This is a genomic window from Variovorax sucrosi (genome assembly GCF_051216635.1).
GTDB lineage: Bacteria > Pseudomonadota > Gammaproteobacteria > Burkholderiales > Burkholderiaceae_C > Variovorax.
The window spans coordinates 335091-391087 of record NZ_JBPJZU010000002.1 but is presented as its reverse complement, the minus strand read 5'-3'; the positions used below and the strand labels follow the sequence as shown (position 1 = coordinate 391087).

The window sequence follows — 55997 nt, the reverse complement described above, 5'->3', positions numbered from 1 at the left end:
GTGCGCCGTACAGGTCGACCATCGCCTCGCTCACATAGATGCCGACCTGGCCCGCAGGTACCGGCAGCGCTTCGCCCACCAGCGGCAGCGTGCGGGCGGCGCCACTGTCCTCGAAGCTGCGGCCGATCAGCGTGACGGCCGGGCGTGAGGCGTCGAGCAGCAGCGGGCGCAGCCGCAGCGTGCCGGTGCGCGCCACGCCCGGCAGCTGCGCCAGGCGCTGCACGAAGGCCGGCGTGAAGGCCGCCTCGTCGCCGCTGTTGCCGGCGACGCGCAGGTAGAGGTCGGCCGGCAGCACCACGTCCAGCCATCGGGTGACCGAGTCGCGGAAGCTCGCGACCATCACCGTCAGGGCGACCGCCAGGCTCAGGCTCGCGACCACGCCACTCACCGCCACCGCGGCGGTACCGCGCATGCGGCGCGCCCGTTCGATGGCCAGCATCGGCAGCACATGATGTGCGAAGGCCGGCGCGAGCCGGTCGTACAGCAGTGCGATCAGCCAGGGCAGCGCGGTGATACCGCCCACCAGCAGGAAGCCGACCGAGAGGTACGCAGCCACCGGGATGTCGGCCACCGGCGGCAGCTTGGCCAGCCCGACGCCAACCGCCAGCAAGGCCAGCGGCACCAGCGGCCCGCCGCGCCGCGTTTCGGTGGCACCCAGGCCCTTGAGCGTCTGTGCCTCCGGCAGCGCTTGGGCGGCGCGTGCCGGCCACCAGCCGCCGACAGCCGCGGCGGCTACGCCCAGCACGCCGTAGAGCAGGGCGGCCCCACTGCTCCAGTGCAGGCGGGGGGCCACGCCGGCGAAGTAGCCGCCGCCGAGATCGCCACCGAGCACCCGCAGCGCGAGAGCGGCCAGCGCCGTGCCGAGCACGATGCCCGTCACGCTTCCCACCAGTCCGAGCAGCAGCGATTCAGCCAGCACCAGGCCGAGCCGTCCGCGCGGCGTCAGGCCGAGCACGCCCAGCAGCGCGAACTGCTGCGCACGCTTGGCCACGCTCAGGGCCAGCACCGAGAAGACCAGGAAGGCGCCGGTGAACAAGGCCACCAGTGCCAGCACCGTCAGGTTGACGCGGTAGGCCCGCGAGAGATTGCTCACGCGCTCCGCCGCATCGCCCGGCTCGGCGATGCGCACGTTGGGCGGCCAGTCGTGCGCGCTTTCCAGCGCGCGGGTGAAGGCGGCGCGGTCGGTGCCGCTCGCCAGGCGCAGGTCGATGCGGGTGAGCTGGCCGATGCGGCCGAACAGCTCCTGCGCCGCGGCGATGTCCATGACGGCGAGCGCGCTGCCGCCGGCAGCCACCGTGCCGGCGATCTGCACCTCGTGACGCTGCGGCCCCACCTGCAACACGACTTGGGTTGCCGTGTCGCCGAGCGCCGCACGGGCGGCGGCGTTGACGAAGGCCTGGCCCGGCGCGAAGAGCGCGAAGCGTTCTGCGTTCGCGGACGGCACCGGCATCAGCGCCGGCGCCAGCGAGGGCAGCGCGAGCGCGTCGACGCCGACGATGCGCAGCGGCAGGCGCTGGTCGCCGATCACCGCGCTGGCAGCGACCTCGACGACCGGGCTGGCGAGCGCCACCTGCGGATGGCGGGCGACGCGTGCGAACAGTGCCTCGTCGAAGCTGCCCTGCGCAGCGCGCAGTTCCAGGTCGGGCTGGCCGTTGACCGATCGCACCGCGCTGGAGAACTCGTCCAGCGCCGAGGCGTTGATGAGGTGCACCGAGAAGGCCAGTGACACACCGAGCATCACCGCCAGCACCGCCGCCGCGTTGCGCCACGGATGGTGGCGCAGCTCCTGCCAGGAGAAGGTGAGAAGCAACGCACGCATCGGGCGATTGTGGGCCCCGTGCGCCGAATGCAAGCTCGCCATTGTTTCCTTCCCGAGAACACCGTGGTTCGTTTTGGCGCGCGTTGCAGGCCCAGGCGCGGCCGACAATTCATTCAACAGAGCAGCAGACGCAACGAGTTGAAGACGCTGATCTGGGTGAGCTAGGCACCGAGCGTGGTGGCCGCCCCCATCAAGAGGACGGCGCCCCCCGATACCGGTTCGAAATTCATCCCAACCCTTGAAGGAATCATCATGAAGACCTCGCAATTCGTCGGCGCCGTTGTTCTCTCCATCCTCGGTGTCGCCACCGGCGCGCAAGCCGAAACCTACCAGGGCGTGCAGACCGTGGACGCGGCCGTGAGCCGCGCCGACGTCACTGCGCAAGCACGTGCGGCGGCGCGCACCGGTGATCAGTTCAGCGAAGCCTCGTCCGGCGGCGTCGCTCCGGCGATGGCCTCCAGCGTAGACCGCGCCACGGTACGCAGCCAAGCCAGCCAGGCCGCCCGCCAAGGCGACATCTACAGCGATGCCGCGCTGTACGGCTTCCCGGCACCGATCGTGGGTGGTGCCGACCGCGCCGCGGTCCGTGCGCAGGCCCGCGAAGCCGCACGCACCTCCACGGCCGTGCCGCTCTGATCGCGTCGCCGCTTCGTTGGCTCTGAAATGAGGCCGCCGTCGAAAGACGGCGGCCTTTTTCATGCGGCCGGGCCGCGTGGCCGACAGCAACATCGTCGCGGCCGCATGAGCGGGCAGCGGTGGCCTGCTTATCGCCTCACGGCACTTTTCGCACTTCGACTGCGACGGGCAGCAGCACGGAGCCATCTTTGGCTTGCGGTGCCATGCGTGGAATCGGCTTGCCGGTGCGCTTGTCGATCAGCACCGAATGGCGCTCGCCGCGCTCGAACAGGTGCTGTTCGCCCCATTGCCGCAGCGCCACCACGATGGGGAACAGGCTTTCCCCCTTGGCCGTCAGGACGTACTCCTGATAGGCGGAGCCGTCCGAAGCCGCCTGCGTTTCCAGAATGCCGGCCTCGACCAGCCTGCGCAGCCGATCGGACAGGATGTTGCGGGCCACGCTCAGGCTGCGCTGGAAGTCGCCGAAGCGGCGCATGCCATCGAAGGCATCCCGCACGACGAGCAGCGACCAGCGATCTCCGATGAGATCGACGGAACGGGCGACGGGGCAAGGTTCGTCGTTCATGGGCTTGCGTGACCGCATGGAGTCTCCTTGTGGACTGGCAGATGCACGGGTTTTGGTTGCATTTTAAAACTACGTGGCCTAGCATTCAATCGGTTTTATTTTGAAACTAGATTGGATGGGTATCGTGTCATGAAGGCGGGTTCCATTTCGACTGCATTGCCGCGCAGTCTGGTGTGGCTGTTCGCCACCGCCAGCGGTTTGAGTGTGGCGAACGTCTATTACGCGCAGCCCCTGCTGGACGCGCTGGCGTGGGACTTCGGCATCAGCCATGCAGCGGTCGGGGGCGTGGTCACGGCCACGCAGATCGGCTGCGCGCTGGCCTTGCTGCTGCTGGTGCCGCTGGGCGACCGGGTGGATCGCCGCCGCCTGATGGCCGTGCAACTGCTGGCGTTGGTGACCGCGCTGGTTGCCGTCGGCATGGCGCAGTCCGCGCCGGCCTTGCTGGCCGGAATGCTTGTCGTCGGCTTGCTGGGGACGGCGATGACGCAGGGGCTGATTGCCTACGCGGCCAGCGCCGCCGCGGCCCACGAGCAAGGGCACGTCGTCGGCGCGGCGCAAAGCGGTGTGTTCATCGGCCTGCTGCTCGCGCGGGTGTTCGCTGGCGGTGTCAGCGACTTGGTCGGCTGGCGTGGTGTGTACCTCTGCGCCGCCGCGCTGATGCTGGCGATTGCGCTACCGCTTTGGCGGCGGCTGCCAGCCCTGGCTGCAGCGCCGAGCGCGATGAGCTACCCGCGCCTGATCGCATCCATGCTGACGCTGCTGCGACAGGAAAAGCTGCTGCAAGTGCGTGGTGTGCTGGCGCTGCTGATGTTCGCGGCGTTCAACATCTTTTGGAGTGCGCTGGTGCTGCCGTTGCGCGCGCCTCCCTATGGCTTCTCCCACACCATCATCGGCGCCTTCGGTCTGGTCGGCGTGGTCGGCGCGCTGGCGGCTGCGCGTGCCGGGCAATGGGCCGACCGGGGGCATGGCCAGCGCACCAGCGCGGCGGCGCTCGTGGTGTTGCTGCTGGCCTGGTGGCCGTTGTCGCTGATGGAATGGTCACTCGGGGCGCTGGTGGTCGGCATCGTGCTGCTCGACCTGGGCGGCCAGGCGCTGCATGTCACCAACCAGAGCATGATCTTTCGCACCCGCCCCGAAGCGCATAGCCGACTGGTCGGCCTCTACATGCTGTTCTACGCGGTCGGCAGCGGACTGGGCGCGATCAGCACCACCGTCATCTATGCCCATGCCGGCTGGCAGGGCGTGTGCCTGCTGGGCGCGACGGTCAGTCTGCTGGCGCTGCTGTTCTGGTGGACGACGCGGCGGGCCCTGTCTCCGGCGGCGGCTCGCCCGCCGGATGCTCTCTGCCCTGGACCTTGCGCGCGATAGCGCACCAGAGCACGCGCCTGACGTGGGCGAGCCAAGCTGTTTCTGGCGCGGCAAGGGAGTCGATCCGCTAAGCTTCCTGCATGATTTCACTGCCCACCTACGACGATGTGGCCGCCGCCTCCGAACGGCTCGCGGGCCACGCCCACCGCACCCCCGTGCTGCGTTCATCGACCGCCGATGCACGCTGGGGCGCGCAGTTCTTCTTCAAGTGCGAGAACTTCCAGCGCATGGGGGCCTTCAAGTTCCGCGGCGCTTTCAACGCGCTGTCGCGCTTCGACGCCGCGCAGCGCCAGGCGGGCGCCATCGCGTTTTCATCCGGCAACCACGCCCAGGCCGTCGCGCTGTCGGCGCGGCTGCTCGGCATGCCGGCCGTGATCGTCATGCCGCTGGATGCGCCGTCCGCCAAGGTGACGGCCACGCGTGGCTACGGTGCCGAGGTGGTGACCTACGACCGCTTCACCGAAGACCGCGAGGCGATCGCCAAACGCCTGGCGACCGAACGCGGCATGACGCTGATCCCGCCTTACGACCATCCGGACGTGATCGCCGGGCAGGGCACCGCGGCCAAGGAACTGATCGAGGAAGTCGGCCCGCTCGATGCACTCTACGTGTGCCTGGGCGGCGGGGGCCTGACCAGCGGCTCGGCCCTGTCGGCGCTTGCGCTGTCGCCGGGCTGCAAGGTGTACGGTGTCGAGCCCGAGGCGGGCAACGACGGCCAGCAGTCGCTGCGCGCCGGCCACATCGTGCACATCGCGACGCCGAAGACCATCGCGGACGGCGCCCAGACCCAGTATCTGGGCGAATACACCTTCGGCATCATCCGCCGCGATGTCGCGGACATCCGCACGGTGAGCGACGCGCAGTTGGTCGATGGCATGCGCTTCTTCGCCGAGCGCATGAAGATGGTGGTCGAACCGACCGGTTGCCTGGCTTTCGCGGCTGCGGTGGCCGATGCGCCGTCGCTGCAGGGCGCGAGGGTCGGGGTGATCGTGAGTGGCGGCAACGTCGACCTGGCGCGCTACGCCGCACTGCTGAACGGCGACTGACGGCCGTTCAGGCGGCGATCCCGTCGGCGCGCAGGTGCAGTACCCGGTCGGCGCGGGCCGCGGCGGCCTCCGAATGCGTGACCAGCACCAGCGAGGCGCCGTGCTCGCGGGTCTGGACCAGCAGCACGTCCATCACCTTCGCTGCGGTCGTCGGGTCGAGGTTGCCGGTCGGCTCGTCGGCCAGCAGCAGGGCGGGGCGGTGCACCAGCGCACGGGCGATGGCGACGCGCTGCAACTGGCCACCGCTGAGTTGCTGCGGCAGCCGTGCGCCGAGGCCGGCCAGGCCGACCACCTCAAGCATGCGGGCCACGCGCACGTCGTCGCGCTGACCCAGCAGCATCAGCGGCAGCGCCACGTTCTGCGCCACGTCGAGATGTGGCAGCACGTGGAAGGCCTGGAAGACGAAGCCGACGTGGCTGCGCCGCCAGAGCGCGCAGGCCTCGGCGTCGAGCGCGCCGACGTCCATGCCGTCGTGCACGATGCGGCCGGCATCCCAGTGGTCGAGGCCGGCCATGCAGTTGAGCAGCGTCGACTTGCCGACGCCCGATTCGCCGACGATGGCGACGAACTCGCCGGGCGCCACGTCGAGCGAGACGTCCGCGAACACGGTCGCATCGCCGTAGCGTTTGGCCAGGCCATCGACGTGCAAGGTCATCGGACTTCCAGGATGCGGTCGACCACCTGCGCGGTGGCATCCGGTGCCTCGGCGGCGATGACCTGGCGCTGCGGCATGCTGCGCAGCCAGGTGATCTGCCGCTTGGCGAGCTGGCGCGTGGCGGCGATGCCGCGTTCGCGCAGCTCGGCCAGCGGGAAGTCGCCGTCGAGCGCCTCCCAGGCCTGCCGGTAGCCGACGCAGCGCATCGACGGCAGGTCGGGGTCCAGGTCGCCACGCGCGCGCAGCGCCTGCACTTCGTCGATGAAGCCACCGGCCAGCATGGCGTCGAAGCGCTCGGCGATGCGGCCGTGCAGCCAGGCGCGGTCGGTGGGCTCGAGCGAGGCCAGCAGCGAACAGGCGGGCCGGTCCGATGGCGGCTTGGCCTTGCCGGCGGCATGGAAGTGCGACAGCGGCTGGCCGCTCGTGTGCCAGACCTCCAGCGCGCGCTGGATGCGCTGGCTGTCATGGGGCGCGAGCCGCGCGGCGGTGGGTGGATCGACCTCGGCCAGTCGCGCGTGCATCGCCGGCCAGCCGTGCGTTGCAGCCTCGGCTTCGAGCATCGCGCGCACGGCCGGGTCGGCCGCGGGCATGGCGTCGATGCCGTCGGCCAGCGCCTTGAAGTAGAGCATCGTGCCGCCCACCAGCAGCGGCAGTCGGCCGCGGGCACTGATCTCGCCGATGAGGCGCGTGGCGTCGGCCACGAAGGCCGCGGCGCTGTAGGCCTCGCGCGGATCGCGGATGTCGATCAGGTGGTGCGGCACCGCGGTGCGTTCGGCCGGCGTGGGCTTGGCGGTGCCGATGTCCATGCCGCGGTAGACCAGCGCGGAGTCGACGCTGACGATCTCGACCGGCCGGCGCCGCGCCACCGCCAGGGCGGCCGCGGTCTTTCCGGAAGCGGTCGGGCCGGCAATGGCGGCGTACCGCAGCGGTCCCTCAGCCATGCACCGGCATCCGCGTCCCGACGGCGCCTCGGCACGCCGGCGGCGTCGAGGGCGAACTGGCCGAGGCGGCAGGGGCAGGCGAAGAACGCAACATGCGCCCGAGGGTAACAAATGGGCGCGGGGCGGGTCAGCCGGCCGTGCGATCGCCCCAGCGGCGCCCGTCTGGGCACCCGTCGCTCAGCCCTCAGATGGCGCGCGCGTTGTCGCCGGCGACGTCGGTGCTCGGCGGTTTCATGCGGAACAGCTGCGACAGGGCCGCGCGGTATTGCGCCGCACCGACCGAATTGGTGTTGTGGTGCGAGCCGCCTTCGACCAGCACGAACATTTTCGGCACCTTGGCGGCTTCGTACAGCTTGCGGCCCAGCGTCGGGTTGATCAGGCTGTCGGCGGTGCCGTGCACCACCAGCAGCGGCGCGCCGATGTCCTTGACCTTGCTGATGGCCTCGAAGCGCTGGGTGATGAGCGCACTGAACGGCAGCCAGCCCCACTTGAAGCTGCCCACCACGTCGGCGATGGAGGTGAAGGTGCTTTCGACGATGGTCCCGCTTTCGTCGTGCACGTTGGCCGCCAGGTCGATGCCGATGGCGCCGCCCAGCGAGTGCCCGAAGATGTAACGGTGCTGTTGCGGATGGCGGGCGGCCAGCCAGGTCCAGGCGGCGCGGGCATCTTCGCGCGCGGTGGCTTCCGACGGCAGTCCGGCCGAGCTCTTGCCGAAACCGCGGTAGTCGATGGCCAGTACCGAGAAGCCCAGCTCGTGCATGCGCCGCATGCGGGGTGCCGAACCGGCCACGTTGTAGCGGGCGCCGTGCAGGTACAGCAGCACCGGGGTGTCGGCGGATTCGGGTGCGCCACCCAGCCAGAGGCCGTGCAGGCGTGCGGGTTCGCCGGTCACGTTGGACTTGAAATCGATCCAGACGTGCTCCATGCCCTCGGTCATGACTTCGGAATTGCCCCAGCTGCGGTCGCTGGGCTGGAAGATCCACTCGCGCTGCCGCTCGTCGAGGGTCGAACAGCCGCCGGCCAGAAGGGCGATGGCGGCGGTGGCCGTGGCGAACAGGGACCAGTGTTTCATGCGTGGGCAGACAGACAGGTAATGCCGTCGGAAAGTTCCGACAAGAAGACCATGCAACGTGCGTGCCTGCCCAGGCGATGACGCTCGGAAACCCCGATACAACCTTTGTTACCGACCGCGCAGGAACAGCGCATCGAGTTCCCGCACCGTGAGCTGGCGCCAGGTCGGGCGCCCGTGGTTGCACTGGTCGGAGCGCTCGGTGGCCTCCATCTGGCGCAGCAGGGCGTTCATTTCGTCCAGGGTCAGTTTGCGGTTGGCGCGCACCGCGCCGTGGCAGGCCATGGTGCCCAGCAGCTCGTTCTGGGCGCGCTGGACGACCGTGCTGGCGTCGTGCTGGGCCAGCTCGGCCAGAACGCTGCGGGCCAGTTCGACCGGGTCGCCGTCGGCCAGCGTGCCGGGCACCGCCCGCACCGCCAGGGTGCGCGGCGAAAAAGGCGTGATTTCCAGCCCGAGCGTCGGCAGCACGGCCGCGCAGGCCTCCGCAGTGGCGACTTCCTGGGGGGTGGCGGCGAAAGTTGCGGGAATCAGCAAGGGTTGGCTGCTGATCGCCGCGCCGTCGAGCTGCGTCTTCAGGCGTTCGTAGACGATGCGCTCGTGCGCCGCATGCATGTCGACGATCACCAGCCCCTGGGCGTTCTCGGCCAGGATGTAAATGCCCTGCAGCTGGGCCAGTGCCCGGCCGAGCGGCCAGACCGGCGCGTTGTCGGCGTCCGGCGCTGGCACGACCGGTGCGCGGGCGGCGGTCGCGCCGGGCAGGAGGTCGGCCCAGGTCCGCGGCGCCGCCGGCGCGGTGGTGGGCGCGCCGGGCCACATGGCCGCAGCGTCGCCCAGGCCGCGCTCGGCGGCGAAGTGCATGCGCGGCTGGGTCCAGGCCGGTGCAGCCGCTGCGGGGGCCAGCGGGGCCGGAAACAGCGAGACGGCCGCCGGGCTCTCCGCCTCGCCGGCCCGCGGCGCCGCCAGCGCCTTCTCGACCGCCTGGCGCACCGCCTGGTGCACCTCGCGGCCGTCGCGGAAGCGCACCTCGATCTTGGTCGGATGCACGTTCACGTCGACCCGCGCCGGGTCGATGCTCAGGTACAGCGCATACACCGGCTGGCGCTGGCCATGCAGCACGTCTTCGTATGCGCTGCGCACCGCGTGGTTCAGCACCTTGTCGCGCACGAAGCGGCCGTTAACGTAGAAGAACTGCTGGTCGGCGCGCGAGCGCGCAGCGTCCGGTATGCCGGCGCGGCCTTCCACCTGCACCGCGCCGAGCCGGTGCGCGACCGCCACGCTGCGGGCCACGAAGTCGTCGCTCAACGCATCGACCAGGCGCGGGTCACGGCCGGCGGTGGCCCGCCACTGCTCGACCAGCTTGCCCTCGTGCCAGACGGCGAAACCGACCTCGGGCCGCGCCAGTGCATGGCGACGCACCGCCTCGACGCAGTGCGCCAGTTCGGTGGCGTCGGTCTTCAGGAATTTGCGGCGGGCCGGCGTGGCGTAGAACAGTTCGCGCACCTCGACCGTGCTGCCGACCGAGCGCGCCACCTGGCGCAGTTCGCCAGTGCGGCCGTCGAGCGCGTAGGCCGCGTCGGCGTCGCGCGCGCGGGAATGCAGGGTGAGTTCGGCGATGGAGTTGACCGCAGCCAGCGCCTCGCCGCGAAAGCCCATGGTGCCCACCGTCTCCAGGTCGCCCAGGCTGGCAATCTTGCTGGTGGCATGTCGACGCAGCGCCACCGACAGCTCGTCGCGCGGAATGCCGTGGCCGTCGTCTTCGACCGAGATCAGCCGCACGCCACCGGCCGACAGCCGCACCGTGACCTGGGTGGCGCCGGCGTCCAGCGCGTTGTCCACCAGCTCGCGCACCACCGAAGCCGGGCGCTCCACGACTTCGCCGGCGGCGATCTGGCTGATCAGCTCGTCGGGCAGTTCGCGGATCGGGCGGCGACCAGCGTCGGTCAAGGGAGGGAGGGAAGATGGGAGGGCGCTCACCAGGGGCATTCTAGAAGTCGGCATCGGGATAATGCGCGGCATGGACATCGTGCACTTTCTTCTAGATTTCATCCTCCACATCGACAAGCACCTGGAAGCTTTCGTCATCGCCTACGGCCCCTGGGTCTATGCGCTGCTGTTCGCCATCGTGTTCGTGGAGACCGGCGTCGTCGTTATGCCCTTCCTGCCGGGCGATTCGTTGCTCTTCATCGTCGGGGCCTTGTGCGGCATCGGCCTGATGAGCTTTCCCATTGCCTGCGTGGTGCTGATCGTTGCGGCCATTCTGGGCGATCAGTGCAACTACAGCATCGGCCGGTATTTCGGGCCGAAGGTGTTCCAGTGGGAAGACTCGCGCTTCTTCAACAAGAAGGCCTTCAACCAGGCGCACGGCTTCTACGAGCGCTATGGCGGCGTGACCGTCATCCTCGCGCGCTTCATGCCCTTCATCCGCACCTTCGCGCCTTTCGTGGCCGGTGTGGCCGAGATGAACCGCGCCAAATTCACGATGTTCAACGTCGTCGGCGCGCTCATCTGGGTGCTCGGCATCGGCACCGCCGGCTACTTCTTCGGCAACCTGCCGCTGGTGCGCCAGCACCTCGAGAAAATCATCTGGGGCCTGATCCTGATCCCTGGCCTCATCGCCATCTTCGGCGCCTGGCGCGCCGGCCGTGCCGAGAAGGCGCGGGCCGCAGCGCAGCCTCAAGCCTGATCAAGCCCAAACGAAAAAGGCGCACCGTAGTGCGCCTTTCTTTCTCCGGGAGAGTGCCTCAATACCGGGGGCCGTTGTTTGGGTAGTAGTAGCGCTGCTGGTTGCGCTGGTCGGCGTTGCGGCCCACTTCGTTGCCGACCAGGCCGCCGATCGCTGCGCCGCCAACGGTCGCTGCCGTGCTGCCGCCGATCGCATTGCCGATCAGCGCGCCGCCGACGGCACCGCCTGCCACACCCAGCTGCTGGTTCGGGCCCGTGCCGGCGCAGCCGACCAGGGTCATGAGCGAAGCGGCCGCTGCCGTGCTGATCCAAAGACGTGTCTTCATGGTGTCCACCTTTCGATGATGTGATGAAGCCATTGTCTGGATCCTCGGCGCGGTACCTGTAGGAACAGATCGCCGCTGCCTGCGCGACGGGGCGCGCGATCCCTGCGGGACAGCCTGGCTTGGCCGTGCTTACAGCTGCCGGCTGCGCGCCAACGGCGGATTCTGCGCAAAGTAGCGCTGAATGCCGCGCATCAGCGCATCGGCGAGGTCTTCCTGGTACTGCGTGCTGCGCAGTTTCGCCTCTTCGTCCGGGTTGCTGATGAACGCGGTCTCGACCAGCACGCTTGGAATGTCGGGCGCCTTCAACACCGCGAAGCCGGCCTGCTCGACCTGGCCCTTGTGCAGCCGTGCGCCGATGTTGCGGATCTCGCCAAGCATCGCGCTGCCGAGCTTGAGGCTGTCGTTGATCTGCGCGGTGGTGCTCATGTCGAGCAGCGCGCGCTGCACCTGCACCTCGTGCGCGCCGACGTTGAGCCCGCCCACCTTGTCGGCCTGGTTTTCCTTGTTGGCCATCCAGCGCGCGGCGCTGCTTGAGGCGCCCGACTGGCTCAGCGCGAACACGCTGGCACCGCTGGCCGCGGGCGTGGTGAAGGCGTCGGCATGGATGCTGACGAACAGGTCGGCCTGCACCCGGCGGGCCTTCTGCACCCGCACGCCCAGCGGCACGAAGAAGTCGGCATCGCGGGTGAGGAAGGCCCGCATCGGGCTGCCGCCCACATTGGCGGCATTGATGCGTTCGCGCAGACGGTGCGCCACCTGCAGCACGATGTCTTTTTCGCGCGTGCCGTTGGGGCCGATGGCGCCCGGGTCTTCGCCGCCATGGCCGGGGTCGAGCGCGATGATGATGATGCGGTCGGTCCGGCTGGCGGTGGCCGTCGCCGGCGCTGCGCCGCGTGCCGCGGGCGGCGCCATCGGCTTGATCGGTGCGGTCGCCACCACCGGCGGCAGGGTCGGCGGCGCCACCAGCGGCGGCGCGCCGCCGCGGCCACCGGAGGTCTGCGGCGCCGCCCGGGCTGCCTGCTGCGCCATCAGGTCGCCCAGCGGGTCGGTGCCGGCAACGCGGGGCGCGTCGCGCAGGCGCTCGGCGATCAGTGCCTCCATCGGATCGACCGGCCGTTCGGGGTACAGGTCGAGCACCAGCCGGTGGTGGTAGGCGGCGATCGGTGCCAGCGAGAACACCTGCGGCTGCACCGCCTGCTTCAGGTCGAAGACGATGCGCACCACGTTCGGCGCGAACTGCCCCACGCGCAGCCCGTTGATGTACGGGTCGTCGGGCTTGATCTTGCCGACCAGGTCGCGCAGCGCCGGGTTCAGCTGGATGCCTTCGATGTCGACCGCCAGCCGCGGCGGGCTGCCCACGGTGAGCTGCTGGGTCTGCAGCCGGCCGTCGGACTCGATCGTGACGCGGGTGTAGTCGTTCGCGGGCCAGACGCGCACCGCCATGATGGTGGCGCCGCGTGCAATCTCCTGCACGCCCAGCAGCAGCACCAGGCTACCGGCCTTCAGGAAAGCCCGGCGCGGCGATGAGGTCGAGGGCTGTGCCTTCGTCATGCGGCAGCGGCCGCCAGCAGCGTGTTGCCGCGCGGCGTGCCGGCGGTCAGTTGGACGGTGCGGGTGTCGTCGGTCATGGCTTCGATCCTAAGGGTGAGGTCCGCGGGCGGCAGGTAGCCCGCAGCATGGTCCGGCCACTCCGCCAGCTTGAGGCCGGGGCCCGCGAAGAGATCGCGAAAGCCCGCGTCTTCCCACTCGCGCGGGTCGCTGAAACGGTAGAAGTCGAAGTGAAAGATGGGCAGGCCGTCGGGCGCTTCGTGCGGCTCGACGACCGCATAGGTCGGGCTCTTGATGCGGCCCGTGATGCCGAGCGCGCGCAGCAGGTGCCGCACGAAAGTGGTCTTGCCGGCGCCCAGGTCGCCCTGCAGCGCGATGAAGGCATCGCGCACCGCCGGTGCTGCTGCGAGCGCACGCGCGAAGGCTTCGGTGTCGGCTTCGCCGCGCCACGTGAGGGTCGTGCTGGAAAGGGGGCCCAAAGGGTCGTCCTGCTGTGAATGAAGGGTGGTTTCCTGGCGCTCGGAGGTGCTCCAGCCGGTCCCCATCCCATGGCTGTTCGGACGGTCACCGCTCGGAGCGCGGTCCTTGGATCCAAAGCTTAGCAGCACTGCGTCACGCGGCATCGCGGTCGCGTACCTGGACGATGGCTTCGGCCCGCGTGCGCACGCCGAGCTTGTCGAAGATGCTGGAGACCTGGTTGCGCACGGTCTTCTCGCGCTTGTGAAGCTGGCGCGCGATGGCCGAATTGTCGAAGCCCGCCACCACCAGGCGCAGGACATCGCGCTCGGCCGGTGTCAACCGGGCTTCGCTGGCGGCGGCGTCGGCCGCGGGCATCGCCGCCACCTTCAGGAAGCCGGCCACTTCCGCGAGGAAGTGCGACCACGCGGGCTCGCTGTCGAGCAGCACATGGTTGTCGCTGTCCAGCGGAACGAAGCGCGCGCCCGGAATCAACGCGGCCAGCTGGCGGCCTTCGTCGAACGGGACCCGGGCATCGCCCCGCGCATGCAGGACCAGCGTGGGCACCTGCAGGCGATACGCCAGGTCGGACACGTCCACGCGATGGAACGCCTCGAGCGTGCGCGCGGCATTGTCCGCGCTGGACGTCAAACGCTCGAGCTCGTTCCACCACTGGTGCTGTGCCGGCGTGCCGCCGGGAATGAAGAGGTTGGTGAACACCTGTCGGAAGGCCGGGTTGTCGCGTCCCCAGCCCAGCCGGATCAGGTTCACCAGCGTCTGGGCCTCCAGCCGGTCCTTGTCGCTCGCGGCGCGCACCAGCGCCCCGCGCGCATAGGCACCCACCAGCACCAGGTGCGACACCCGCTCGGGATGGCGCAGCGCATACGCGACCGCCACGGCGCCCCCTTGGGACATGCCGATGAGCGGGAAGCGTCGCAGCCTCAGGCTGTCGACCACCGCTTCGAGGTCGCCCACCCAGGCATCGAGCGACAGATCGGACACCTCGCGGTCGGACAGGCCGCAGCCGCGCTGGTCGTAGCGGATGTAGGTGTGATGGCGTGCCAGTTCGGCCAGCCAGGGGCGCCACACCGGGCTGGTCTGGTCGTGCTCGACATGGCTGAGCCAATGCGCGGCGCGAACCAGCGGCGGACCGGACCCGACCGATGCGACCGCGATCCGCGTGCCGTCCTTCGCCGTGCAGAAGCGGAGCGTCTGGCGGAACTGCATGCGGCATTATCCGGCGCGGCTTCCCGTGGATGCCGGCAGATGGGACAGACGGCCCAAGAACGGCGCGCTTTCGCGGGCCGCGCGCGCGTGAGCGGGACATCGCGCCCATGCGTGGCGGGCGCGGTTCTCGAATGATGCAACGACGTCGATCCGACGCATCACCCGAGAGGATCTGCCATGTCACCCACCCCCGCTTTCACCGACACGCAGCGCTATGCGAGGACGATCGAGGCGTCCAAGCGCGTGCGCTGGGACATCGACCGCGACGTCATCCGCGGGCGCGAATTCCATCTCGCCGACAGCTTTCTTCCGGAAGGGCTTTCGCTGGTCGATGAGCTGCCCGGGCTGGACGCGCGCGAGAAGCTGTTCATGAGCCAGGTGCAGGGACGGACCTACGCCAACATGTTCGGGCTCGTCGAGCGCTTCATCGGCGCCAAGATGCTGGAGGTGAGCCGCGACCACTGGCTGGGGGACCAGACCGCGCTCGAGGCCATCGTCCGCTTCACCGACGAGGAACTGAAGCACCAGGCGCTGTTCAGGCGCATCGAGGCGCTGGTCGCGGCCCGCATGCCCGCCGGCTACCGGTTCGACGTCGCGCCCAACGATGTCGCCGGTTTCGTGCTGGGTAAAAGCACCTGGGCGGTGCTGGCGCTGACCTGCCACATCGAGCTCTTCTCGCAGGCGCACTACCGCGCCAGCATCGACGGCGCCGAGGGGCTGTCGCCGCTCTTCAAGGATGTCTTTTTGTACCACTGGAAGGAGGAGTCGCAGCACGCGGTCATCGACGAACTGGAGTGGGCCCGCGAGGACGCGAAGCTCGCTTCGGATGCCGAGCGCGACCAGGCGGTGGACGACCTGATCGCACTGATCGCGGGCGTCGACGGCATCCTGCAGGCGCAAGCCCGATGCGACGCGGCGTACTTCCTGGACGCGTGCGGCATGGGCGATGACGACGAACGTGCCCCGGACGTTCACGCCGTGTTTCTGAAGGCGTATCGGTGGCAGTACATCGTCTCGGGGGCGGGCGAGCCTCGCTTTCAAAAGGTGCTCGCCAGCCTGGTGAACGCATCGCAGATGCAGCGCATTCAGCTCGCGCTCGCGCCGTTGGCCCATGCCGTGCCGCGCGTCGCCATGGCCATGGCGGCATGAACCCGTCGCCTCAGTGGATGACCTTGTCCGCGCGGTTCAGCACCGAACGCGGAATGGTCAGGCCCAGCTGCCTGACCGTCTTCAGGTTGATCAGCAGCTCGAACTTGGTGGGCTGCTCGATCGGCAGGTCGGCCGGGCGCGCGCCCTTGAGGATGCGGTCGACGTAGCGCGCGCCGTCCTTGCCCTCGGTGCCGTAGCCGGGGCCGTAGGCCATCATGCAACCGTTCTCGGCGTAGTCGCCGCGCGCGCAGATGGTGGGAAGGCGGCGTGCCAGTGCCAGCTCGGCGATGAGCTTCTGATTGGAGTTCGCCATCGGGTTGAGCGTGACCCAGACCGCGCCGCTCCTGGACCGCACCGCCTCGGCGAAGGCCGTCGCATAGTCCGACGCATGGCTGGTCGGCATCGACACCAGCGTCAGCCCCAGCTTGCGCGCCGGATCCTGGCTCGCGTCCCACTGCGGAATGGAACCGGGCGCCTGCGGGTCCCACATGACGGCGATGCGTGTGACCTCGGGCAGCACTTCCTTCAGCAGCTCGAGCCGCTTGCCGCTGAGGATGGCCGCGACATTGGTGATGCCCGTGCTGTTGCCACCCGGGTGCGCAAGGCTCTTCGCCAGGCCGATGGCGATCGGGTCGGTCACGCCCATGAAGACGATCGGCGTCGTCGTGGTGGTGCGCTGCGCCGCCTGCGCCGCGTTGGACGTGACCGCCACCAGCACGTCGATGTCCTGCCCGATCAGCTCGGCCGCAAGGCCCGGCAGGCGCTGCAGGTCGCCGCTCTCGTGCCGGTACTCGATCAAAATGCTCTGGCCTTCGACATAGCCCAGGTCGCTCAGTCCCTTGCGGAATGCGGACAGGCGTGGCGCGTCGGCACTGGCAGAGACGGCGGCCAGGTAGCCGATGCGCGGGATGCGCCGCGCCTGCGCTTGCGCCCCCTCGGCCCACAAGGGCACGAGCGCCCCCAGCACCACGCAGAGCCACCGGCGCGTCGTTCTGCCGAGCGGGATTGGGAAGGCCATCTCGCTGCCATTCTGCGCCGCCCGATGCGCCGGGGAACACCACCGTCGCGCTAGGCGCATCGGCCATGCGGCCTACCCGCACCGGCTTCCCATCGCGCGGCACGGCGGGTCCAATCACGGGCGTGATGTCTCTCCCGGACTCCTCGCCCCATCCGCTGCCGGACGCGCGCGCGTCGCCATCGGGTGTGAAGCGCCTGTTGCTGTGGTCGCCCGCCACGCGCGAGATCCATCGTGGCCGGCTGTTTCGCCGCTACCTGCTGCTGATGCTGTTCCTGGTGACGATGGTGCTGGGTGTCTCGAGCGCCATCGGGCTCTATTTCTCCTACCAGGAGAACAAGTCCGCGCTGGCCAGCCTGGAAAAGGAGAAGGCCATCAGCGCCGCATCGCGCATCGAGCAGTACGTCCAGCAGATCACCCAGCAGCTGGGCTATGCGTCCCTCGCGCAACTCGATGCGTCCGACCTGGAGGCACGCCGCACGGAGTTCTGGCGGCTGCTGCGGCAGGCGCCCGAAGTGACCGACATCGCGCAGCTCGATCGCCGCGGTCGCGAGCAGATCGCGGTCTCGCGGCTGGGGCTGGACACCATGGGTTCGGCCGTCGATCGCTCCGCGGAGCCCGGCTTCCGCGAGGCCGTGGCCGACGCGCCCTGGTTCGGTCCGGTCTACTTCAACCGCGACACCGAGCCCTACATGACGGTAGCCATCCGCGCCGGCGGCGACCAGGGTGGCGTGACGATCGCGCAGCTGAACCTCAAGTTCATCTGGGACGTGGTGTCGCGCATCCAGGTGGGCCAGAACGGCAAGGCCTATGTCGTCGACCGCGACGGCCTGCTGGTGGCCCATCCCGACATCGGGCTGGTGCTGCGCAAGACCAGCGTCGCCGCACTGCCGCATGTGAGCGCGGCGGCGAAGGGCGGTGCCTCGCACGACGAGGCCATGGTCTCGCAGGACCTCCAGGGCGCGGCCGTCCTGACCTCGACCGCGCTGATCCCGCCGCTGGGCTGGCGGGTCTTCGTGGAGCAACCGATCTCGGAGGTGTACGCCAAGCTCGATGCCTCGATCCTCCGGGCGGTGGTGCTGCTGCTGGCGGGCCTTGTGGTCTCGGCGCTGGCCGCGTCGCTGCTGGCCCGGCGCATGGTGCAGCCGATACGCACGCTGGCGCGGGGCGCGCGGCGCATCGGCGAAGGCGAGCTCGACCAGCAGATCGTGGTGAACACCGGCGACGAACTCGAGGGACTGGCCGCACAGTTCAACCGCATGTCGGCCCAGCTGCGCGAGTCGTATGGGGAGCTCGAACGCAAGGTGGCGGTGCGCACCGCCGAACTCAGCGCATCGCTCGAGTTCCAGACGGCCACGGCCGAGATCCTGCGTGTTCTGAGCCGATTGCCGACCGATCTGCAGCCGGTGCTGCAGGCCGTGACGCAGCGGCTGCTGACGCTCTGCCGCGCGCAGGGTTGCCGGATCTGGCTGCCGGAGGACGACGGCCTGCGTGCCGCGGCCGGCCATGCGGGCCACCACGACGACGTCGACCCGCCACCCTTGCTGGCCTTCGACGACACGGCCCTGGTCGCGCGTGCGTTTCGCGAGGCGCACACGCTGCACGCCGAGGGCGTCCGTTCGATGCTGGCCGTGCCGATGCTGCGGGAAGGCACGGCCGTGGGCGTGATCGCCGTTCTGCGCGACGCACCCGGCGGCTTCTCGGCGGCGCAGGTACGCCTGGTCGAGACCTTTGCCGACCAGGCGGTGATCGCCATCCAGAACGCGCGCATGTTCCGGGAGATCGAAGAAAAGAGCCGGCAGCTCGAGGTCGCCAACCGCCACAAGTCGGCCTTTCTCGCGAACATGACCCACGAATTGCGCACGCCGCTCAACGCCATCATCGGCTTCTCCGAGGTGCTGAGCGAGGGCATGTTCGGCGACATCAACGAGCGGCAGCTCGAGTACCTGCGCGACATCCATTCGTCCGGCCGCCACCTGCTCTCGCTGATCAACGACGTGCTCGACCTGTCGAAGATCGAGGCGGGCCGCATGGAGCTGGACCTGAGCTGCTTCAACCTCGGCCTGCTGCTGGACGATGCGCTCACGCTGGTGCGCGAACGTGCGCAGCGTGCCGGCCTCTCGCTGTCCGTGGAAGTTGGGCCAGGGATGGAGGAATGGATCGCGGACGCGCGCAAGGTCAAGCAGGTGGTGATCAACCTGCTGTCGAACGCGCTGAAGTTCACGCCGCCGGGCGGCAGCATCCGGCTGTGCGCCCGCCGCGCCGATGTCGACGCACAGCCGATCGCCGAACTGAGCGTGTCCGACACGGGCGTGGGGATCGCGCCGGAGGACCAGACCATCGTCTTCGAGGCATTTCGCCAGGCCGGCGGCGACCGGGTGCGCAGCGCGCAGGGCACGGGCCTGGGCCTGCCGCTGTCGCGTCGCTTCGTCGAACTGCATGGCGGCCGCCTGAGCCTGATCAGCCGGCCCGGCGAGGGCTCGACCTTTCGCTTCACCTTGCCCTTGCAGGGCCCGGAGATTCCGGCGTGAGCGCGGCGGCGATCCTGATCGTGGACGACGTCGACCGCAACGTCCGGCTGCTGGCCGGCATCCTGCAGGCGCGCGGATTCCGCACGCGCACCGCGGACTCCGGCGAGGAGGCCTTGCGCTGCATCGTGGCGGACCCGCCGGACCTGGTGCTGCTCGACGTGATGATGCCCGGCATGAACGGCTACGACGTGTGCCGCGCCATCCGGGCCGACCCGTCCTGCGCCGTGTTGCCCGTGGTGCTGGTGACCGCGCTCGATCCGGAGCAGGAGCGGGTCAAGGGGCTGGAGGCGGGCGCGGACGATTTCCTGAGCAAGCCGATTCACCAGGCCGAGCTGATGGCGCGCGTGCGCTCCCTGTTGCGCGTCAAGTCGCTCTACGACGAGGTCCAGCGGCAGCGCCTCGAGCTGCAGGCCTGGAACCGCACGCTGGAACAGCGCGTGGAGGAGGGCGTGCGCCAGCTCGAACGCGTCGGCCGGCTCAAGCGCTTCTTCTCGCCGGCACTGGCCGAGGCCATTCTCGCGGGCGGCGCCGACGACCCGCTGCGCAGCCACCGCTGCGAGATCACCGTGGTCTTCCTCGACCTGCGCGGCTTCACGGCCTTCACCGAGACCTCCGACCCCGAGGAGGTGATGGGGGTGCTGGGCCAGTACCACGCGGCCATGGGCCGGCTGGTGCTGGTGCACGAGGGAACGCTGGAGCGTTTCTCGGGCGACGGCATGATGATCTTTTTCAACGATCCGCAGCCGCTGCCCGATGCGCCGGAGCGGGCGGTGCGCATGGCCATCGAGATGCAGCGCGCGATGGCCGTGCTCAGCACCCAGTGGCGCCGCCGCGGCTACGACCTGCACATGGGCATCGGCATCGCGCAGGGGTTCGCGACGCTCGGCGGCATCGGCTTCGACGGCCGCATCGACTACGGTGCGATCGGCACTGTGACGAACCTGGCCGCACGCCTGTGTGGCGAGGCAGCGGGCGGGGAAATCCTCATCTCGGCGCGGGTCCGGGCCGCCGTACAGGAGGCGCAGGACAAAGGCACGGGCGGCGTGCGGTGGCGCATCGAGGACGCCGGTGAACTCGACCTGAAGGGCTTCCACCGGAAGGTGCGCGCGGCGCGCGTGCTGGGCGTGGGTTCAGGGCAGGCGAACGATGCCGATTGAAACCAGCACCTGCCACGCCGGCCGTCGACAGACATGCTGGCCGCATGTCCCCATGACGGCCAGCCACACGTGGCGGTCAGCGGGCCACCGAGCCATCTACCAGCTGCGCGCTGGTGATCACGGCCAGCTCGCCGCGGCGGATGCGCTGCACCTCGGCCACGAAGTCCGGGCCGTTGCGCATCTGCTCGAAGACAGCCAGCTGCGCGCGGAAGGCCGGCGCGTTCGGGTCGAAGTTCTCCTGACCCGCCACCTGGGCCATGCCCGAACGGATCCAGAGGTTCAGGTCGGCGGCGACCTCGGCGCGGGTCACGGCGCCGGTGGGCGTCGACGCGGGCCCGACCCGCAGTTCCTGCGGCACCGACGTTTCGGCGCGCGCGGCGATGAACGCTGCGCTCACGTCGTCGCGGCTGGCCGCGCCCACGGTGTGCAGCGGCGCGCCCACCCATGCTTCGGCCGGGACGGTCTGAGCGAAGACGGGCGCGACCAGCGCCAGGGCAGAGATGCTGAGAATTTGCTTGGTGTTCATGATGTTGACTCCGGTGGTTCGTGCGGTGAGCGGGGATCGCTGCCGTCACGGATGTCACTGTGCCGATCGGCGGCCGAAAGCGATGTGAGCCTGCTCACAGCTTTCGACAGGTCGTGCCGAGCTGACGTGCGATGACGGCCGGTCGCTCCAGCCTGGCCCTGAGCCGCATCGCGCTGCTGGAAGGCCTGTCGCCGGCGCGCCTGGATGCGCTCGCGCAGCGCTGTCGCTGGCAGAACGTGCCGGCCGGAAAGTCGCTGCTGGTGCGATCCGAAGCGCTCAGCGACGTGCACTTCCTGGTCGCCGGGCGCCTGCGTGTCACGACCTACGCCACCAACGGCCGGCAGGTCACCTTTCGGGATTCGACCGAAGGCGAGTACTTCGGCGACATCGCGGCCATCGACGGCAAGCCGCGCAGCGCGGATGTCGTGACGCTCAGCCCCTGCGTGGTCGCGGTGCTCGACCCCGAGGGCTTCCTGGCCCTGCTGCGCGAGGAGCCGACCGTGGCCCTGCGCGTGATGCGCGGCCTGGCCGCGCGGGTGCGCGAACTGTCCGAACGGGTGATCGATCTGAGCACGGTCGGGGTGCCGCAGCGGTTGCACGCGGCGCTGCTGCGCCTGGCGCAGGCCGCGGGCGTGGTCGACAACCGGGCGCGGATCGACCCGCTGCCCACGCACCTCGAATTGGCCAACCAGATCAGCACGGCGCGCGAGCAGGTCACGCGCGAACTCGGCATCCTGGCGCGTTCCGGCGTGGTGGCGAAGGACGGTCGGGCGCTGGTGGTGCTCGATGTGCGTCGGCTTCAGGATCTGGCCGAGGCGTCCGCTCCGATTCCTACAATCGGCCGGTGATCGGCAACCCTCCACTCGTTCATCGGATTCAGGCCTGGGCCCGGGAACTGGGCTTTTCCCGGATCGGCATCGCGGGCATCGATCTGTCGAGTGCCGAGGCCGGCCTGATGCAGTGGCTGGCCGAGGGCTTTCATGGCGAGATGCATTACATGGCGGCCCACGGCACCCGCCGCGCCCGGCCGGCCGAACTGGTGCCCGGAACGGTGTCGGTCATCACCGCGCGCATGGACTACCTGCCGCGCGCCAGCTCGGACGACTGGCAAGCGGTCGAATTCGATCGTCTGACGCGGCCCGGCGAGGCGATCGTGTCGCTGTATGCGCGGGGCCGCGACTACCACAAGGTCCTGCGCAGCCGGCTTGCGAAACTGGCCGAGCGCATCGCCGAAGAAGTCGGTCCCTTCGGCCACCGTGCCTTCACCGATTCCGCGCCGGTGATGGAAGCAGAACTCGCCTCGCGCAGCGGCCAGGGCTGGCGCGGCAAGCACACGCTGGTGCTGGACCGCGATGCCGGCTCGATGTTCTTCCTGGGCGAGATCTACATCGACATGGCGCTGCCGGAAAGCGCACCGGTCACGCCGCATTGCGGCAGCTGCAGCGCGTGCATCGACGTCTGCCCGACGCAGGCCATCGTCGCGCCGCAGCGGCTCGACGCGCGGCGCTGCATCTCGTACCTGACCATCGAGCATCCGGGGCCTATTCCGGTCGAATTGCGCCCGCTGATCGGCAACCGCATCTACGGCTGCGACGATTGCCAGCTGATCTGCCCCTGGAACAAGTTCGCAAAGAAGAGCGCGCTGCCCGACTTCGATGCGCGCGACGGGCTCACCGGCCGGGAGCTCACCGATCTGTTCGCCTGGACCGAGGACGAGTTCCTGCACCACACCGAAGGCAGCCCGATCCGCCGCATCGGCCACGAGCGCTGGCTGCGCAACATCGCCGTCGCACTGGGCAACGCGCTGCGCGCCGGGGAGGCCGGCACGCAGGAAGTGCTGGCCACGCGCACAACGCACCCGAGCCCCCTGGTGCGTGAGCACGTCGAGTGGGCCCTGGCACAGCACTACCATTGAGCCCCCGCGGTGCGCGACCAGCGCCGCGTCGATTTTCCTTCCCTTCTTGCCCCCTGGAGCCCTGATGCCGCTGCGCGAAAGCCTGCCCGATGAATTGATCGACAACGTCGCCGACCTGCTTCGGCTGCGCAACAAGGCGCAGGGTGGCGACCTGTCGGCCTGGGCCGAGAAGATGCTGCAGACGGCGTGCCGGAGCATCGACTGCTTCGTCGAGCCGGCGGCGTCGGTCGAGGCGGTGGCCCAGTGGGAGGGCAACGGCGGGGCCGGCGACCTGCGGGCGCAGAAGGCCCGTGCCCCTTCGCGCGCCAAGAAGTGGGCCGGGCTGCACTGCGAGGTCGCGATGCCGGCGGCCCAGCTCTTCGACGACCTGACGGCGCTCGGGCCGGTGCCCGGTGCGCCGCGGGTGCGCGAGGTGCTGGAGACCGCCGACATCGTCTGGCTGACCAAGGCGCAGGTGGCCGAGCTTCCGCGCGGCTACCGCGATTGGCGCGCGTTCAGCAAGACGCTGCAGCTCGCACCCAAGCGCTGACCGGCGCGCAGCGCCTGTCGCCGCGCGGGCGTCAATCGTCGTGCGAATCGTGCGTGGCCGCGCTGCCGGCGCGCCAGTAGCCCGACGCCCGGATCCACTTCGGGTTGGCGCGGCATTCATCGATCAGGTGGGCGCGCAGCGCCTTCGCATGTGCCGATTCGCAACCGATCCATGCGTGGAAGGCACCGGTCGGCAGCCGTGCCGCATGCAGCGCAGCGAGCAAGGGCGGCGTGCTTTTCTTCGCAGCGCTTCGCGGTGCACCCAGGTGATCGCGACGTCGGCCCGGCTCGGCAGCTCGATCTGGTCGGCGGCGCTGTCCACCTCGGCCAGCACGACCGCGCGCGCGCCGGCCGGCAGTTCGGCCAGCCGCCGCGAGATGGCGGGCAGGGCGGTATCGTCGCCGATCAGCAGGTGCCAGTCGAAAGCGGTCGGCACGATGAAGGAGCCGCGCGGGCCGCCCACGCCGAGGCGCTGCCCGGCGGCGGCCTGTTCGGCCCAGCGGGTTGCGGGGCCGGCCTCATGCAATGCGAAGTCGATCTCCAAGGTCTGCGCCGTGGCGTCGTAGCGGCGGGGCGTGTAGTCGCGCATCGTCGGCTTGCGGCCTTCGGGCCAGATCGGGCCGTCCGGGCCGGCGCTCGGCAGCGTCAGCGCGCCGGTGGTCTCGTCGGGAAAGAACAGCTTCACATGGTCGTCGAAGCCGGGGCTGGTGAAGCCTTCGAGGGCGTCGCCGCCGAGCGTGACGCGCACCAGGTGCGGTGTGACGCGCTGCACAGTCCGTACCGTGAGTTCGCGAAAGCGCAGCGTGTGGCGCACGCGCTGCGGTGTGCGGTCGGGGGCGGTGTTGGCGTCGTTGGTCGTCATCAGATCTGCTCCAGTTGTTGCGCCGCGTGGTCGAGCACCGCCGCGAAGGCGTTGGCCTGCGCAGCCGTCAGCGGCTCGCGCGACAGGCGCATGCGCATCGCCAGCTTGAGGTTTTCGATGGCACGCATCACCTGCGGCGGGCGTCCGCCGCGCGGACCGGCGCCATCCGCGCCGCCCTGCATGCGGGCCAGCAGGCCATCGACGGTGGCGCGGTTCTCCTCGAGGAAGGCCAGGCCCGCATCAGTGACGCGGTAGCGCTTGCGGCCGCCGGCGTCGGCCTCGTCGACCGCGAGCTGGCCCAGTTCCTCCAGCAGGGTGAGCGTCGGGTAGACGGTGCCGGGGCTCGGGCTGTAGGCGCCGCCGAGGCGGTCTTCGATCGACTTGATCAGTTCGTAGCCGTGGCTCGGCTTGTCGGCGATCAGCTGCAGCAGCACGAAGCGCAGGCCGCCGTGGCCGAAGACGCGGCCGCCGCGCGGCGTGTCGCCGCCGCCGTGACCCCGGCCGCCGCCCAGGCCGTCGTCGTGTTCGCCGCGGCGAATGCAGGCGGGGTGGTGATGGTGATGGGAATGGTGAGGATGCGGGTGGTGCATGGCGTTCTCTTCGTTATATCTAATTCAACAAAGATATATCTAAACTGAATCGAAGTCAACACGGGTACGAAGATGCGCTAACGGTGCGCTGGCGGCTCGTGGGAACTCAACGGCTTGCGCAACAGCTGTGATCGCCCGCAGCGCGGTCGCAGCCACAGTGGACGAATTGGCGCTCGCAGGGCTTCAGGTTTTGAGCCTGTCCCAGAGATGCGACCGTCAGCTCAGGGGCCGAAGCGGTAGGTCTTCTGTGCACCCGGCCGCTTACGGATCAGGTGTCAATTGATGAAGTCAAGCGAATTGAATCTGAACCTGATTGACGTTGCGACACTAAGGCAGGCTGCCGCGCTCACTCTCAAAGTGGCTGCCCAGACCGGGGGCATGAAAGCGCACTGTGAAGACAGCGCCCGTACGCTCTCGGTTCGCAAATCCGAATTCACCACCGAGCTTCGCAACGGCTGACGAAATCACCTGCATCCCGAGACCGTTCTTCGCGCGAGGATCAAAATCAGTTGGCAACCCGTTGCCGTTGTCCGAGACAATCAACACACTGCTTCCTGACCTATCGCTCTCGAGTGAAACGGTGATTTTGGAGGCGCCCTGCTTGGTCGCATTCGTCACAAGTTCATTGACGATCAATCCCAGCGAAATGATGTCTTCGGTCGCTAGCTCAAGATTAGTTCCTTCGGCTACGGGAGACAAAACTTCCACGCCAAGAATGGACGAGAGATCAGCGCTAAGCCGGCAGAGGTATTCCCCCGCCTTGGAGCTGGCGACATTGCCTCCCGTGGAAACATGCTTGTGAACTTTCGCCACGGCAGCCACGCGGCCGGCCGCACGTGCGAGTTCGGAGCGCGCATCCGTCACTGGCGATTTGCTTTGAAGAAGCAGCAGCGAAGAGACGACCTGAAGGCTGTTCATCACCCGGTGCTCGATTTCCTTCGCCATCAACTCGGAGCGCTGCAAAGCTGCTTCCTTCTCGGCGACCGCTGATGAGAGCTTGCCCACCGCGGTGCGAGCAGCAAGCCGGAGTTCCATCTGGTCCATTACCAGCGCGGCCAAGTGCTCCAGCTGCGCAATCTGCTCTTCAGAGACCGTATGCGCTTCCTTGTCGATCACGCACAGCGTTCCAAGGTTGAACCCGTCGGAGGTTTTCAGTGGAATGCCCAGGTAAAAACGTAGCCCGAAATCGCCTGCTACCAACGGGTTCGCAATCGAACGCGGGTCTAGCTTGGCGTCGTTCAGCAACCAGGGGCCATCTTGAAGAATGGCCGAAGCGCACAGGCCGGGGTCGCGGCCGATCTGGTTGACCTCAAGCCCGTGGTGGGACTTGAACCAAATGCGATCAACGTCCACCAAACTGATAATGGAAATGGGAACCGAAAAAAGAGCGGCCGCCATGGCAGTGACGCGGTCGAAGACACCGTCCGGTGGGGTGTCAAGGACGTCGTATCGGCGGACAGCAGCAAGACGCTGAAACTCTTCTTGAGGGTAAGCGCTCATCCACTGCTCCAAGAGGCAAATTGCAGACAACAGCCCCGTGGCTATGTAACAAGACCCGACCCCATCGATGTTAACCGGGAAGTACTCAATTTGGCTTCCAACGCTGCGCGAAGACGTACATCCGATCTACGAACAACGGACGCGATGTACCGCGCGGGGCGGCGTCCGGGAGACGTGGACTCGTGGCGCCTCTGCGACTGACTACCCCACCGCGCCCGCGGCGTGCCCATCCCCGTCCTCGACGCGCAGACGCGGCAGGAACTGCGGGTACTCGCGCTGCATGAAGTCGATCACGCCCTCGCGCACCGCGCAGCGCAGGTCGAAGGCCAGGCTCGAATTGGCGGCGGTGCACAGCACGCGCAGCTGCATGGTGCGTTCGGTGGCGTCGGTCACCTGCAGGTTGAAGAAGCGGCCGTCCCATTGCGGCGCCGCCTTCACCAGCCGCTCCACCTCTTCGCGCAGGGGCGCGAGTGGCAGGCCGTAGTCCGCATAGACGAAGACCGAGCCCAGCAGCTGCGAACCGGTGCGGGTCCAGTTCTGGAAGGGCTTCTCGATGAAGTAGCTGAGCGGCAGGATGAGCCGCCGGTCGTCCCAGATGCGCAGCACGACGAAGGTGCCGGTGATCTCCTCCACGCGGCCCCATTCGCCCTCGACCACCAGCACGTCGTCGATGCGGATCGGCTGGGCCAGCGCGATCTGCAGCCCGGCGATCAGGTTGCTGAAGACCGGCTTGGCCGCCAGACCGGCCACGATGCCGATGACGCCGGCCGAGGCCAGCAGGCTGGCGCCGACCTGGCGCGCGCCGGGGAAGGTCATGAGCATCATCGACGCGCCCGCCACCAGCAGCATGCTGTTGGTGGTGCGCGCCAGCACCCGCGTCTGGGTCAGCACGCGGCGGGCCTGCAGGTTGTCGGCCGCGTCGTAGGGGTGCTTGGCAATCAGGCCATCGGCAAAGCCGTTGACCGCCCGCACCGTGAGCCAGGTGGCCGCGGCGATCAGCAGCAGGCCGTTGAAATGGCGCACGCTGGCGATGAACCGCAGCGCGTCGGGCGCCGCCTGCCACACCACCTGCAGCGCGATCAGCGGCAGCAGCAGCTGCGCCGGGCCCTTGATGTTGACCAGCAGCCTATGCAGCACCAGCGTGTGGCGGGTCAGCCTCTGCAGCACGATGCTCGCCACGCGGTGTACCAGCAACGCCAGCACGACGGCGATCAGTGCCGAGACGACAGGGGTGAACCACGGGTGGCCGAGCAGCATGGCTTGGGTCATCGTTCGGGGGGCTTTCAGGACGTGGCGGTTTCGGCCGAGTCGTCGAGGGACTGCAGGATGCGTGCCGCGTCGTCGCGCAGCTGGCCCGAAATGGCCGTGGCCAGGTCGAGCCGGCGCAGCAGCCAGGGGCTGATGTCGTTCTCGAACGGGTCCGGCAAGGGGATCGGGCCGGCCAGGGCGGTGGCCGGCGGGCTCGAGGGCAGGTCGCTGCCCGCAAGGGGGGCGCTGCCGATGGCCGCCTCGATGCGGGCGGCGGTGCGCTGCAGCGGGCCCTCGATGTCGGCCGCCGTGAGCCGGTCGCGTCGCAGCACCAGCATCGACTTGACGGCGCTGAGCTGCGCCAGCAGTTGGTAGCTGTGGGCCTGCAGATGTTCCAGCGGCGCGATGGGCGGGCGCACGGCACGCGGTTCGGACAGCGAGCGCTGCGTGGCCTGCACCAGGGCCGACAGGCTGTCGAAAGCCTCCTTGCGCGCCAGGCGCCATTCGAGTTCGGGGCTGCTGTCGACTGCCTTGAGTGGCCCCAGGCCGAGCGCGAGCCGCGCATGCCGGGCCTGCGCCTCCAGCGTGCGCGCCACCAGCGACGGGATCTGGCTGCGCTCCCACGACGGCAGTACATAGCAGAAGGCCCAGGCCAGCGCCGCGCCGATCAGCGTGTCGGCCATGCGCTCGAGCAGCGCGAAGGTGGGTGCCGCGCCGGTGTTGAGCATGTGCGCCTGCACCAGGCCGAGCACCGTGGCCGCGACCGAGGTGATCAGGTAACGCCGCACCGCGAAACCGTGCGCAATGGCCTGCGCCACCACCGACGCGGCCAGCAGGCCCAGCGGGCCCGGATGCGCCGACAGCAACGCCACCGCGAACACGCAGCCCAGCAGCGTGCCGGCCACCCGGCTGTTGCGACGCTCCAGCGTCTGCGACAGGCTGCCGCGCAGCACGACGACGATCGTCAGCAGGATCCAGTAGTCGTGCGAGCCCCAAGGCAGCAGCAGGGCGATGCCGTAACCCGCCGCGATGGCCAGCGCGGCGCGGATCGCGTGGCGCAGCGGCGGGGCGTCCCAGCGCCAGAGGGTGAGCAGCGGCCGCCACGACCAGTCGGTCGGGCTCACGAACATCTGCCAGTTGGCCCGCACCACCGCGAGGTCGGGCGCGATTTCGCCGCGCGCCAGGGCGACCAGGCGCAGCACCTCGTCGTTGATGTGGCCGATGCGGCTGGCCAGGCCCCGCGCCAGCATGGCCGCGGTGGGGCCGTGCTGGCCTTGCGCATGCGTGGCCTCGTGCGGCAGGTGGATCGCCGCCAGTTGCGGGCGGCGGTCGGTCACCCGGTCGGGGGTGCGTGCCAGCAGCAGGGCGTCGGCCAGCGCCGCGGTGTCGTCGGCCAGGCCCTCGAGCACGCGGCGCATTTCCATCAGCGCCGGCGCGTGGGCCGGGTTGGCTTGCAGGGCCTCCAGGTCGAGTTCGCTGGCGAGCAACTGGTCGCGCATCTCCAGCACGATCACCAGCATGCCCGCCAGCCGCTGGCGGTAGGGCGTGCGCGGCGACTCCAACACGATGTCGCGCGTGGCCTGCAACTGGTCGGCCAGCGCCGCCTGTTCGCGCAACAGCCGGCCAAGCAGCGGCGCCGGCACCTCGCGCACGTCACCGGACTCGTCGCGCGAACTGAACTGGCTGGCCTCGGTGCGCATCAGCGCCGCCAGCGACAACAGCACATCGGCCGTGGCCTGCATGCGGTAGCGGCCGTTGAGCGCCAGGTTGGCCAGCACGGCGTACACCACGTACAGGCCGGCGCCCAGGCCGAAGATCAGCGTGCGGTCGATCGCCTGCGACAGGCCCTCCGGTTTCGGCGTGGCCATCGAGAAGATCATCGAGAACATCACCGCGATCGCGATCGGGATGCCGCGCTTGCCCCAGGCCATGGCGATGAAGGCCAGGAAGGTGGCCGGCACCAGCAGCAGCCCGAGCCGGATCGGCGCCGCGTGCAGCAGTTGCACTGCGAAGAAGAGCGGCAGGCCGATCAGCGGTGCCGGCAGCATCTGCCAGAACTTGCCGCGGCGCGGGCCGGGGAGGTCGGGCGGGGCGGTGACGATGACGCCGACCGCGGCCGAGGCCGCAGCGAAGGCGCCGAGCCAGGCATGCACGCCGGCCGAGATCAGCAGCAGCCCCAGCGCGACCGACAGCCCGTTGGCGATGTAGTGGCTCAGCGCAACGCGCAGGGCGGCGCGGCTGCGCTGGACGGCGGCGCGCGGCGCCTGCATCAGGATTCGGTCGGCTTGCCCTCGGCCGGCGGGACAGCCGTGCCGCCGGCCGGTTCGCGGCGGATGCGGGTGAGCTTGCGCGGCGCGGGCGCTGCCGCCGGTGCGGCGGCTTCGCTGCCTGCCGTCTCTTCGGCATCGGCGGCGATGGTGCTGCGGGCGTAGATGTCGGCCGATTCGGCGTCCGCGTCGGGCGCGATCGAGGCCGAGACGGCGCGGGCACGGTCGCTCGCACGCATCTTGGCGTCGAGGCCGGCGAACTTGGAATACTTCGACAGCAGCGGCACCAGCTGGCCGTAGATGCGCGGCGCGCCGGCCAGGCATTCGCGCTGGTCGAGGAACTCGGGCTCGCCGGTGAAGTTGCCGATCAGGCCGCCGGCCTCGGTCACCAGCAGCGAACCGGCCGCCACGTCCCAGATGCTCAGGCCGGTCTCGAAGAAGCCGTCGGTGAAGCCGGCCGCCACATAGGCCAGGTCGAGCGCCGCGGCGCCGGGCCGGCGCAGGCCGGCCATCTTGGGCATCAGGTCGGACATGATGGCCAGGTACTGCTTGAAGTTGTCACCGGTGCGGAAGGGGAAGCCGGTCGAGATCAGGCACTCGTGAAGCTGGGTGCGCTTGGAGACGCGGATGCGCCGCTCGTTCATGAAGGCGCCGCGGCCCTTGGTGGCGGTGAACAGGTCGTTGCGGCTCGGGTCGAAGATGACCGCCTGCTCGACCTTGCCCTTGACCGCCAGCGCGATCGACACGCAGTAGACCGGGAAGCCGTGGATGAAGTTGGTGGTGCCGTCGAGCGGATCGATGATCCAGACGTAGTCGGAGTCCTTGGCGCCGTGCTCGGTGCCGGATTCTTCCGCCAGGATGCCGTGGCCCGGGTACGCGGTGAGCAGCGTCTCGATGATGACGCGCTCGCTGGCGTGGTCGACCTCCGTGACGAAATCGTTCACCTGCTTTTGCGAGATGCGAACGGCTTCGACGTCGAGCGCGGCGCGGTTGATGATGGCACCGGCGGCGCGGGCGGCCTTGACGGCCACGTTGAGCATGGGATGGAGGTTGGGCGACGACATGAATTGTGGGAAGAGCGGGCGAGGGCACGGGGCCCCGGGAAATGCGGCCCGGCGATGCGGGCGGCGAACGATGACCTATTTTCCCATAACCCGCCGGGCCGCGCCCCGGGGATGGCGAATCAGGGCTGTTCAGGCGCCTTCGACGATCACGAAATCGGCGTCGGCAACGCGCTGCCGAATGGCCTTGGCAAGCCCGTATTCCTCGCTTTGATAGCACGCCCTAGCGGTCGCCACATCGACGAATTCGACCACCACGTTGCGCTCGCGTGCCACGCCTTCCATGCACTCGGAGGCACCGCCACGCACCAGAAAGCGGGCGCCGAATTTCTCGAAGGCGGGCCGCGCCGCCGCGAGATAGGAGGGATATTCCGCCGCGTTGTGCACCGATACCCGAACGATCCAGTAGCCCTTTGCCATGTCGATCCTTCTTTCATTCATTGGTAGAGAGAAACGCACGATAGCGCTGGACCATCATTTTGAAAAATGAATAATCGAGATTCAAATCATCTTGAAATGAGAACATGGATCTCGGCGACCTGCAGATATTCCAGGCGGTCGTTGAAGCCGGCAGCGTGACGCGGGCGGCCGAGCGTTTGCACCGTGTGCAGTCCAACGTGACCACGCGCATTCGCCAGCTCGAACAGAAGCTGGGTGTCGCCCTGTTCATCCGCGAGGGCAAAAGGCTGCACCTGTCGCCGGCGGGCCGGCAACTGTTGCCCTATGCGCAGCAATTGCTGGCGCTGGCGGCGCAAGCGCGCGAAGCGGTGTGCGACGACCGACCACGCGGCCCCCTGGTGCTGGGCGCCATGGAAAGCACGGCCGCCGTGCGCCTGCCGGGGCCGCTGAGCGAGTTCGTCAAGCGCTATCCCGAGGTCAAGCTGACATTGAAGACCGGCAACCCGCAGCAGCTCGCTGCCGCCGTGTTGGCAGGGCGGATGGACACGGCTTTCGTCACCGGGCCGATCGCAGACGGGCCTTTCGAGCGGGTGCCGGTGTTCTCGGAAGAACTCGTCATCGTCGCTCAGGCCGGGCATGCGCCCATCGGCAAGGCGCACCATTTGCTGCCGCCGGCGATCGTGGCTTTCGAAGTTGGGTGTCCGCACCGTGCGCGGCTCGAGGCGTGGTACGCGCGGCGGGACGGCATGCCACTGCAGACCATCGAAATCACCTCGTACCACGCCATGCTGGGCTGCGTGGTGGTCGGCATGGGTATTTCACTGGTGCCGCGCGGCGTGCTCGCCACCTTTCCGGACCGTGAACGCCTGAGCCTGCACCCACTGCCGCGTGGCGAGAACCGCGCCTCGACCGATCTGATCTGGCGGAGCGGGGCGTTGTCTCCCAAGATCACGGCGCTGCTGCAGTTATTGAAGCCGGCCCGAGCCTTGGCGGGCTGAGACCTTGGCGGGCTGAGACAATTCGCGCCCATGCGCACCCGCTTCATCCTGATCCAGACCAGCCACGCCGGCAACGTCGGCGCTGCCGCCCGCGCCATGAAGACCATGGGCTTCGGCGAGCTGGTGCTGGTCGCGCCGCGCTGGGCCAACGTGCTGCGCCGCGAGGAAACCATCCAGCGTGCCAGCGGGGCGCTCGACGTGCTGGCCAACGCCCGCATCGTCGACACGCTGGACGAGGCGCTCGACGGCGTCACGCACCTGTGCGCCACCGCCATGATCCCGCGCGACTTCGGCCCGCCGACGCGCACGCCGCGCGAGCACCTCGAGCCGCTGGCCCGCAGCGACGCGCCGCAGCACGTCGGCTTTCTCTTCGGCTCCGAGCGCTTCGGCATGCGCAACGAGGACGTTTACCGCTGCAACGTGGCGCTGAGCATCCCGGCAGACCCGAACTTCGGCTCGCTCAACCTCGGGGCGGCGATCCAGCTGATCGCCTACGAATGGCGGCTGGCGCTGGGCGGCTTTCCGGTGACCGAATCGGTGGCGCCCACGCAGGCGGCCGACGCCCAGGCCGTGGCCGGCATGCTGGCGCACTGGGAGCGCTCGCTGGTGGAGATCGGCTTTCTCGACCCCGAGGCGCCGAAAAAGCTGATGCCGCGGCTGCAGCAGCTGTTCAACCGGGCCCAGCCGACGCCGGAGGAGATCCACATCCTGCGCGGCATCGCCAAGGCCATGGTCGATGCGAAGACCCCGCGAGCGTCGCGCGCCGACGGTGCCGCTTAGACTGCGCGCCCGCTGTCCATATAACGACAACATCCATGTTCTCGCGCCTGCGTTCCGACATCCAGTGCATCCTCGACCGCGACCCTGCGGCCCGGACAAGCTGGGAAGTGATCACCCTGTACCCGGGCTTTCACGCCGTGGTGCTGCACCGTGCGGCGCACTGGTGCTGGACGCACGGGCTCAAGTGGGTCGGCCGCTTCGTCTCGCAGTTCTCGCGCTGGATCACCGGCATCGAGATCCACCCCGGTGCCAAGCTCGGCGAGCGCGTCTTCTTCGACCATGCGATGGGCGTGGTGGTCGGCGAGACCGCCGAGATCGGCGACGGCTGCACCATCTACCAAGGCGTGACGCTCGGCGGCACCTCGCTCTACAAGGGCACCAAGCGACATCCCACGCTGGGCCGCGACGTGGTCGTGAGCGCCGGCGCCAAGGTGCTGGGCGGCTTCGTGGTGGGTGATGGCGCCAAGATTGGCAGCAACGCAGTGGTCATCAAGCCGGTGCCCGCAGGCGCGACCGCGGTCGGCATCCCGGCACGCATCATCCCGTCGAAGACCGGCGCCAGCGCCGATGTGACGGGCAGCGAGCGCAAGTTTTCCGCCTACGGCATCACGCTGGACGACGACCCGCTGTCGCAGGCGATGCGCGGGTTGATCGACAGCGCCAAGGGGCAGGAGCACCAGATCGCGCTCATCTGGGAGGCCATCGAGAAGCTGTCGTCGAGCACGCCCGACAAGGGCGACTGCATGCCCTGCGACGCGGCGCGCGAGGAATGTTTCGAAGCGGAAAAGCTGACGCAGCTGGTCGGCAAGTGAGCCGACCGCCGCTGCGCGTCCGGCTTTACATCCCCACGTAGTTCGGCCCGCCGCCGCCTTCGGGCGTGACCCACACGATGTTCTGCGTCGGGTCCTTGATGTCGCAGGTCTTGCAGTGCACGCAGTTCTGCGCGTTGATCTGCAGCCGCTCCTTGCCGCTGTTCGCCTCGTCGGGCACGAACTCGTACACGCCGGCCGGGCAGTAGCGCGCCTCGGGGCCGGCGTACTCGGGCAGGTTGATGCGCGTCGGCACCGTCGCGTCCCTCAAGGTCAGGTGCGCCGGCTGGTTCTCTTCATGGTTGGTGTTGCTGATGAACACGCTGGAGAGCCGGTCGAAGGTGAGCTTGCCGTCGGGCCGCGGGTAGGCGATCTTCTTGGACGCGCTCGCGGGCTTCAGGCGGGCGTGGTCGGCCTCGGTGCGGTGAATGGTCCAGGGGATGTGGCCGCGCAGCACGAACTGCTCGATGCCGGTCATCACGGTGCCGACCGTCAGGCCCTTCTTGAACCACTGCTTGAAGTTGCGCGCCTTGTTCAGCTCGGTGTGCAACCAGCTCTTCTCGAAGGCGGCCGGGTAGGCGGCGAGTTCGTCGTGCTGACGGCCCGCGGTCACGGCCTCGAAGGCGGCCTCTGCCGCCAGCATGCCGGTCTTGATCGCGGCATGGCTGCCCTTGATGCGGCTTGCGTTCAGGTAGCCGGCCTCGCAGCCGACCAGCGCGCCGCCCGGGAACACCGTCTTGGGCAGCGACAGCAGGCCACCGGCCGTGATCGCGCGCGCGCCGTAGCTCAGGCGCTTCGGTGCCTTCAGCCCCTTGTCCTGGCCTTCGAGGTACCAGCGGATGTTCGGATGCGTCTTGAAGCGCTGAAACTCCTCGAAGGGGCTCATGTGCGGGTTCTGGTAGTCGAGCCCGACCACGTAGCCGATGATGAGCTGGTTGTTCTCCGCGTGGTAGACGAAGGAGCCGCCGTAGGTGTCCGAAGGCAGCGGCCAGCCGGCTGTGTGGATGGCCAGGCCCGGCTCGTGGCGGGCGGGGTCGATCTCCCACAGCTCCTTGATGCCGATGCCGTAGCTCTGCGGGTCCTTGCCGTCGTCGAGCTTGAATTTGGCTATCAGCTGCCGGCCCAGGTGGCCGCGTGCGCCCTCGGCGAACACCGTGTACTTGCCCAGCAGCTCCATGCCGAGCTGGAAGTTCTCGGTCGGCTCGCCGTCCTTGCCGATGCCGAGGTTGCCGGTGGCCACGCCGCGCACCTGGCCGTCGTCGGTGTAGAGCACTTCGGCGGCCGGGAAGCCGGGGAAGATCTCCACGCCGAGTTCCTCGGCCTGTTGCGCCAGCCACTTCACCACGTTGCCGAGGCTGACGATGTAGTTGCCTTCGTTGTGGAAGTTGTGCGGCAGCATGAAGTTCGGCGTGCGGATCGCGCCGGTCTCGCTGAGCATCAGAAAGGTGTCGGCCGTGACCGGCTGGTTCAGCGGCGCGCCCTTGGCCTTCCAGTCAGGAATGAGTTCCGACAGGGCGCGCGGGTCCATGATGGCGCCCGACAGGATGTGCGCGCCGGGCTCCGAGCCCTTCTCGAGCACCACCACCGAAATCTCCTTGTCGTTCTGCGCCGCGAGCTGCTTCAGGCGGATCGCGGTGGAGAGCCCGGCGGGGCCGCCACCGACGACGACGACGTCGTACTCCATGGATTCGCGCGGACCGAACTGGGCAAGGATTTCGTCGTGGGTCATGGGGGTGGAGCCGATAATGATTTTGGAGTGCGCCGGCACCCTGGGTAGCGAGGGCGGCGGGGCATTTTATGCGGCGTCGCGAGCGGGCCCTGTCGTCCGGTGCCGCCACTGCGTCGTGCGGTCGGTCGCCTTGGCGACTGGCTTTGTCGAGTCAACCACGCCTTGCATCCATGAAGATCGAAATCCCCGAGAAGAAGAAACTGGTCTACGAGATGTCCATCGCCATTCGCTGGGGCGACATGGACGCGATGGGCCACCTCAACAACGGCAGCTACTTCCGCTACATGGAGACGGCGCGTATCGACTGGATGCGCTCGATCGGCTTCGAGCCCGACCCGGGCGGCGAGGGCATGGTCATCGTCAATGCCTTCTGCAACTTCTACCGCCAGCTCGAGTACCCAGGCGACGTGCTGCTCAAGATGTACGCCAGCGACCCCGCCCGCACCACCTTCGAGACCTGGGCCACCATGGCACGCGCCGATGCGCCCGAGGTGGTTTGCGCGGCCGGCGGCGCGACCACCATCTGGGTCGACTTCCCCAAGCAGAAGGCGATGGCGCTGCCCGAGTGGCTGCGCGCGCTGGTCAGCGCCTGAGCGTCAGCGGATCTGCGGTGGCCGCGTTCAGTGGGCGCCGACCGACACCATCACCTGGATCGGGCCGGACTTCTCGAAGACCATCGTCATCTCGTAGCTGCGGCCCCATTGCAGCGGGGCCTTCAGGTTGCGCAACACCAGGTGCGGCTTGTCCTTGCCGAAGTCGAGCTTGTCGGCCGGCGCAATGTCGATGGCCTTCAGCCGCTTGGCGGATGGCGCATCGCTGCTGCGGAATTCCACCGTCTCGGCGTAGGGCGTGCTGGCGCGCACCAGGCGGTCCTTGCCGCGCACGCTTTCCATGCTGAAGTAGATCGGTGCAGAGGCCAGCTGCCCCTCGGGCGTCGGGTCGGCCCAGGGGTGGATCAGCGTGAAATCCGCGCCGTAGTACTCGTGTGTCGATGCGGCGATCGGCGAGAGCGCCAGCGTCAGCAGAAAGGCGCGCCGCAGGGTGGCGGCGATGCGGGGAAAGCGTTGGGTCGTGGTCATGGTGTCGGGGGTGAGAGAAGGGGGTCTGGAAGCTCAGTTCGAGAAGGACATGGAATAGCCCCACGCGTCGAGCCGATCCGGCATGGCGTTGAAGGCGAGGGTGCTGCGCACGGCGCCGCGGTTCACCGGCACCTCGTGCAGCAGGTAGCTCGGGAACAGCAGCAGGTCGCCCGCGGCCGGTGTCGGGCCGATCCACCGTTCGGCGTTGAAGGGCCCGGTGGCGCTGCGCGGGTTGGCATTGCTGAACACGTAGTCGCGCCCGCCGAGGCTGCGGATGAAGGCGGTGTTGCTCGCCGGCTCGCAGGCACTCAGGTAGAGCACGCCCGAGACGAAGCTGTTGGCATGGTTGTGCACCGCCTGCTGCCCGCCGGCCTGCATCACGTTGAGCCACATCTCCTTGATGCGCCACTGCAGCGCCTCGCCGAAGAGCAGCGTGCCGAATTCACGCAGCGGCACATCGAGGCGCTGCGCCACCTCGCGCAGCAGCGGTGCGTCCTGCGGCGACAGCAGGCGGCTGTGCGACAGCGCGTCGGAGCGTTGGTTCGCTGCCGAGAGATCGTCGCCGAGCTGCGCATGCAGCCCGGCGACCAGCGTGGTGTCGATGCAGCCCTCGACGCGCATCACGGGTGTCGGAAAGAGCTCGAAGACCTGCGCGCGGGGTGATGTCGCTGTCATGCGAGATCAGCCCGCGATCACGACGATGCGTGAGATCGTCCAGAAGCTGGCCAGTGCGCCGATGCCATACAGCGCCGGCCGCTTCACCAGCGGCGCGAAGGAGTAGCGCCGCAGCAGCACCGTGAGGCCCCAGGCCAGCGCCACCACCATCAGCTGCCCGGCTTCCACGCCGAGGTTGAAGCTCAGCAGCGCGAGCGGAATGTTCTGCTGCGGCAGGCCGATGTCCTTCAGCGCGCCGGCGAAGCCCAGCCCGTGGATCAGCCCGAACAAGAAGGCCACGAGCGCGGGCCAGCGGCGGCTCCAGGTCTGCCGGCCGTGCAGCGCCTCGGCAGCGACCAGCACGATCGACAGCGCAATGACCGCCTCCACCGGGGGCGAGCGCAGCGTCAGCCAGCCCAGCGCGCTGGCGGCCAGCGTGAAGCTGTGCGCCAATGTGAAAGCCGAAATCGTGCCGATGAGCCGCTTGTTCAGCCCGACCAGGAACAGCAGGCCGATGACGAACAGCAGGTGGTCGATGCCGCTCAGGATGTGCTCGACGCCGAGGATGGCGTACACCTTGGCCAGCTCCAGCCCGCCGCGTTCGTCGCGTGCGCCGCCGAACAGCTGCACGCTGGGTTGCGCGCCGCTGAGCGTGTGGACGCTCTGCTGGCCGTCGCGCCAGTGAATGCGCACCAGCGCGGCCGAATAGGCCTTGCCCACGCCGTCGATCGACAGGGTGCCCGCCATCGGCCCGGGGCACTGCACCGTTTGCGCGTCGCCCACGCAACCTTGCGGCCAGCTCGGTGTCAGTTCCTCGGCGACCGGCCGGCTCTTGCCCGGCGCGCCCCAGGACCAGACGAACTGGCCCGAGCCGACCTCGCGCATCGTCATCTCGGCGATGCTCATCTCGTGCGCGCCCGCACCGGCCGCCTGCCAACCGATGGCCAGCACGAACAGCGCGCGCAGCGCAAGTCGCCAGAGCGTCGTCATGGCTTCGCGCCTTCGGTGCGGATCGCGTACTTCTTGCTCATCTCGTGCACGGCGTCCGACGTGCGCTGCGCCATCGTGTCGTCCTTCCAGTCCTGGTGGACCGAGTCCTTCATGTCTTCGAACTTCGCTGTCGTGCCGGGCTTGATCGCCTCGACGCGGACCACGCGCAGGCCGGCGCTGCTCGGCACGGCCTGCCATTCGCCGACCTTGAGCTGTGCCAGCTTGTCGGCGAAGTCGCTGCCGTAGCTTTCGACCAGGTTCGTGCGCGGGCGGTCCCTGAAGACGCGCAGGTCGCTCTGCGTGTCGCTCTTCGCGGTGCCGTTCAGGGCGGCGGCGAAGGTCTCCAGCGCCTCGGGGGTGCTGTCGCCGATCACCACCGCTTCCATGAAGTCGTAGCGGGCCGGCGTGTCGTAGCGGTCGCGACGCGCCTCGAACCACGTCCGCAACGTCGGCTCGTCGATGGTCGGCAGGCTGATGCCGCTGCGCGCGATGCTCATGGCCTTGAAGATCACGCGCTCACGGATGGTGCTGTCGCCGCGGTCCAGGCCGAGCGACAGGCCTTCGCGGTAGAGCACCTCGTTGTCGACCCAGCGGTCGATCAGCTTTTTCATGTCGCCGGGCGTCGGCTCGCGCTGCATGCCCGCCACGAAGATCTCGCGCACTTCCTTCTGCACGTCGGCACCCACGACGATGGTCTGCGGGTCTTCGCGGCGGGCGTTGAGCAGGTGGTCGACGCCGAACAACAGCAGGCCGAGGAACAGGAAGTGAAGCAGCGGCTCGCGGGCCGCGCGTTTCAGGGCGTTGGAAAGGTCCATGGGTGGGCGATCGGTCGGAAGGTGAAAAGGGTTGGAAGGTGGCGTGGGCGGCGTGCGTTCAGGACGCCGGTGCGGCGCTGGCTGAGGCCTGCGCGCACCGCGCGCCGATGGCATCGAGTGCGGCGGTGATGGCCTCTGCGCGGGTCGGGTCGCTGCCGCGCAGGGCGTTGGCCATCGCCACCAGGGGCTCGCAGGCGGGGCGGAATTCCGGGCTCTGGCGCAGCAGACCCATCAGCGGCTTCTGCACGCGCTGCAGCATCTCGCCCGGGTCGGCGACGGGTCGCACGGTCGCGCCGAACGCGAGGTAGAGGCGGCGTGCGGCCCAGTAGGCCTGCATGCGGTCGGCCTCGGCGTCGCGCGGCTGGCGCAGCAGCTCCGTAGCGTGCGGTTGCAGTTCACGCAGCAATTGCATCAGGCGCTCGCGCGGGGTCGAGGGCGGGGCATAGGTGGTCCAGGGCGCCTGGTGCACGACCACCGGGCGGTCGTCGGTGTTGGCGGTGGCGCCTTGGGCGAAGCGCGCGAGCGTCGCCGGCCCGGCGAGCACGCTGCCGACCACGGCGAATTCGTCTTCGAGCCGCGCGGTAGCCGACGGCGACGGGCCGGCCCCTTGGGCGCGTTGCGCAAGCCGCGCGCGCACGGCCGCGAGGTCGATGGCCGGATCGTCCGGCCGGGCGATCAGCCCCAGCACCGGCGTGTCGAGGCTGTTGCTGGCCAGCACCGCGATCGCATCCGGGTACACCGCGAGGAAGGCCGCGACGATGCTGCGCAAGGTGTCCAGGTCCATCTGGTGCAGCGCCAGCCACTGGCAGAAGACACCACCGGGTGCGAGGCGCGCGCGCACCGCGGCGAACTGCTCCACCGTGTAGAGCGCGCCGGCACCGCTGCGCGCGGGATGGAACAGGTCGGCCACGATCACGTCGTAGTGCGCGTCGGACGCCTGCACGAAGCGCCGCGCGTCGGCCGACACGGCGTGCAGCGGCTGCAGCGGCACCGGCGCCGCCGGCGACTTCGCGAACAGCGCGGCCGCCGTGATCACCTCGGGCAACAGCTCCACCGCGTGCACCTGCAAACCCGGCTCCTGCGCCGCGGCGGCCGCGGTGAAGCCGGTGCCCAGCCCCAGGAACAGCGCCTGCCGAGGCGGTGTCGTGTGCAGCAGCAGCGGCAGTTGCGCCAGGCGCCACTCGACCAGGCCGCTGGCGCTGCTGCCTTCCTGTGCGCGGTTGTTGATGCGCAGGCGCGCCACGCCATCGGCGTCGGCCACCACGCTGACCGCCGCCATCACGCCGTCGTCATAGCTCAGCACCCGACCGCCGTCGGGCACGTCGACGAAACGCAGGTTCGCGCCCCACAGCACCGCCGCACCGGCCATCGCGGCGATCACCACGGTCTGCGGACGTCGCCAGCGCACGGGCGATTGCAGCAGCAGGTAGCCTGCGATCATCAGGGCCAGACCGGCGGGTGCGCCGAGCGCGGGGATCAGCCACACGCCCACCAGCGCCGGGGCGAGGGCCGCGCCTGCGGTGTTGAGCGCCAGCGCGCGTCCGAGTGGCAGCCCGCCGGACTGCGCCTCGATGCACAGATGCGTGAACAGCGCGCCCATCACCAGCGTCGGCGCCCACATGGCCGCCGCGGCCGCCAGCGCTTCACCGGCGAGCGCGCCGGCCGCACCGGGGCCGATCCAGCGTGCGGGCCAGGCACACAGCGCATCGGCCCAACCAAGCGCCAGACCTGACAGCAGCACCGCAGCCGCCAGGGCGAGCAGCAACCGGTCGCGCAACTGGCGCGGATCGCCTGCACGATGCGCCAGTCGCTGGTAGATCGCCGCGCCCGCGGCCGTGCCGAGGAGGTACATGGCGAGCAGCAGCGCGTAGCTGTAGACGGTGCTCTCGGTCACCTGGCTGAGAACGCGCACGGCGAGCACCTCGTAGCCGATGCCGAGCACGCCGGTGGCCACCAGCAGGGCGGGCACACGGCGGCCGAGCGTTGACGGCATCGACATGTCGGACGTGGCGGCCGGTTCCACCGGCGCGTCGCGCCAGAGCCACCAGGCCAGCGCGGCGCACAGTGCATTCGCCGCGGCGCAGAAGAGGGCAGTGCGCAGCAGGCCCGCGTGCGGCATGACGACGAACACCGCCAGCAGCAGGCCGAGCACCGCGCCGAAGGTGTTCGCCGCATAGAGCCCGCCGAGTCGGCTGCGCGCAGCGTTCAGCTGGCGCTCGAGTGCGGGCAAGGTGGCGCCCATCGCTGCACTGGCGGGCAGCAGCAGGAGGAACGGGAAAAGGAAGGCGACCGTCCAGTGCCGCAGCACCGACGGTTCGGGGCCGATCAGCAGCGCCGTGGCATTGATCAGCGACGGCATGGCCAGAGTGAGGGCCAGGCCCCAGGCCAGCAGCAGCACTTCGCAGCCGGCGTACCAGCGCCCGGGCCAGCGGCTGCGCGCCAGCGTCCGGCCCAGCATCTGCGCGCCGAGTGCGAGGCCCCCGAAGAAGGCGGCCAGCACGGCCAGCACCGCAACGATCTCATGGCCCATCGCGGTGCCGAATTCGGCGGTCCAGACCATCTGCCATGCGAGCGCCGCGGCACCGGACAGGACCATCAAAAGATGAGCAACAGCGAGTTCCGGGCGCGCGCCTTCCACGCGCAGCGCGGCGGGCGTTTCAGGGGGGACGCTGAGCATGGCGCTCCGGTGCTTCTTCTTCGGACAAAAAGGCACGGCAGACACCTTGTGTCTGCCGTGCCGAGGCGGGACGGGCCCGTGTCGCTTACTTGATGCCGGCGACCTTGATGGCGTTCACGACTTCCACGAACACCGGGTTGGCATAGAACCAGAGGTCCGACCAGCCGGCGACGTCATAGCTCGCGTACTTCGTGCCCGACAGCGTGCGCATGTGGGCCGGGCAGGCTGCATCGCTGCAGGGGATCTTGCCCGGGAGGGTGCCATCCGACGGGTTCGACACGAAGTCGAGCAGCGGGTTGCCGTCGGCATCGGTCTCGAAGGGCACAGCGGCCGGCAGGTTCGTGCCGCGCAGGCGGAAGTACTGCGATGCCTTGGCGGCCGGAACGATGTAGCTCATCATGCGCGTGCCGTCGGCCTGGGCCGTCCAGTTCGTGCTGTTGAACACCTTGGCGACCTTCGCCGTCTTGTTGGTGGCGGCCTTCGAACCCAGCGTGCCGGCGTAGTTCGCCGTGTCGGCCGGGTCGACCGTGCCCGTCACCATCCCGTTGATCACGTCCACATGGTCCAGCACCGGCGCATTGAGCGGCTGCGTGATGTTCACCTGCTTCAGCGACGGGTTCGGGAACGAGTACGGCGAGTTGTTGGCGCCTTGCGGGTCGCGCAGCACCACCGTCACCACCAGGTCGGTGCCGGGGCGCACCACCAGTTTTTCGCCCATGGTCGCGCAGCCGTTGATGCGCACGTCGCCGTTGGCGGCGGCGGCGTTCTGGCCCGCCTTCTCGTACAGGGCGTTGCCCGCATTGCGCGGCAGGCCGGGGTGGGCTGCGCAGACCGTGAACGACAGTCGATCGATCAGCTGGCCGTTGGCGACGAAGCTGTTGCCGCTGCGCAGGCCGTCGATGATGCCGCCGGCGGTCAGGTTGTTGGCGCCCTTGCGCACCATCACGTAGTCGCGGGTGTATTCGCCGGGGAAGAAGTCGGACGTCGTCTCGCGCTGGTCGGCGCCGAAGCTGCCGCGGTTGTGGTAGTCGGAGCTCGCGAAGAAATACCAGTTGCGCCCTTCGCCCAGCAACGCGTCCCACACGCCGCCGACGGTCGCCGCATAAACGCCCGTGCCGCCATAGGTGCCGCCGCCCACCGCGCCGGTGCCGTAGCTGCCGCGGTTGCCTTCGGCCTGGTGGCCGGGCATCGACTCGAAGCCGAAGGCGATCTTCGGTGCCGCGTTGTTGAAGTTGCGCAGGTGCTCGATGTTGAAGCCGTTGTTGCCGGTCGGGTTGTAGGCGCCCGCACGCTCCAGGTGGGCCGGGACGAAGTAGCTGGCGGTGGGTGCCTTCTCGTTCATCCACTTGATGCCTTCCACGGTCTTCAGGTGACCGAGGTTGGGCGTGGTGCTGCTGTTGGTGCCGGTGATCTTGCGCCCGGTGGTGTCGAGCAGGTTGTTGTTGTTGCTGCCGGTCACGCTGCAATCCCACTGGTTCTCTGCGCCGCGGCTGGTGTCGCTGTCGCTGCGGTCGAAGCAGTACTCGTACTGCGCCTGCAGGGCGGCGTTGCCACCGGCCTCGGTCGACGGCCAGGGCAACTGACCCGGCAGCACGTTGGTCGAGATGTGCTCGTGGCCGGGCGCGTTCTGTTCCACGCCGATCCAGATCGGCTTGTTGCGGGCGCGGCTTTCCGCTTCGATCACCGGGTACTGGTATTCCTTGATTTCCTGCCAGCGCCACATCGCCTTGGGCGTGGCGGTGCCGTTGCCCTTGATGTCGGCACGGCCGTTGGGCAGCGTGGCTTCCCAGGTCTGGTTCGGACCCTTCCCCGTGCTGGGCGGCTGGCCGCCGCTCGGATAGGTGTTCGGCGGGTACGGGCCGGTGGTGCTGGTGGTCAGGCCCATGCCCGACGGCACCGGCTCGAACGGGTCTTCGGCCAAGGTGCAGTTGCGCGTGCTGCTGCCGCCGTGGTCGGCCTGGACGAACCAGTCGAGGCCGAAGGTCTTGACCGACTTGTCGACCAGCTTCTTCACCGACAGCGCGCCGTCCGAGCAGGTCGTGTGGTTGTGGAAGTCACCAGCGACGTAGGTGCCGCTCGCCTTGGTGTCCGCGCGGTCGGCCGCATGGGCAGCGCTGAAGGGAAGAGCGGTGATGCTGGCCAGGGCGACCAGCGCCAGTGCCGTGTCGCGCAAAGGGAAAGGAGTCTTCATGAAAAAATTTCCGCGTTCGTTCGTGTGAGGGGCTGGTCGGGCTCAGGTCTGCTTCTGGTCGCCGAGCAGGCGGAACTTGCCGCCGGTGAACGACAGGCGCGATGTGAAGCTCACCGAGGTCGTGTCGACGTCCGTGTTGGTCAGCGTGGCGGTCAGCGTGCACACGTTGGCGGCGTCGCAGCCGTTGATCGTGACGGCCGACAGCTTGACGGCGGGGAAGGACGACAGCTCCGTCGAGAAGAGCAGCAGCGCGGCGGCCTCTTGCGTCAGGGCGTCGCGCACCTGCGCCTTGGAGTAGCCCGCATCCAGGAAGGCGTCGTCGTAGTTGTCGAGGAAGGCCGTGTTGGTCAGGCCGCCGTAGGTGTTGAGAGACGCGAGGCCGGCGCCGTAGTCGGTCGCGAATGCAGCCTGCCGGGCGGAATCGTTCGGCGAAGCACCGGCCGGCGGGGGCGTGGTGGCGACGTTGTCGTCGCCACCGCCGCCGCAGGCGGCCAGCAGGGCCAGCATGCTGCTGGCGAGCAAGAATCGAAAGCGGTGACCTGGGCGCATGGCGAATGCCTTTTCTCTTTGGGAGCGTGTTGTTTGAAGGGCGTCTTTTTCGGGGCACGAGCGGCGCGCACCCGAGAAGTTCATCCTATTTTTCGACTGTTACAACGCCATGAATTTGCAACGGGTTGGAACTTTTTATTGCGCCTCTTTCTCCCCGCGGTCGATTGCGAGTCCGGCCGGTGCGCTGATCCATGCGAAAGGCGGTGTATGGCATTCTTCGTCCCGCCGCTCCGGCCCGCCCTCTGTCCCTTCCTCACGCGACCATGCAGCGATTCACCATTTCTCTCGACGACGAACTGGCGCAGCAGTTCGACGCACTCATCGCCGGCAAGGGGTACGTCAATCGGTCCGAGGCCGTGCGCGACCTCATTCGTTCGGGCGTCGGCCGCGAGACACTCGAACGTGACGCCGCGGCTGGAAAAGCGGTGTGGTGCGTCGCGACCGTCAGCTATGTCTACGACCGCCACGAACCCACCGTCATCTCGCGCCTGCTCGAGCTGCAGCATGCGCACCATCACCTGGTCGTCACCAGCCTGCGAACACACCTGGACCACGACAACTGCATGGAAGCGGTCGTGCTGCGCGGCCCCATCGCCGACGTCCAGCCCTGCGCGGAGCAACTGCTCGCGCTGCGGGGTGTGCGGCACGGCAACATCCATCGGGTGCCGCTGGCCCCATCCAGGCCGCATGCACACGGCGCGGCCGGAACGCACACGCATTTGAAGCCGCTGAACTGACCCTGCACCCTTTCCCGCCGGCATAACACCCGCGTCACTGTTTGTATGAACAATCTGCGTTTTCTCATACAAGAAGAGGGTCGAGATGGAACGCAGACCGACGCTGGCGCGCCCGGTGCTCCTGGGTGTGGCTTTGGTCGCCGGCGCTGCCTGTGCGCAGCAAAGCCACTTGCCCGAGATCGAGGTGCGCGGACCGCGCGACGCGGCCATCGGTTCGGCCGACAGCGCCAGCGAGGGCGCCGTCGAACGGGAGTCCTACCAGTCGCGGCCCAAGCTGCGTCCCGGCGACATCGTCGAAGCGGTTCCCGGCGTCGTGGCGACCCAGCATTCCGGTGACGGCAAGGCCAACCAGTATTTCCTTCGCGGCTTCAACCTCGACCACGGCACCGACTTCGCCGTCAGCGTCGACGGCATGCCGGTCAACATGCCGACGCACGGCCATGGCCAAGGCTTCGCGGACCTCAACTTCCTGATTCCCGAACTCGTTTCGGGCGTGCGCTACCGAAAAGGGCCGTACTTCGCCGACGGCGGCGACTTCTCGCTGGCGGGGAGCGCCACGCTGGACTACTTCAGTGCGCTCGAAGCCCCCTTTGCCGAACTGAGCTTCGGCGCGAACAACTTTCGCCGGCTGCTGGCCGCAGGCTCGCGGACCGTGCAGGACCAGACCTGGCTCGGCGCCATCGAGGTCGAGGGCAACGATGGCCCCTGGGACGTGGCCGAAAACCTGAAGAAGGTCAATGCGGTGCTGCGCTATTCGCAAGGGTCCCCGACGCGCGGGTTCAGCCTGACCGGCATGGCCTACAAGAGCCGCTGGACCGCCACCGACCAGGTCCCGCAGCGCCTGATCGACAGCGGCGAGCTGTCGCGCTTCGGCTCGCTCAACCTCAGCGACGGCGGCAAGACGGAGCGGGTCAGCCTGTCGGGCAAATGGTTCGACAAGGGACCGGACGGAGAGACGACCGTCAGCGCCTATGCCATCGACTACCGCTTCAAGCTCTTCTCCGACTTCACCTACTTCTTGAACGACCCGGTGAACGGCGACCAGTTCGAGCAAGTCGACCGCCGCCACATCGTCGGTGTGCAGGCGGCCCGCACCCTGCCGACCCGGTTCGGCGGCCTGGATGGCGTGCTGAGCATGGGCGCCAGTTGGCGCGGCGACCGCGTCGGTCAGGTCGGACTGTATGCGACGCAGGATCGTGAGCGGCTGAGCACCGTGCGTGACGACAAGGTGTCGCAGGACCTCTTTTCGGTGTACGGCCAGCAACTGGTCTATCTGACCGATCGGCTGCGCGGCTATGTGGGCCTGCGCGGCGATGTGCTGCGTTACGACGTGCAGGGGCGCGAGCCGGTCTATGGCGCGGCCAACAGCGGCCGCGGTCACGATGCCCTGGCCAGCCCGAAGGCGGGCCTGGCGTTTGCGCTGACGCCGCAGCAGGAGCTCTACCTGAATGCGGGCGTCGGCTTCCACAGCAACGACGTGCGCGGTGCCACCATCACGACCGACCCGGCCTCGGGCTTGCCGGCAGACCGCGTGCCGGCCCTGGCCAAGGGCACCGGTGCCGAAGTCGGTTGGCGCCTGCAGCCCAGCGAGGACTTCACCGCGACGGTGGCCCTGTGGCAACTCAAGCTCGATTCCGAATTGGTCTACGTCGGGGACGCCGGCTCGACCGAAGCCGGCCGCGCGAGCAGCCGCCGCGGGGTCGAGGCGACCTTGCGCTGGAAGCTCGATCGGGCATGGCGCCTGGAACTCGACGGCGCCTTGTCGCGCGCCCGCTTCCGGGGCGAAGCGCCGGAGGGAGAAGGCGACCACATCGACAACGCAGTCGAGAAGGTGCTGGCCGCCGGCGTCACCTACATCGACGGGCCACTCACGACATCGCTGCGGCTGCGCTACCTCGGCCCCCGTGCGCTGGACACGCTGAGCACCGAGCGCTCGAAGTCCTCGACGCTGCTCAATCTCGGGATGCGCTACGCCGTCAACCCGCATCTGACCCTGGGGCTCGACGTGTTCAACCTCGCCGGCAGGAAAGGCAATGACATCGAGTACGCCTATGCGTCGTGCACGGCCGGCGAGGTGGCCAGCGGTGCCTGTGGCGGCGGCATCGACGACCGCCATGTGCATCCGATGGAGCCGCGCAGCGCCCGGGTCAGCGCGCGCTGGACTTTCTAGGGCCTGCTGACAGACCTAGGCCGGCTTCAACGCAATCCGCGCCTCGAAGCCCTGCATTGCACCCGGCGGTGGCGACAGCAGTTCGAACGGCGCGCCGTGCTTCTGCACAATGGTCGCGACGATCGACAGGCCCAGGCCGTAGCCGGTCCGCTCCGCGCTGTGGCGCACATGGCGCAGCTGCAACGTGCGCAATTCGACTTCGCTCACGCCGGGGCCGAAGTCCCGCACGATGAGGCGACCGCCGGCGTCGACTTCGATCTCCACCGCGGCGCCCTGCGCATAGCGCAACGCGTTCTCCACCAGGTTGCGCAACGCGATCGCGAGCGCGTCGACGTCGCCGAGCACGACCGGTGCGTCGCCACTGTCGGGCACCTTCAGGCTGAGCCGGTCGATCGCGGCCGGGTCCTGCCAGAACTCCTGCGCGACCGTGGCGGCGAGCTGCGTGAGGTCAACCCGTTCGCGCGTGAACGACGCACCCGACTCGGCGCGCGAAAGCTGAAGCAGCTTGTCGGTGCGATGGCTGAGCGTGCGCAACGCGTCGAGCGCCGCCACCACGTCGTCGCGGCGCAGGTCGTGCTCCAGCGCGGTCTGCAGTCGCAACCGGGCCGCCGCCAGTGGCGTGCGCATTTCGTGCGCGGCGTTGGCGGCCAGCGCGCGTTCGACGTCGAGCGCCTGCGCCAGCCGTTCGAGCAGGCGGTTGACGTGGTCGCCCACGGTCTGCAATTCGCGCGGCAGGCCGGGCAGGGCAAGGGGCCGCAGGTCGTCGCCGCCGCGCTGGCCGATCTCGGTCGCCATGGTCTGCAGCACCTGCAGCTCGTCGCGCGCGATCTTGCGCAGCACCAGGGCCAGCAAGGGCAACACCGCCCCCAGCGGGATGATGAGCCCGAACAGCGTGCGGTTGAGTGCCTCGCGCCGCTCGTCCAGCGGGTCGGCCACCTGCAGGTAGAGCTTGCGCGTGGGATGCTGCACCGTGTAGACGCGCCACGCCTCGTCGTTGGCGAAGCCGCTGGCCAGCGGCACGTCGAAGGTGTTGCCGGGCGTCTCGGCCGAGCGCAGCAGCACGCGCCCGCCGGGCTCGACCACCTGGAACATCACCGCCGCGTCGGCGAAGGTCGGGGTCGGGGCCGTCAGCGTCCGGCCATCGCCGGCTTCGGCCTGGCGGCGGTCGAGCTCGTCGAGCGCGATGTCGAACATGCGGTGCGACACCTCGACCAGCTCGTTGTCGAAGTTGTAGTTGATCTCACGGTCGACGTACCAGACCACGCCCATCACGCACAGCAGCCAGACCCCGCCGACCCACAGGATCAGCGTGCGGATGAGCCGACCGGCCAGTGTCTCGCGCTGCGCGGGCGTTGCCGTCGCGCTCACGGCGCGTCACCGCCCGCGTTCACCAGGCGGTAACCCAGCCCGCGCAGCGTCTGGATGTGCTCGCGGCCGAGCTTGCGTCGCAGCCGGCTGATGAACACCTCCAGCGTGTTGCTGTCGGCCTCGTCGTCGAAGCCATAGAGCGCGTCCTGCAAATTGTCGCGGGTGTGGATGCGGTCGGGCCGCGTCGCCATCACGCGCAGCAGCGCCCATTCCTTCTGCGTCAGCGTCACCGGTACGCCGCGGCTGCGGACCAGCTCGCGCGCCAGGTCGATCTCCAGGTCGCCCAGTTGGACCACCGGTGCCGTCGACGTGCTGCGGCGGCGCTCCACTGCGCGCAGGCGCGCCAGCAGTTCGCCGGGATCGTAGGGCTTGATGAGGTAGTCGTCGGCGCCGGCGTCGAGGCCGCGGATGCGGTCGGTCACCTGGTCGCGCGCGGTGAGCACGATGACGATGGGCCGGTCCTTCAGTGCGCGCACCTGCGGCAGCAGCGACAGCCCGTCGCCGTCGCCCAGGTGCAGGTCGAGCAGCACGGCGGCGTATTGCGCACCGTGAAGCGCCGCGCTGGCTTGTGCCAGGCTGGGCACCGCATCGACCACGAAGGCCTTGGCCCGCAGGTAGCTGCAGACCGCCTCCGACAGGGCCAGGTCGTCTTCGACGAGCAGAACGCGCAAGGAGATCTCCGTAAAAGGTGCGAGTCTAAGGGCCGTCTCGGCCGCTTGCCTTCAGGCCCGGTTCATGCACCGCCGCTAGCCTCCGCGGCACTTTCACCGATGCTGCATGCCGCGCGCCGCGCCTGTCTCGACATGACCCGTGGGTATTCGACCCCTCTCGTTCGTCTTTTTCTCTTCACCGCCCTGGCCCTGCTGCTGATCCTGCTCTGGGATGCGGGCGGCCTCGACCTGCCGATGGCGCGGCTGGCCGGCAGCGCGGGCGGCTTCGCGCTGCGCGACGACGCGGCGCTGGTGCTGTGGCTGCACGAGGTGCCGCGCTTGCTCAGCTGGGCCTGCGTGGCGCTGCTCCTGGTTGCGGTGCGGTGGCCCTTCGGGCTGCTGCGTGGATTGACCTCGCGCGAGCGTTTCCAGCTGGCGCTGACCGTGCTGGTCTCGGTGTTCGCCGTCTCGCTGCTCAAGAGCAGCAGCCGCACCAGCTGCCCCTGGGACCTGGCCGAATTCGGCGGCACGGCGCACTACGTGTCGCATTGGGCCTGGCGGGTGCGCGACGGCGGGCCGGGCCATTGTTTTCCCGCGGGTCACGCCTCGGCGGCCTTTGCCTATCTGGGCGGCTGGTTCGTGCTGCGGCGGACGATGCCACGCGCCGCCGGCGCGTGGCTGGCGATCGCCGCGCTGCTGGGCCTGGTGCTGGGGCTGGCGCAGCAATGGCGCGGCGCCCACTACATGAGCCACACGCTCTGGACCGCCTGGCTGTGCTGGACGGTCGGCTGGGCCGTCGATGCCGTCTTCCATCGGCCATCGGCAGTGGCCGGCGCGGCCGATCCGCGGGTCGACGCGCAAGCGCCTAGCTGAACGAAAGCTGAGTCATCCGTTCAGGGTGATTTCAGTCCGGCTCTCCACCATCGCCGCATGAATGCTTCGTCCCCTGTCGCGGATCGTCCGCACGCGGCCGGCCCGGCGCCGACCTTGTCCAATGCCACTGCACCCGGCTGGCTGCTTCCGCTGCTGTCCGCCGATGCCTGGATGGCGCGCCCGCGTTCGCCGCGCGCCGTGATCGCGGGGCTCGCCGCATACCTGCTCGTCGCCGCCAACTGGCCGCTCTGGATCGAACTCGCGCACATCGGCGGCGCACCGAGCGTGTACCTCGGCTCGATCGCGGTGATGGCGCTGCTCACCGGCTTCGGCACGGTGGCGGTGCTGTCGCTCACCGCCTGGACCCGATGGATGAAGCCGCTGTGGTTCGCCGTCGTGCTGATCGCCGCGGTGGCGCAGCACTACATGCTGAGCTACCACGTCGTGATGGACCCGACGATGGCCGCCAACGCCATGCAGACCGATCTGCACGAGACGCGCGATCTCCTGAGCTGGCGGCTGCTGGTCAACGTGCTGCTGGTCGTTGCCTTGCCCGCGTGGTGGCTGCTGCGGGTGCGCATCGTGCCGATGCGTCCGCTGGCCCAGCTGTGGCGCAACCTGCTGTGGTGCGTGGCGGCGCTCGCGGTGGTGGTGGCCGGCGCGGCGGCCATGTCGCGCGAACTGGCGCCGCTGATGCGCAACCACGTCACGCTGCGCTACATGATGAATCCGCTGGCCAGCCTCTATTCGGCCACGGCGGTGATCGTCAAGCCGCTCTTCAAGCACAGCCGGAAGCTGGTGCCGATCTCGGGAGCGGCTCTGGGGGCGAGCTATGCGGCCCAGGGCAAGCCGCGGCTCTTCGTGCTGGTGGTGGGTGAAACGGCGCGGGCCGACCACTTCGCGCTCAACGGCTATTCGCGCAACACCACGCCCGAACTGGCCGCGCGCCAGGTGCTGAGCTGGCCCAACGTGCACTCCTGTGGCACCAACACCCTCGCCTCGGTGCCCTGCATGTTCTCGCCGCTGGGCAAGACCGGCTACGAAGGCCGCAAGGACGATTACGAGAACCTGGTCGACCTGGCGCAGGCGGTCGGCCTGGCGGTGCTGTGGATCGACAACCAGGCCGGCTGCAAGGGCGTGTGCGCGCGGGTGCCCAGCGTGTCGGCGTCCGAAGGGCTCGACGCGGCCACGCGCAGCGCGCTGTGCGACGGCGACGAATGCCTGGACGACGTGATGCTCAAGAACATCGACCAGCGGCTCGCAGCGCTGCCGGCCGAGCGCCGCAGCCGGGGCGTGCTGCTGGTGCTGCACCAGATGGGCAGCCATGGCCCGGCCTATGCGAAGCGCTCGGCGCCCGAGACCAAGCGCTTCATGCCCGAATGCATGACCAACGTGCTGGCCGAATGCAGCCATGGCGAGCTGATGAACGCCTACGACAACTCGATCGCCCACACCGACCGCTTCCTCGCCCGCACCATCGACTGGCTGCAGGCGCAGTCGAGCCGCTACGACACCGGCATGCTCTACATGAGCGACCACGGCGAATCGCTGGGCGAGTACGGCCTGTTCCTGCATGGGCTGCCCTACGACATCGCGCCCGAGGTGCAGAAGCACGTACCGATGGTCGCGTGGCTGGGCGAGGGCATGAAGGCGCGGGAGCACCTGTCGGTCGCCTGTCTGGCCAAGGGCCGCGACGCCGCGCTCACGCACGACAACCTGTACCACACGGTGCTGGGCGTGATGGACCTGACGACGCCAACCTACAAGCCGGCGCTCGATGCGTTCGCGGCCTGCCGCGGCCCGGCGGCGTAGCAGCGCGCTACTTCTTGTCCCTGGGCAGTCGGCCCATCAGGAAGAATTCGTTGTTCGGCTGCATGCCGGCGAAGCTGGCCATGCGATTCGACAGGCCGAAGAAGGCCGTGATGGCCGCGATGTCCCAGATGTCCTCGTCGTCGAAGCCGTGCGCGTGCAGCGCGGCGAAGTCGGCGTCGTCGATCTCGTGTGAGCGGTCGCAGACCTTCATCGCGAAGTCGAGCATGGCGCGCTGCCGCGGTGTGATGTCGGCCTTGCGGTAGTTGACCGCCACCTGGTCGGCCACCAGTGGCTTCTTCTCGTAGATGCGCAGCAGCGCGCCGTGCGCCACCACGCAGTAGAGGCACTGGTTGGCCGCGCTGGTGACGGTGACGATCATCTCGCGGTCGCCCTTGGTGAGCGAGCCTTCTTCCTTCAGCATCAGCGCGTCGTGGTAGGCGAAGAAGGCGCGCCATTCGGCCGGGCGGCGGGCGAGGGCGAGGAACACGTTGGGCACGAAGCCGGCCTTCTCCTGCACCGCGAGCACCGCGGTCCGGATGTCGTCGGGCAGGTCTTTCAGTTCCGCCATCGGATAGCGCGGCGCAGCGAGAGAGGGCATGGTTTGTCTCCTGATGGGGTGTTGTCGACGAACATCATGCCTCCAAGCGGCCCATCCGCTGGATGCGCGATCAGGCGCGCTCGGCGAGCATCTCGTCCGGCGCCGCCGCGCGGCGCTGCGCGCCGGTCAGCAGGAAGTAGCCGTAGGCCGCGGCCATCAGCACCAGGAACAGCAGCGTCAGCATGCCGTTGAACCAGACCATCGCGCCCAGGCACACGACACCGAGCCCCAGCGCGACGGCCGGGAACACCGGGTAGAACGGTGCGCGGTAGCTGCGCTCCAGCGCCGGCTCGGTGCGGCGCAGGCGGAACAGCGCGGCCATCGACACCAGGTACATCACGATCGCGCCGAGCACCGCCATGGTCACGATGTTGGCGGTGAGCGTCTGGCCGCCGAAGCTCACCCATTCGTCGCTGAAGATGGCGACGACGCCGACCACGCCGCCTGCGAGCAGCGCGCGGTGCGGCGTCTCGAAGCGCGGGCTCAGCGCGGCGAAGTACGCGGGCAGGTAGCCGGCGCGCGCGAGCGCGAAGATCTGGCGCGAATAGCCCATGATGATCCCGTGGAAGGACGCGACCAGCCCGAAGAGGCCGATCCACACCAGCATGTGCAGCCAGCCGCTGTTCTCGCCGACCACTGCCGTCATCGCCTGCGGCAGCGGGTCGTTGATGTTGGCAAGCGTGCGCCAATCGCCCACGCCGCCGGCGAAGATCATCACGCCGAAGGCCAGCACCACCAGCGTGACGATGCCGGTGGTGTAGGCCAGGGGGATGGTGCGCCGCGGGTCGCGCGCCTCTTCGGCCGCCATGGCCGCGCCCTCGATGGCCAGGAAGAACCAGATCGCGAAGGGGATCGACGCGAAGATGCCCGAGACCGCCGCGCCATTGAGCACCTCGCCGCCGGCCCAGCCGTGCGCCGTGAAGTTCGCCATCGACCAGCCCGGCGCGACCACGCCCATGAAGACCACCAGCTCGAAGATGGCCAGCACCGTCACGAACAGCTCGAAGGCCGCCGCGATGCCCACGCCGACCCAGTTGAGGCCGATGAAGAGTACGTAGGCGCCCAACGCGAACCACTTGGGGTTGACGGCCGGGAACTGCACGTTGAGGTAGGCGCCGATGGCCAGCGCGATGGCCGGCGGCGCGAAGACGAATTCGACCAGCGTCGCGAAGCCGGCCAGGAAGCCCCCGGTCGGCCCGAAGGCGCGCCGCGCATAGGCGAAGGGCCCGCCCGCGTGCGGGATGGCGGTCGACAGCTCGGTGAAGCTGAAGATGAAGGTGGTGTACATCGTGGCCACCAGCACCGTGGCGACCAGGAAGCCGAGCGTGCCGGCGGTGGCCCAGCCGTAGCTCCAGCCGAAATATTCGCCCGAGATGACCAGCCCGACGGCGATGCCCCACAGCTGGAAGGGGCCGAGCACTTTCTTGAGACCTGTCGTCACGGGCTGTTCTCCTGGGTTGGCTACCCGGCACCCCAGTGCAAAAACAGTGCCACGGTCTACCGACCGTGGCTTGGCGCGAAGCCGGGTCAGCCCGCTCGCGACGCGATCAGCACGGCGTTCGTGCCGCCGAACGCGAAGGAGTTGGACATCGCATGTCTCAGTTGCGGTGCGGGCCGTGCAGCGCCCCGCACGAGGTCCAGGTGAATGTCGGGGTCGACGTCGCCCACGCTCGCCATCGCCGGGAGACGGCCATGGGTCAGGGCGCGCAGGGCCACGATCAGCTCGACCGCGCCGCCGCCGCCGAGCAGGTGTCCGTGGAGCGGCTTGGTCGAGCTGACGGGCACCGCCTCGCCGAAGACGGTTGCCACCGAACTCGCCTCGGCCGCGTCGCCGGCCTGCGTGCCGGTGCCGTGCGCATTGATGTAGCCGATGTCCGCGGGCTGCAGGCCGGCGTCTGCCAGGGCGGCGCGCATGGCGCGAACCTGTCCCGCCGAATCGGGAAGGGTCATGTGGGTGCCGTCGCAGTGGGTCGCGTAGCCGGCCAGCGTCCATTCCACAGTGGCGCTGCGTGCCTGGGCATGGGCGGGCGATTCGATCACCAGAGCGGCCGCGCCTTCGCCGAGCGCGAAGCCGGTGCGCCCCGCGGCGAAGGGGCGGCAGCTGGTGCCGGGGTCGCCGCCCGGCGCCGCGGTCACCCGCATCGCATGCCAGCTCGCGAGCGTTCCCGGCGTGAGCATCGCTTCATGCCCGCCGACGATGGCGATGTCGATCCAGCCGCCGCGAATGGCGCGCATCGCTTCGCCGATGGCCACCGCGGACGAGGCGCAGGCACAGGCATAGGACAACGCAGCGCCGCGTGCGCCGAAGTGCAGCCCGATCTCCGCGGCAGCCGCGTTCGGCATCGTGGTGAGTACGGTGGTCGGTCGCACGCGTTGTGCATCGGCATACAGCCCGCGGGCCGTGGCGTCGAAGCTGGCGCTGCCGGCCATGCCGCTGCCCCAGTAGACACCGAGACGATCGCCGTCGAACACGCAGGCGCCGAGGCCGGATGCCGTGAAAGCGGCGCGCGCGGCAGCCATCGCCATCGCCGTGCCCCGGTCGAGCGGCAGGCGCGAACGGCTGCGTTCGCTGTCGTCGAAGGTGCAGGGTGCGACGCCCATCGTGAAGGGCTCCATGCGCGGTATCGCCACGGTGTGCGAGCACACCGCCGAGCGCATGCCGAACAGGGCGTCGTCGAAGGCCTCGATCGTGCCGCCCAGCGGGGTGATCTGGCCGATCCCGGTGACGGCCACCCGGCCCGTGCGCGGTGCAGGCCGGCGCGACGTGACCGCGGCTGCGGCGTAGGGGTCTCTCATGCGTGGGCGGCCAGCGGAGCGTGCGCCGTGGCGTGCTGGCCGAGCATCTCTTCGACCACGTGGCACAGTTGTTCGAGCGTGATGCCGGCCTCGCGCGGGTCGAGCCGGTCTTCCGGGATGCGAAGGCGGAAGGCGTCTTCGACGGCGAACACGAACTCCATCAGCGCCAGCGAGTCGAGCCCGAGGTCGATGAGCGTGGTGTCGGGGCGGACCTGTTCGGGCGCGAGCTTGAAATCCTTTTCGAGGATGGCGGCGACGGTGTTGAAGACGGGAGAAGGCATACGTGAGCTCCTTGAGGGGCGAAGGCGAGCCGCGCCTTCAGGCGGTGTCGTGCGCGAGCGCAGCGGCGAATTCGGTCGTCTCGCGGACAACCTCGTGACGGTCGTTGTCGATGGTGATCATGTGGAAACTGTTGCCGAGCACCACGGCGCGGAAGGTGCCGCAGCGCAGCCCGTGCGCCAGCAGCGACACGTTCTCGAGACTGGCGACTTCGTCCTCGCGCGCATGGAGCACGAGCACGCGGGCGCACACGACCCGGTCGAGGTGCGCGCGCACGTGGCGCAGCAGGCGGTCGTGCTCGCGCAGGTGGCCGATGCCGATCACCGCGCTGCCGGCGCGCGAGATGCGGCGGTTCTC

At 69.0% G+C, this 55997-nt stretch carries 51 protein-coding genes and 1 pseudogene (2 of these 52 cut by a window edge); 18 read left to right on the top strand and 34 right to left on the bottom strand.

What is annotated here, in order from left to right; genetic code table 11:
* Positions 1-1819, bottom strand: partial view of an FtsX-like permease family protein gene (locus ACSFBE_RS04895; RefSeq protein WP_435489253.1) — the 5' portion only. It extends 725 nt beyond the left edge of the window; only the first 1819 of its 2544 coding nucleotides appear in the window; it begins with the start codon at positions 1817-1819; its stop codon lies off the left edge, out of view.
* Positions 1820-2071: 252 nt separating this feature from the next.
* Here ACSFBE_RS04895 and ACSFBE_RS04890 point away from each other — a divergent pair, with 252 nt between their 5' ends.
* Positions 2072-2455 (top strand): helicase SNF2, encoded by a 384-nt coding sequence (locus ACSFBE_RS04890; protein WP_435489252.1) that lies wholly within the window; start codon positions 2072-2074, stop codon positions 2453-2455.
* 136 nt (positions 2456-2591) lie between these two features.
* Here ACSFBE_RS04890 and ACSFBE_RS04885 read toward each other — a convergent pair whose 3' ends face one another.
* The gene (locus ACSFBE_RS04885; RefSeq protein WP_435489251.1) at positions 2592-3038 is read right to left on the bottom strand and encodes a winged helix-turn-helix transcriptional regulator; all 447 of its coding nucleotides are present in this window, start codon (positions 3036-3038) and stop codon (positions 2592-2594) included.
* A gap of 111 nt (positions 3039-3149) precedes the next feature.
* Between ACSFBE_RS04885 and ACSFBE_RS04880 the strand changes: the two genes are divergently transcribed.
* Positions 3150-4388: an MFS transporter gene (locus ACSFBE_RS04880; RefSeq protein WP_435489250.1), complete on the top strand. Its 1239-nt coding sequence runs from the start codon at positions 3150-3152 to the stop codon at positions 4386-4388.
* An 80-nt stretch (positions 4389-4468) separates the two neighbouring features.
* Positions 4469-5434 carry a threo-3-hydroxy-L-aspartate ammonia-lyase gene (locus ACSFBE_RS04875; RefSeq protein ID WP_435489249.1) on the top strand — a complete coding sequence of 322 codons (966 nt, stop codon included), beginning with the start codon at positions 4469-4471 and terminating at the stop codon, positions 5432-5434.
* Positions 5435-5441: 7 nt separating this feature from the next.
* Here ACSFBE_RS04875 and ACSFBE_RS04870 read toward each other — a convergent pair whose 3' ends face one another.
* From ACSFBE_RS04870 to mutL, 4 genes are all read right to left on the bottom strand, one after another.
* Positions 5442-6089 (bottom strand): ABC transporter ATP-binding protein, encoded by a 648-nt coding sequence (locus ACSFBE_RS04870; protein WP_435489248.1) that lies wholly within the window; start codon positions 6087-6089, stop codon positions 5442-5444.
* Positions 6086-7030: a tRNA (adenosine(37)-N6)-dimethylallyltransferase MiaA gene (gene miaA, locus ACSFBE_RS04865; protein ID WP_435489247.1), complete on the bottom strand. Its 945-nt coding sequence runs from the start codon at positions 7028-7030 to the stop codon at positions 6086-6088. Before miaA ends, ACSFBE_RS04870 begins: the two co-directional genes overlap by 4 nt.
* Positions 7031-7214: 184 nt before the next feature.
* The gene (locus ACSFBE_RS04860) at positions 7215-8102 is read right to left on the bottom strand and encodes an alpha/beta hydrolase (protein ID WP_435489246.1); all 888 of its coding nucleotides are present in this window, start codon (positions 8100-8102) and stop codon (positions 7215-7217) included.
* Between the two features lie 108 nt (positions 8103-8210).
* Entirely contained in the window at positions 8211-10082 is a 1872-nt protein-coding gene (gene mutL, locus ACSFBE_RS04855) for a DNA mismatch repair endonuclease MutL (RefSeq protein WP_435489245.1), read from the bottom strand.
* A gap of 31 nt (positions 10083-10113) precedes the next feature.
* Here mutL and ACSFBE_RS04850 point away from each other — a divergent pair, with 31 nt between their 5' ends.
* Positions 10114-10782, top strand: a complete 669-nt coding sequence (locus ACSFBE_RS04850) for a DedA family protein (protein WP_435489244.1) — start codon at positions 10114-10116, stop codon at positions 10780-10782.
* A 58-nt stretch (positions 10783-10840) separates the two neighbouring features.
* Here the strand turns inward: ACSFBE_RS04850 and ACSFBE_RS04845 are convergent, their stop codons facing one another.
* The 4 genes from ACSFBE_RS04845 to ACSFBE_RS04830 form a co-directional block, all read right to left on the bottom strand.
* A complete protein-coding gene (locus ACSFBE_RS04845) occupies positions 10841-11107 on the bottom strand; it encodes a glycine zipper domain-containing protein (protein ID WP_435489243.1) in 267 nt (88 codons plus the stop codon).
* Between the two features lie 129 nt (positions 11108-11236).
* The gene (locus ACSFBE_RS04840) at positions 11237-12658 is read right to left on the bottom strand and encodes an N-acetylmuramoyl-L-alanine amidase (RefSeq protein WP_435489242.1); all 1422 of its coding nucleotides are present in this window, start codon (positions 12656-12658) and stop codon (positions 11237-11239) included.
* A complete protein-coding gene (gene tsaE, locus ACSFBE_RS04835; protein WP_435489241.1) occupies positions 12655-13134 on the bottom strand; it encodes a tRNA (adenosine(37)-N6)-threonylcarbamoyltransferase complex ATPase subunit type 1 TsaE in 480 nt (159 codons plus the stop codon). The genes ACSFBE_RS04840 and tsaE overlap by 4 nt, the downstream gene beginning before the upstream one ends.
* A 133-nt stretch (positions 13135-13267) precedes the next feature.
* On the bottom strand, positions 13268-14338 hold the full coding sequence (locus tag ACSFBE_RS04830; protein WP_435489240.1) for an alpha/beta fold hydrolase: 1071 nt from the start codon (positions 14336-14338) through the stop codon (positions 13268-13270).
* A gap of 177 nt (positions 14339-14515) precedes the next feature.
* On the opposite strand from ACSFBE_RS04830, the gene ACSFBE_RS04825 reads away from it, so the two are divergent.
* Positions 14516-15487 carry a hypothetical protein gene (locus tag ACSFBE_RS04825; protein ID WP_435489239.1) on the top strand — a complete coding sequence of 324 codons (972 nt, stop codon included), beginning with the start codon at positions 14516-14518 and terminating at the stop codon, positions 15485-15487.
* A 10-nt stretch (positions 15488-15497) separates the two neighbouring features.
* On the opposite strand, the gene ACSFBE_RS04820 is transcribed toward ACSFBE_RS04825, so the two are convergent.
* Positions 15498-16505, bottom strand: coding sequence for an ABC transporter substrate-binding protein (locus ACSFBE_RS04820; protein WP_435489238.1), 1008 nt, complete (start codon positions 16503-16505; stop codon positions 15498-15500).
* A 125-nt stretch (positions 16506-16630) separates the two neighbouring features.
* Between ACSFBE_RS04820 and ACSFBE_RS04815 the strand changes: the two genes are divergently transcribed.
* Complete coding sequence (locus tag ACSFBE_RS04815) at positions 16631-19033, top strand: ATP-binding protein (protein ID WP_435489237.1); 2403 nt, start codon at positions 16631-16633, stop codon at positions 19031-19033.
* Positions 19030-20190 (top strand): adenylate/guanylate cyclase domain-containing protein, encoded by a 1161-nt coding sequence (locus ACSFBE_RS04810; protein ID WP_435489236.1) that lies wholly within the window; start codon positions 19030-19032, stop codon positions 20188-20190. Before ACSFBE_RS04815 ends, ACSFBE_RS04810 begins: the two co-directional genes overlap by 4 nt.
* 76 nt (positions 20191-20266) lie before the next feature.
* Here the strand turns inward: ACSFBE_RS04810 and ACSFBE_RS04805 are convergent, their stop codons facing one another.
* Positions 20267-20716: a hypothetical protein gene (locus tag ACSFBE_RS04805; protein ID WP_435489235.1), complete on the bottom strand. Its 450-nt coding sequence runs from the start codon at positions 20714-20716 to the stop codon at positions 20267-20269.
* 131 nt (positions 20717-20847) lie between these two features.
* Here ACSFBE_RS04805 and ACSFBE_RS04800 point away from each other — a divergent pair, with 131 nt between their 5' ends.
* The 3 genes from ACSFBE_RS04800 to ACSFBE_RS04790 all read left to right on the top strand — a co-directional run bounded on the left by ACSFBE_RS04800 (position 20848) and on the right by ACSFBE_RS04790 (position 23160).
* Positions 20848-21564: a Crp/Fnr family transcriptional regulator gene (locus ACSFBE_RS04800; RefSeq protein ID WP_435489234.1), complete on the top strand. Its 717-nt coding sequence runs from the start codon at positions 20848-20850 to the stop codon at positions 21562-21564.
* Positions 21561-22631: a tRNA epoxyqueuosine(34) reductase QueG gene (queG, locus tag ACSFBE_RS04795; RefSeq protein WP_435489233.1), complete on the top strand. Its 1071-nt coding sequence runs from the start codon at positions 21561-21563 to the stop codon at positions 22629-22631. The genes ACSFBE_RS04800 and queG overlap by 4 nt, the downstream gene beginning before the upstream one ends.
* Before the next feature lie 64 nt (positions 22632-22695).
* Positions 22696-23160, top strand: coding sequence for a hypothetical protein (locus ACSFBE_RS04790; protein WP_435489232.1), 465 nt, complete (start codon positions 22696-22698; stop codon positions 23158-23160).
* Positions 23161-23191: 31 nt separating this feature from the next.
* On the opposite strand, the pseudogene ACSFBE_RS04785 reads toward ACSFBE_RS04790, so the two are convergent.
* The 7 genes and pseudogenes from ACSFBE_RS04785 to ACSFBE_RS04755 form a co-directional block, all read right to left on the bottom strand.
* Positions 23192-24021 (bottom strand): annotated as a pseudogene (locus ACSFBE_RS04785) (siderophore-interacting protein).
* Positions 24021-24611 (bottom strand): PadR family transcriptional regulator, encoded by a 591-nt coding sequence (locus tag ACSFBE_RS04780; protein ID WP_435489231.1) that lies wholly within the window; start codon positions 24609-24611, stop codon positions 24021-24023. The pseudogene ACSFBE_RS04785 and the gene ACSFBE_RS04780 overlap by 1 nt, the downstream one beginning before the upstream one ends.
* 327 nt (positions 24612-24938) lie before the next feature.
* Positions 24939-26111, bottom strand: a complete 1173-nt coding sequence (locus tag ACSFBE_RS04775; protein ID WP_435489230.1) for a GAF domain-containing protein — start codon at positions 26109-26111, stop codon at positions 24939-24941.
* 201 nt (positions 26112-26312) lie between these two features.
* Complete coding sequence (locus ACSFBE_RS04770; RefSeq protein WP_435489229.1) at positions 26313-27380, bottom strand: mechanosensitive ion channel family protein; 1068 nt, start codon at positions 27378-27380, stop codon at positions 26313-26315.
* A 14-nt stretch (positions 27381-27394) separates the two neighbouring features.
* Entirely contained in the window at positions 27395-29629 is a 2235-nt protein-coding gene (locus tag ACSFBE_RS04765) for an FUSC family protein (protein WP_435489228.1), read from the bottom strand.
* Positions 29629-30690, bottom strand: coding sequence for an inositol monophosphatase family protein (locus ACSFBE_RS04760; RefSeq protein ID WP_435489227.1), 1062 nt, complete (start codon positions 30688-30690; stop codon positions 29629-29631). Before ACSFBE_RS04760 ends, ACSFBE_RS04765 begins: the two co-directional genes overlap by 1 nt.
* 129 nt (positions 30691-30819) lie before the next feature.
* Positions 30820-31107, bottom strand: a complete 288-nt coding sequence (locus ACSFBE_RS04755) for a DUF1330 domain-containing protein (protein ID WP_435489226.1) — start codon at positions 31105-31107, stop codon at positions 30820-30822.
* Positions 31108-31211: 104 nt separating this feature from the next.
* Here ACSFBE_RS04755 and ACSFBE_RS04750 point away from each other — a divergent pair, with 104 nt between their 5' ends.
* Genes ACSFBE_RS04750 through cysE form a run of 3 tightly spaced genes read left to right on the top strand, consistent with a single transcriptional unit; the run spans position 31212 to position 33676 of the window.
* Complete coding sequence (locus ACSFBE_RS04750; protein ID WP_435489225.1) at positions 31212-32084, top strand: LysR substrate-binding domain-containing protein; 873 nt, start codon at positions 31212-31214, stop codon at positions 32082-32084.
* 30 nt (positions 32085-32114) lie between these two features.
* A complete protein-coding gene (locus tag ACSFBE_RS04745) occupies positions 32115-32864 on the top strand; it encodes an RNA methyltransferase (protein ID WP_435489224.1) in 750 nt (249 codons plus the stop codon).
* Between the two features lie 35 nt (positions 32865-32899).
* On the top strand, positions 32900-33676 hold the full coding sequence (gene cysE / locus ACSFBE_RS04740; RefSeq protein WP_435489223.1) for a serine O-acetyltransferase: 777 nt from the start codon (positions 32900-32902) through the stop codon (positions 33674-33676).
* A gap of 25 nt (positions 33677-33701) precedes the next feature.
* On the opposite strand, the gene ACSFBE_RS04735 is transcribed toward cysE, so the two are convergent.
* A complete protein-coding gene (locus ACSFBE_RS04735; protein ID WP_435489222.1) occupies positions 33702-35402 on the bottom strand; it encodes an electron transfer flavoprotein-ubiquinone oxidoreductase in 1701 nt (566 codons plus the stop codon).
* Between the two features lie 170 nt (positions 35403-35572).
* Between ACSFBE_RS04735 and ACSFBE_RS04730 the strand changes: the two genes are divergently transcribed.
* The gene (locus tag ACSFBE_RS04730) at positions 35573-35995 is read left to right on the top strand and encodes an acyl-CoA thioesterase (RefSeq protein ID WP_435489221.1); all 423 of its coding nucleotides are present in this window, start codon (positions 35573-35575) and stop codon (positions 35993-35995) included.
* Between the two features lie 27 nt (positions 35996-36022).
* Here ACSFBE_RS04730 and ACSFBE_RS04725 read toward each other — a convergent pair whose 3' ends face one another.
* The 7 genes from ACSFBE_RS04725 to ACSFBE_RS04695 all read right to left on the bottom strand — a co-directional run bounded on the left by ACSFBE_RS04725 (position 36023) and on the right by ACSFBE_RS04695 (position 44357).
* Positions 36023-36481, bottom strand: a complete 459-nt coding sequence (locus ACSFBE_RS04725) for a copper chaperone PCu(A)C (protein WP_435489220.1) — start codon at positions 36479-36481, stop codon at positions 36023-36025.
* Between the two features lie 33 nt (positions 36482-36514).
* Positions 36515-37156 (bottom strand): TIGR02466 family protein, encoded by a 642-nt coding sequence (locus ACSFBE_RS04720; protein ID WP_435489219.1) that lies wholly within the window; start codon positions 37154-37156, stop codon positions 36515-36517.
* A gap of 6 nt (positions 37157-37162) precedes the next feature.
* Entirely contained in the window at positions 37163-38125 is a 963-nt protein-coding gene (locus ACSFBE_RS04715; RefSeq protein ID WP_435489218.1) for a HupE/UreJ family protein, read from the bottom strand.
* Positions 38122-38940: a peptidyl-prolyl cis-trans isomerase gene (locus ACSFBE_RS04710; RefSeq protein WP_435489217.1), complete on the bottom strand. Its 819-nt coding sequence runs from the start codon at positions 38938-38940 to the stop codon at positions 38122-38124. Before ACSFBE_RS04710 ends, ACSFBE_RS04715 begins: the two co-directional genes overlap by 4 nt.
* Before the next feature lie 58 nt (positions 38941-38998).
* Positions 38999-41617 (bottom strand): fused MFS/spermidine synthase, encoded by a 2619-nt coding sequence (locus ACSFBE_RS04705; protein WP_435489216.1) that lies wholly within the window; start codon positions 41615-41617, stop codon positions 38999-39001.
* An 85-nt stretch (positions 41618-41702) separates the two neighbouring features.
* Positions 41703-43808 (bottom strand): hypothetical protein, encoded by a 2106-nt coding sequence (locus tag ACSFBE_RS04700; RefSeq protein WP_435489215.1) that lies wholly within the window; start codon positions 43806-43808, stop codon positions 41703-41705.
* Between the two features lie 42 nt (positions 43809-43850).
* A complete protein-coding gene (locus tag ACSFBE_RS04695; protein WP_435489214.1) occupies positions 43851-44357 on the bottom strand; it encodes a hypothetical protein in 507 nt (168 codons plus the stop codon).
* Positions 44358-44620: 263 nt separating this feature from the next.
* Here ACSFBE_RS04695 and nikR point away from each other — a divergent pair, with 263 nt between their 5' ends.
* Both nikR and ACSFBE_RS04685 read left to right on the top strand, forming a co-directional pair.
* Positions 44621-45094, top strand: coding sequence for a nickel-responsive transcriptional regulator NikR (gene nikR / locus ACSFBE_RS04690; protein WP_435489213.1), 474 nt, complete (start codon positions 44621-44623; stop codon positions 45092-45094).
* An 85-nt stretch (positions 45095-45179) separates the two neighbouring features.
* Positions 45180-47264, top strand: a complete 2085-nt coding sequence (locus tag ACSFBE_RS04685) for a TonB-dependent receptor (protein WP_435489212.1) — start codon at positions 45180-45182, stop codon at positions 47262-47264.
* 15 nt (positions 47265-47279) lie between these two features.
* Here ACSFBE_RS04685 and ACSFBE_RS04680 read toward each other — a convergent pair whose 3' ends face one another.
* Both ACSFBE_RS04680 and ACSFBE_RS04675 read right to left on the bottom strand, forming a co-directional pair.
* Complete coding sequence (locus ACSFBE_RS04680; RefSeq protein ID WP_435489211.1) at positions 47280-48632, bottom strand: sensor histidine kinase; 1353 nt, start codon at positions 48630-48632, stop codon at positions 47280-47282.
* A complete protein-coding gene (locus ACSFBE_RS04675; RefSeq protein ID WP_435489210.1) occupies positions 48629-49303 on the bottom strand; it encodes a response regulator in 675 nt (224 codons plus the stop codon). Before ACSFBE_RS04675 ends, ACSFBE_RS04680 begins: the two co-directional genes overlap by 4 nt.
* A gap of 99 nt (positions 49304-49402) precedes the next feature.
* Between ACSFBE_RS04675 and ACSFBE_RS04670 the strand changes: the two genes are divergently transcribed.
* Together ACSFBE_RS04670 and ACSFBE_RS04665 are read left to right on the top strand one after the other, a co-directional pair.
* The gene (locus ACSFBE_RS04670; protein WP_435489209.1) at positions 49403-50155 is read left to right on the top strand and encodes a phosphatase PAP2 family protein; all 753 of its coding nucleotides are present in this window, start codon (positions 49403-49405) and stop codon (positions 50153-50155) included.
* Between the two features lie 57 nt (positions 50156-50212).
* Entirely contained in the window at positions 50213-51967 is a 1755-nt protein-coding gene (locus tag ACSFBE_RS04665; protein ID WP_435489208.1) for a phosphoethanolamine transferase, read from the top strand.
* Positions 51968-51974: 7 nt separating this feature from the next.
* Here ACSFBE_RS04665 and ACSFBE_RS04660 read toward each other — a convergent pair whose 3' ends face one another.
* The 5 genes from ACSFBE_RS04660 to ACSFBE_RS04640 all read right to left on the bottom strand — a co-directional run.
* A complete protein-coding gene (locus tag ACSFBE_RS04660; protein ID WP_435489207.1) occupies positions 51975-52565 on the bottom strand; it encodes a peroxidase-related enzyme in 591 nt (196 codons plus the stop codon).
* 70 nt (positions 52566-52635) lie between these two features.
* Positions 52636-54006, bottom strand: a complete 1371-nt coding sequence (eat, locus tag ACSFBE_RS04655; protein WP_435489206.1) for an ethanolamine permease — start codon at positions 54004-54006, stop codon at positions 52636-52638.
* An 86-nt stretch (positions 54007-54092) separates the two neighbouring features.
* Positions 54093-55361 (bottom strand): beta-ketoacyl-[acyl-carrier-protein] synthase family protein, encoded by a 1269-nt coding sequence (locus ACSFBE_RS04650; RefSeq protein WP_435489205.1) that lies wholly within the window; start codon positions 55359-55361, stop codon positions 54093-54095.
* A complete protein-coding gene (locus ACSFBE_RS04645; RefSeq protein WP_435489204.1) occupies positions 55358-55642 on the bottom strand; it encodes an acyl carrier protein in 285 nt (94 codons plus the stop codon). The genes ACSFBE_RS04650 and ACSFBE_RS04645 overlap by 4 nt, the downstream gene beginning before the upstream one ends.
* 37 nt (positions 55643-55679) lie before the next feature.
* Positions 55680-55997, bottom strand: partial view of an alpha/beta hydrolase gene (locus ACSFBE_RS04640; protein ID WP_435489203.1) — the end only. 525 nt of this gene lie beyond the right edge of the window; only the last 318 of its 843 coding nucleotides appear in the window; the start codon falls outside the window, past its right edge; its stop codon occupies positions 55680-55682.

Coding starts and splice junctions, on each gene's coding strand:
- ACSFBE_RS04890 (WP_435489252.1), top strand. CDS start 2,072: ATGAAGACCTCGCAATTCGTCGGCGCCGTTGTTCTCTCCATCCTCGGT.
- ACSFBE_RS04885 (WP_435489251.1), bottom strand. CDS start 3,038: ATGCGGTCACGCAAGCCCATGAACGACGAACCTTGCCCCGTCGCCCGT.
- ACSFBE_RS04880 (WP_435489250.1), top strand. CDS start 3,150: ATGAAGGCGGGTTCCATTTCGACTGCATTGCCGCGCAGTCTGGTGTGG.
- ACSFBE_RS04875 (WP_435489249.1), top strand. CDS start 4,469: ATGATTTCACTGCCCACCTACGACGATGTGGCCGCCGCCTCCGAACGG.
- ACSFBE_RS04870 (WP_435489248.1), bottom strand. CDS start 6,089: ATGACCTTGCACGTCGATGGCCTGGCCAAACGCTACGGCGATGCGACC.
- miaA (WP_435489247.1), bottom strand. CDS start 7,030: ATGGCTGAGGGACCGCTGCGGTACGCCGCCATTGCCGGCCCGACCGCT.
- ACSFBE_RS04860 (WP_435489246.1), bottom strand. CDS start 8,102: ATGAAACACTGGTCCCTGTTCGCCACGGCCACCGCCGCCATCGCCCTT.
- mutL (WP_435489245.1), bottom strand. CDS start 10,082: ATGCCCCTGGTGAGCGCCCTCCCATCTTCCCTCCCTCCCTTGACCGAC.
- ACSFBE_RS04850 (WP_435489244.1), top strand. CDS start 10,114: ATGGACATCGTGCACTTTCTTCTAGATTTCATCCTCCACATCGACAAG.
- ACSFBE_RS04845 (WP_435489243.1), bottom strand. CDS start 11,107: ATGAAGACACGTCTTTGGATCAGCACGGCAGCGGCCGCTTCGCTCATG.
- ACSFBE_RS04840 (WP_435489242.1), bottom strand. CDS start 12,658: ATGACGAAGGCACAGCCCTCGACCTCATCGCCGCGCCGGGCTTTCCTG.
- ACSFBE_RS04830 (WP_435489240.1), bottom strand. CDS start 14,338: ATGCAGTTCCGCCAGACGCTCCGCTTCTGCACGGCGAAGGACGGCACG.
- ACSFBE_RS04825 (WP_435489239.1), top strand. CDS start 14,516: ATGTCACCCACCCCCGCTTTCACCGACACGCAGCGCTATGCGAGGACG.
- ACSFBE_RS04820 (WP_435489238.1), bottom strand. CDS start 16,505: ATGGCCTTCCCAATCCCGCTCGGCAGAACGACGCGCCGGTGGCTCTGC.
- ACSFBE_RS04815 (WP_435489237.1), top strand. CDS start 16,631: ATGTCTCTCCCGGACTCCTCGCCCCATCCGCTGCCGGACGCGCGCGCG.
- ACSFBE_RS04805 (WP_435489235.1), bottom strand. CDS start 20,716: ATGAACACCAAGCAAATTCTCAGCATCTCTGCCCTGGCGCTGGTCGCG.
- ACSFBE_RS04800 (WP_435489234.1), top strand. CDS start 20,848: ATGACGGCCGGTCGCTCCAGCCTGGCCCTGAGCCGCATCGCGCTGCTG.
- ACSFBE_RS04790 (WP_435489232.1), top strand. CDS start 22,696: ATGCCGCTGCGCGAAAGCCTGCCCGATGAATTGATCGACAACGTCGCC.
- ACSFBE_RS04780 (WP_435489231.1), bottom strand. CDS start 24,611: ATGCACCACCCGCATCCTCACCATTCCCATCACCATCACCACCCCGCC.
- ACSFBE_RS04775 (WP_435489230.1), bottom strand. CDS start 26,111: ATGAGCGCTTACCCTCAAGAAGAGTTTCAGCGTCTTGCTGCTGTCCGC.
- ACSFBE_RS04770 (WP_435489229.1), bottom strand. CDS start 27,380: ATGACCCAAGCCATGCTGCTCGGCCACCCGTGGTTCACCCCTGTCGTC.
- ACSFBE_RS04765 (WP_435489228.1), bottom strand. CDS start 29,629: ATGCAGGCGCCGCGCGCCGCCGTCCAGCGCAGCCGCGCCGCCCTGCGC.
- ACSFBE_RS04760 (WP_435489227.1), bottom strand. CDS start 30,690: ATGTCGTCGCCCAACCTCCATCCCATGCTCAACGTGGCCGTCAAGGCC.
- ACSFBE_RS04755 (WP_435489226.1), bottom strand. CDS start 31,107: ATGGCAAAGGGCTACTGGATCGTTCGGGTATCGGTGCACAACGCGGCG.
- ACSFBE_RS04750 (WP_435489225.1), top strand. CDS start 31,212: ATGGATCTCGGCGACCTGCAGATATTCCAGGCGGTCGTTGAAGCCGGC.
- ACSFBE_RS04745 (WP_435489224.1), top strand. CDS start 32,115: ATGCGCACCCGCTTCATCCTGATCCAGACCAGCCACGCCGGCAACGTC.
- cysE (WP_435489223.1), top strand. CDS start 32,900: ATGTTCTCGCGCCTGCGTTCCGACATCCAGTGCATCCTCGACCGCGAC.
- ACSFBE_RS04735 (WP_435489222.1), bottom strand. CDS start 35,402: ATGACCCACGACGAAATCCTTGCCCAGTTCGGTCCGCGCGAATCCATG.
- ACSFBE_RS04730 (WP_435489221.1), top strand. CDS start 35,573: ATGAAGATCGAAATCCCCGAGAAGAAGAAACTGGTCTACGAGATGTCC.
- ACSFBE_RS04725 (WP_435489220.1), bottom strand. CDS start 36,481: ATGACCACGACCCAACGCTTTCCCCGCATCGCCGCCACCCTGCGGCGC.
- ACSFBE_RS04720 (WP_435489219.1), bottom strand. CDS start 37,156: ATGACAGCGACATCACCCCGCGCGCAGGTCTTCGAGCTCTTTCCGACA.
- ACSFBE_RS04715 (WP_435489218.1), bottom strand. CDS start 38,125: ATGACGACGCTCTGGCGACTTGCGCTGCGCGCGCTGTTCGTGCTGGCC.
- ACSFBE_RS04710 (WP_435489217.1), bottom strand. CDS start 38,940: ATGGACCTTTCCAACGCCCTGAAACGCGCGGCCCGCGAGCCGCTGCTT.
- ACSFBE_RS04705 (WP_435489216.1), bottom strand. CDS start 41,617: ATGCTCAGCGTCCCCCCTGAAACGCCCGCCGCGCTGCGCGTGGAAGGC.
- ACSFBE_RS04700 (WP_435489215.1), bottom strand. CDS start 43,808: ATGAAGACTCCTTTCCCTTTGCGCGACACGGCACTGGCGCTGGTCGCC.
- ACSFBE_RS04695 (WP_435489214.1), bottom strand. CDS start 44,357: ATGCGCCCAGGTCACCGCTTTCGATTCTTGCTCGCCAGCAGCATGCTG.
- nikR (WP_435489213.1), top strand. CDS start 44,621: ATGCAGCGATTCACCATTTCTCTCGACGACGAACTGGCGCAGCAGTTC.
- ACSFBE_RS04685 (WP_435489212.1), top strand. CDS start 45,180: ATGGAACGCAGACCGACGCTGGCGCGCCCGGTGCTCCTGGGTGTGGCT.
- ACSFBE_RS04670 (WP_435489209.1), top strand. CDS start 49,403: ATGCTGCATGCCGCGCGCCGCGCCTGTCTCGACATGACCCGTGGGTAT.
- ACSFBE_RS04665 (WP_435489208.1), top strand. CDS start 50,213: ATGAATGCTTCGTCCCCTGTCGCGGATCGTCCGCACGCGGCCGGCCCG.
- ACSFBE_RS04660 (WP_435489207.1), bottom strand. CDS start 52,565: ATGCCCTCTCTCGCTGCGCCGCGCTATCCGATGGCGGAACTGAAAGAC.
- ACSFBE_RS04650 (WP_435489205.1), bottom strand. CDS start 55,361: ATGAGAGACCCCTACGCCGCAGCCGCGGTCACGTCGCGCCGGCCTGCA.
- ACSFBE_RS04645 (WP_435489204.1), bottom strand. CDS start 55,642: ATGCCTTCTCCCGTCTTCAACACCGTCGCCGCCATCCTCGAAAAGGAT.